Annotated in this window: 54 protein-coding genes and 1 riboswitch; of the genes, 6 read left to right on the forward strand and 48 right to left on the reverse strand. The window is 51.5% G+C overall.

Annotated features, from left to right (window positions below; all coding sequences use genetic code 11):
* Positions 1 to 413: 413 nt before the first annotated feature.
* The 19 genes from WMO41_RS06355 to WMO41_RS06445 all read right to left on the reverse strand — a co-directional run bounded on the left by WMO41_RS06355 (position 414) and on the right by WMO41_RS06445 (position 22,356).
* On the reverse strand, positions 414 to 4,871 hold the full coding sequence (locus WMO41_RS06355; RefSeq protein ID WP_349229018.1) for a type II secretion system protein: 4,458 nt from the start codon (positions 4,869 to 4,871) through the stop codon (positions 414 to 416).
* Complete coding sequence (locus tag WMO41_RS06360) at positions 4,868 to 5,455, reverse strand: PulJ/GspJ family protein (protein ID WP_349229019.1); 588 nt, start codon at positions 5,453 to 5,455, stop codon at positions 4,868 to 4,870. Before WMO41_RS06360 ends, WMO41_RS06355 begins: the two co-directional genes overlap by 4 nt.
* Before the next feature lie 23 nt (positions 5,456 to 5,478).
* Positions 5,479 to 5,892, reverse strand: a complete 414-nt coding sequence (locus WMO41_RS06365; RefSeq protein WP_349229020.1) for a hypothetical protein — start codon at positions 5,890 to 5,892, stop codon at positions 5,479 to 5,481.
* Positions 5,892 to 6,683, reverse strand: coding sequence for a hypothetical protein (locus WMO41_RS06370; RefSeq protein ID WP_349229021.1), 792 nt, complete (start codon positions 6,681 to 6,683; stop codon positions 5,892 to 5,894). Before WMO41_RS06370 ends, WMO41_RS06365 begins: the two co-directional genes overlap by 1 nt.
* Positions 6,684 to 6,686: 3 nt before the next feature.
* Positions 6,687 to 7,382, reverse strand: coding sequence for a hypothetical protein (locus tag WMO41_RS06375; protein WP_349229022.1), 696 nt, complete (start codon positions 7,380 to 7,382; stop codon positions 6,687 to 6,689).
* The gene (locus WMO41_RS06380) at positions 7,379 to 8,011 is read right to left on the reverse strand and encodes a hypothetical protein (RefSeq protein ID WP_349229023.1); all 633 of its coding nucleotides are present in this window, start codon (positions 8,009 to 8,011) and stop codon (positions 7,379 to 7,381) included. Before WMO41_RS06380 ends, WMO41_RS06375 begins: the two co-directional genes overlap by 4 nt.
* A 12-nt stretch (positions 8,012 to 8,023) precedes the next feature.
* The gene (gene pilM, locus WMO41_RS06385) at positions 8,024 to 9,034 is read right to left on the reverse strand and encodes a pilus assembly protein PilM (protein ID WP_349229024.1); all 1,011 of its coding nucleotides are present in this window, start codon (positions 9,032 to 9,034) and stop codon (positions 8,024 to 8,026) included.
* A gap of 22 nt (positions 9,035 to 9,056) precedes the next feature.
* Positions 9,057 to 9,833 (reverse strand): prepilin peptidase, encoded by a 777-nt coding sequence (locus tag WMO41_RS06390; protein WP_349229025.1) that lies wholly within the window; start codon positions 9,831 to 9,833, stop codon positions 9,057 to 9,059.
* Positions 9,834 to 9,896: 63 nt separating this feature from the next.
* The gene (locus tag WMO41_RS06395; protein WP_349229026.1) at positions 9,897 to 10,454 is read right to left on the reverse strand and encodes a prepilin-type N-terminal cleavage/methylation domain-containing protein; all 558 of its coding nucleotides are present in this window, start codon (positions 10,452 to 10,454) and stop codon (positions 9,897 to 9,899) included.
* Between the two features lie 133 nt (positions 10,455 to 10,587).
* On the reverse strand, positions 10,588 to 11,022 hold the full coding sequence (locus WMO41_RS06400; protein ID WP_349229027.1) for a type IV pilin protein: 435 nt from the start codon (positions 11,020 to 11,022) through the stop codon (positions 10,588 to 10,590).
* 104 nt (positions 11,023 to 11,126) lie between these two features.
* Complete coding sequence (locus WMO41_RS06405) at positions 11,127 to 12,344, reverse strand: type II secretion system F family protein (protein WP_349229028.1); 1,218 nt, start codon at positions 12,342 to 12,344, stop codon at positions 11,127 to 11,129.
* 275 nt (positions 12,345 to 12,619) lie between these two features.
* The gene (locus tag WMO41_RS06410; protein WP_349229029.1) at positions 12,620 to 13,675 is read right to left on the reverse strand and encodes a type IV pilus twitching motility protein PilT; all 1,056 of its coding nucleotides are present in this window, start codon (positions 13,673 to 13,675) and stop codon (positions 12,620 to 12,622) included.
* A gap of 21 nt (positions 13,676 to 13,696) precedes the next feature.
* Complete coding sequence (locus tag WMO41_RS06415; RefSeq protein ID WP_349229030.1) at positions 13,697 to 15,376, reverse strand: GspE/PulE family protein; 1,680 nt, start codon at positions 15,374 to 15,376, stop codon at positions 13,697 to 13,699.
* A 177-nt stretch (positions 15,377 to 15,553) separates the two neighbouring features.
* Positions 15,554 to 16,153, reverse strand: a complete 600-nt coding sequence (thrH, locus tag WMO41_RS06420; RefSeq protein ID WP_349229031.1) for a bifunctional phosphoserine phosphatase/homoserine phosphotransferase ThrH — start codon at positions 16,151 to 16,153, stop codon at positions 15,554 to 15,556.
* A gap of 61 nt (positions 16,154 to 16,214) precedes the next feature.
* Entirely contained in the window at positions 16,215 to 17,393 is a 1,179-nt protein-coding gene (locus WMO41_RS06425; RefSeq protein ID WP_349229032.1) for a phosphoribosylaminoimidazolecarboxamide formyltransferase, read from the reverse strand.
* Positions 17,394 to 17,412: 19 nt separating this feature from the next.
* Positions 17,413 to 18,126, reverse strand: coding sequence for an IMP cyclohydrolase (locus tag WMO41_RS06430; RefSeq protein ID WP_177292401.1), 714 nt, complete (start codon positions 18,124 to 18,126; stop codon positions 17,413 to 17,415).
* 97 nt (positions 18,127 to 18,223) lie between these two features.
* Positions 18,224 to 18,307, reverse strand: a riboswitch (ZMP/ZTP riboswitch).
* A 111-nt stretch (positions 18,308 to 18,418) separates the two neighbouring features.
* A complete protein-coding gene (locus tag WMO41_RS06435) occupies positions 18,419 to 19,756 on the reverse strand; it encodes an ABC transporter permease (protein WP_349229033.1) in 1,338 nt (445 codons plus the stop codon).
* 3 nt (positions 19,757 to 19,759) lie between these two features.
* Positions 19,760 to 21,607, reverse strand: a complete 1,848-nt coding sequence (locus WMO41_RS06440) for a COG1361 S-layer family protein (RefSeq protein ID WP_349229034.1) — start codon at positions 21,605 to 21,607, stop codon at positions 19,760 to 19,762.
* Positions 21,604 to 22,356, reverse strand: a complete 753-nt coding sequence (locus WMO41_RS06445) for an ABC transporter ATP-binding protein (protein WP_349229035.1) — start codon at positions 22,354 to 22,356, stop codon at positions 21,604 to 21,606. Before WMO41_RS06445 ends, WMO41_RS06440 begins: the two co-directional genes overlap by 4 nt.
* A gap of 279 nt (positions 22,357 to 22,635) precedes the next feature.
* Between WMO41_RS06445 and pyrB the strand changes: the two genes are divergently transcribed.
* Positions 22,636 to 23,559, forward strand: coding sequence for an aspartate carbamoyltransferase (gene pyrB / locus WMO41_RS06450; protein ID WP_349229036.1), 924 nt, complete (start codon positions 22,636 to 22,638; stop codon positions 23,557 to 23,559).
* Complete coding sequence (locus WMO41_RS06455) at positions 23,553 to 23,987, forward strand: aspartate carbamoyltransferase regulatory subunit (RefSeq protein ID WP_118733166.1); 435 nt, start codon at positions 23,553 to 23,555, stop codon at positions 23,985 to 23,987. The genes pyrB and WMO41_RS06455 overlap by 7 nt, the downstream gene beginning before the upstream one ends.
* A 73-nt stretch (positions 23,988 to 24,060) precedes the next feature.
* On the opposite strand, the gene WMO41_RS06460 is transcribed toward WMO41_RS06455, so the two are convergent.
* The 9 genes from WMO41_RS06460 to WMO41_RS06500 form a co-directional block, all read right to left on the reverse strand.
* On the reverse strand, positions 24,061 to 24,711 hold the full coding sequence (locus WMO41_RS06460; RefSeq protein WP_349229037.1) for an HAD family hydrolase: 651 nt from the start codon (positions 24,709 to 24,711) through the stop codon (positions 24,061 to 24,063).
* A gap of 157 nt (positions 24,712 to 24,868) precedes the next feature.
* A complete protein-coding gene (gene pckA, locus WMO41_RS06465) occupies positions 24,869 to 26,473 on the reverse strand; it encodes a phosphoenolpyruvate carboxykinase (ATP) (RefSeq protein WP_349229096.1) in 1,605 nt (534 codons plus the stop codon).
* A gap of 295 nt (positions 26,474 to 26,768) precedes the next feature.
* Positions 26,769 to 27,683: a cell wall hydrolase gene (locus WMO41_RS06470; protein ID WP_349229038.1), complete on the reverse strand. Its 915-nt coding sequence runs from the start codon at positions 27,681 to 27,683 to the stop codon at positions 26,769 to 26,771.
* A gap of 92 nt (positions 27,684 to 27,775) precedes the next feature.
* Positions 27,776 to 27,925 carry a hypothetical protein gene (locus WMO41_RS06475; RefSeq protein WP_349229039.1) on the reverse strand — a complete coding sequence of 50 codons (150 nt, stop codon included), beginning with the start codon at positions 27,923 to 27,925 and terminating at the stop codon, positions 27,776 to 27,778.
* Positions 27,926 to 28,041: 116 nt separating this feature from the next.
* The gene (ybaK, locus tag WMO41_RS06480; protein ID WP_349229040.1) at positions 28,042 to 28,530 is read right to left on the reverse strand and encodes a Cys-tRNA(Pro) deacylase; all 489 of its coding nucleotides are present in this window, start codon (positions 28,528 to 28,530) and stop codon (positions 28,042 to 28,044) included.
* Between the two features lie 70 nt (positions 28,531 to 28,600).
* Positions 28,601 to 29,845 carry a 3-isopropylmalate dehydratase large subunit gene (locus tag WMO41_RS06485; protein WP_349229041.1) on the reverse strand — a complete coding sequence of 415 codons (1,245 nt, stop codon included), beginning with the start codon at positions 29,843 to 29,845 and terminating at the stop codon, positions 28,601 to 28,603.
* Between the two features lie 9 nt (positions 29,846 to 29,854).
* Positions 29,855 to 30,346, reverse strand: coding sequence for a LeuD/DmdB family oxidoreductase small subunit (locus WMO41_RS06490; RefSeq protein WP_349229042.1), 492 nt, complete (start codon positions 30,344 to 30,346; stop codon positions 29,855 to 29,857).
* A 38-nt stretch (positions 30,347 to 30,384) separates the two neighbouring features.
* Positions 30,385 to 31,635 carry a 3-isopropylmalate dehydratase large subunit gene (locus WMO41_RS06495; RefSeq protein WP_349229043.1) on the reverse strand — a complete coding sequence of 417 codons (1,251 nt, stop codon included), beginning with the start codon at positions 31,633 to 31,635 and terminating at the stop codon, positions 30,385 to 30,387.
* A gap of 2 nt (positions 31,636 to 31,637) precedes the next feature.
* Positions 31,638 to 32,120: a LeuD/DmdB family oxidoreductase small subunit gene (locus WMO41_RS06500; protein ID WP_349229044.1), complete on the reverse strand. Its 483-nt coding sequence runs from the start codon at positions 32,118 to 32,120 to the stop codon at positions 31,638 to 31,640.
* Between the two features lie 183 nt (positions 32,121 to 32,303).
* On the opposite strand from WMO41_RS06500, the gene WMO41_RS06505 reads away from it, so the two are divergent.
* Positions 32,304 to 33,206, forward strand: a complete 903-nt coding sequence (locus tag WMO41_RS06505; protein ID WP_349229045.1) for a LysR family transcriptional regulator — start codon at positions 32,304 to 32,306, stop codon at positions 33,204 to 33,206.
* 112 nt (positions 33,207 to 33,318) lie between these two features.
* Here the strand turns inward: WMO41_RS06505 and ilvC are convergent, their stop codons facing one another.
* From ilvC to WMO41_RS06540, 7 genes are all read right to left on the reverse strand, one after another.
* Positions 33,319 to 34,338, reverse strand: a complete 1,020-nt coding sequence (gene ilvC, locus WMO41_RS06510) for a ketol-acid reductoisomerase (RefSeq protein WP_349229046.1) — start codon at positions 34,336 to 34,338, stop codon at positions 33,319 to 33,321.
* Between the two features lie 142 nt (positions 34,339 to 34,480).
* Positions 34,481 to 34,981, reverse strand: coding sequence for an acetolactate synthase small subunit (ilvN, locus tag WMO41_RS06515; RefSeq protein WP_118532900.1), 501 nt, complete (start codon positions 34,979 to 34,981; stop codon positions 34,481 to 34,483).
* Positions 34,982 to 35,133: 152 nt separating this feature from the next.
* On the reverse strand, positions 35,134 to 36,153 hold the full coding sequence (locus tag WMO41_RS06520) for an alpha-hydroxy-acid oxidizing protein (protein ID WP_349229047.1): 1,020 nt from the start codon (positions 36,151 to 36,153) through the stop codon (positions 35,134 to 35,136).
* Positions 36,154 to 36,244: 91 nt separating this feature from the next.
* Complete coding sequence (locus WMO41_RS06525; protein ID WP_349229048.1) at positions 36,245 to 37,036, reverse strand: ZIP family metal transporter; 792 nt, start codon at positions 37,034 to 37,036, stop codon at positions 36,245 to 36,247.
* Between the two features lie 84 nt (positions 37,037 to 37,120).
* On the reverse strand, positions 37,121 to 38,488 hold the full coding sequence (locus tag WMO41_RS06530; RefSeq protein ID WP_349229049.1) for an MATE family efflux transporter: 1,368 nt from the start codon (positions 38,486 to 38,488) through the stop codon (positions 37,121 to 37,123).
* Positions 38,485 to 39,273, reverse strand: a complete 789-nt coding sequence (locus WMO41_RS06535) for an EFR1 family ferrodoxin (protein ID WP_349229050.1) — start codon at positions 39,271 to 39,273, stop codon at positions 38,485 to 38,487. The genes WMO41_RS06530 and WMO41_RS06535 overlap by 4 nt, the downstream gene beginning before the upstream one ends.
* Positions 39,274 to 39,352: 79 nt before the next feature.
* Complete coding sequence (locus tag WMO41_RS06540; protein ID WP_349229051.1) at positions 39,353 to 39,667, reverse strand: hypothetical protein; 315 nt, start codon at positions 39,665 to 39,667, stop codon at positions 39,353 to 39,355.
* Between the two features lie 140 nt (positions 39,668 to 39,807).
* Between WMO41_RS06540 and WMO41_RS06545 the strand changes: the two genes are divergently transcribed.
* Entirely contained in the window at positions 39,808 to 40,242 is a 435-nt protein-coding gene (locus WMO41_RS06545) for a winged helix-turn-helix domain-containing protein (RefSeq protein WP_349229052.1), read from the forward strand.
* A 24-nt stretch (positions 40,243 to 40,266) separates the two neighbouring features.
* Here WMO41_RS06545 and WMO41_RS06550 read toward each other — a convergent pair whose 3' ends face one another.
* The 8 genes from WMO41_RS06550 to WMO41_RS06585 form a co-directional block, all read right to left on the reverse strand.
* A complete protein-coding gene (locus WMO41_RS06550) occupies positions 40,267 to 41,367 on the reverse strand; it encodes a sulfate/molybdate ABC transporter ATP-binding protein (RefSeq protein ID WP_349229053.1) in 1,101 nt (366 codons plus the stop codon).
* Positions 41,368 to 41,450: 83 nt separating this feature from the next.
* On the reverse strand, positions 41,451 to 42,131 hold the full coding sequence (gene modB / locus WMO41_RS06555) for a molybdate ABC transporter permease subunit (protein WP_349229054.1): 681 nt from the start codon (positions 42,129 to 42,131) through the stop codon (positions 41,451 to 41,453).
* 83 nt (positions 42,132 to 42,214) lie between these two features.
* A complete protein-coding gene (modA, locus tag WMO41_RS06560) occupies positions 42,215 to 43,093 on the reverse strand; it encodes a molybdate ABC transporter substrate-binding protein (protein ID WP_349229055.1) in 879 nt (292 codons plus the stop codon).
* A 48-nt stretch (positions 43,094 to 43,141) separates the two neighbouring features.
* On the reverse strand, positions 43,142 to 44,092 hold the full coding sequence (locus WMO41_RS06565; RefSeq protein WP_177292461.1) for a molybdenum cofactor synthesis domain-containing protein: 951 nt from the start codon (positions 44,090 to 44,092) through the stop codon (positions 43,142 to 43,144).
* A gap of 5 nt (positions 44,093 to 44,097) precedes the next feature.
* Positions 44,098 to 45,132, reverse strand: a complete 1,035-nt coding sequence (moaA, locus tag WMO41_RS06570; protein WP_349229056.1) for a GTP 3',8-cyclase MoaA — start codon at positions 45,130 to 45,132, stop codon at positions 44,098 to 44,100.
* Positions 45,129 to 45,626 carry a cyclic pyranopterin monophosphate synthase MoaC gene (gene moaC, locus WMO41_RS06575; RefSeq protein ID WP_349229057.1) on the reverse strand — a complete coding sequence of 166 codons (498 nt, stop codon included), beginning with the start codon at positions 45,624 to 45,626 and terminating at the stop codon, positions 45,129 to 45,131. The genes moaA and moaC overlap by 4 nt, the downstream gene beginning before the upstream one ends.
* 1 nt (position 45,627) lies before the next feature.
* Positions 45,628 to 46,686, reverse strand: a complete 1,059-nt coding sequence (locus tag WMO41_RS06580) for a molybdopterin-binding protein (RefSeq protein ID WP_349229058.1) — start codon at positions 46,684 to 46,686, stop codon at positions 45,628 to 45,630.
* Between the two features lie 216 nt (positions 46,687 to 46,902).
* Positions 46,903 to 47,958 carry an XdhC family protein gene (locus tag WMO41_RS06585; protein ID WP_349229059.1) on the reverse strand — a complete coding sequence of 352 codons (1,056 nt, stop codon included), beginning with the start codon at positions 47,956 to 47,958 and terminating at the stop codon, positions 46,903 to 46,905.
* A gap of 281 nt (positions 47,959 to 48,239) precedes the next feature.
* Here WMO41_RS06585 and WMO41_RS06590 point away from each other — a divergent pair, with 281 nt between their 5' ends.
* Entirely contained in the window at positions 48,240 to 49,565 is a 1,326-nt protein-coding gene (locus WMO41_RS06590) for an amidohydrolase (protein ID WP_349229060.1), read from the forward strand.
* 154 nt (positions 49,566 to 49,719) lie between these two features.
* Positions 49,720 to 51,990, forward strand: coding sequence for a glycogen/starch/alpha-glucan phosphorylase (locus WMO41_RS06595; RefSeq protein ID WP_349229061.1), 2,271 nt, complete (start codon positions 49,720 to 49,722; stop codon positions 51,988 to 51,990).
* A 53-nt stretch (positions 51,991 to 52,043) separates the two neighbouring features.
* Here the strand turns inward: WMO41_RS06595 and WMO41_RS06600 are convergent, their stop codons facing one another.
* The 5 genes from WMO41_RS06600 to WMO41_RS06620 form a co-directional block, all read right to left on the reverse strand.
* The gene (locus tag WMO41_RS06600; RefSeq protein WP_349229062.1) at positions 52,044 to 53,648 is read right to left on the reverse strand and encodes an RNA-binding domain-containing protein; all 1,605 of its coding nucleotides are present in this window, start codon (positions 53,646 to 53,648) and stop codon (positions 52,044 to 52,046) included.
* 19 nt (positions 53,649 to 53,667) lie between these two features.
* Positions 53,668 to 54,027 carry a heavy-metal-associated domain-containing protein gene (locus WMO41_RS06605; RefSeq protein WP_349229063.1) on the reverse strand — a complete coding sequence of 120 codons (360 nt, stop codon included), beginning with the start codon at positions 54,025 to 54,027 and terminating at the stop codon, positions 53,668 to 53,670.
* A 181-nt stretch (positions 54,028 to 54,208) separates the two neighbouring features.
* Entirely contained in the window at positions 54,209 to 54,403 is a 195-nt protein-coding gene (locus WMO41_RS06610) for a hypothetical protein (protein ID WP_349229064.1), read from the reverse strand.
* A 145-nt stretch (positions 54,404 to 54,548) separates the two neighbouring features.
* Positions 54,549 to 57,104, reverse strand: coding sequence for a heavy metal translocating P-type ATPase (locus WMO41_RS06615; protein WP_349229065.1), 2,556 nt, complete (start codon positions 57,102 to 57,104; stop codon positions 54,549 to 54,551).
* A gap of 167 nt (positions 57,105 to 57,271) precedes the next feature.
* Positions 57,272 to 57,631 (reverse strand): metal-sensing transcriptional repressor, encoded by a 360-nt coding sequence (locus tag WMO41_RS06620; RefSeq protein WP_349229097.1) that lies wholly within the window; start codon positions 57,629 to 57,631, stop codon positions 57,272 to 57,274.
* Between the last annotated feature and the right edge of the window lie 40 nt (positions 57,632 to 57,671).

Raw genomic sequence — 57,671 nt, forward strand, 5'->3', positions numbered from 1 at the left:
AATATATGCAGAGAAGGGATTCGAATATCCGGAATGATGCCTGATATAGAAAAGAAAATTTCCTGATCTTTGCAACCGAAATTCCAACAATATCATTCTAAACCGTGGGACACACGGGGATAGCTCGCTTATGCTTTGCCCTATCGGGCAATCGAACGAGAAGCCCCCACTTCAAGCGTTAGCTAAGTGGTGGGAGCATGTCACAATCAGAAATAAAGATAACGCCACAACCACCAAAACGATGACCAGGCGTCTTACTTTCGTTTTCATGAAACAACTGTTCCTTCCAATAACATACTGGTTTCTTGTTACATTATAGCAAAATTTTTCATTAATAGAAAGGAAATCGAGAAATTCTGACAAAAACAGAGGTCAAACAGTAGTATTTTTCATCTGTCTGACCTCTATGTTGTTTATTGTGTGATCCAGTCACCACGGTAGGTTTTCACGCTATTTTCGGTGGTCCAGATTTTGTATGGGTAGGAACCGGTTAACGCCGTATCATACGGATAGGTTGCCGGTTCTGCTTCTGTAGCATAGCGGAGAATGGCTTCCATGGAAGCTTCACCAGGGATACATTTGGCTGCATCCGCATCCGGCCATGCGGAGCCAACCGCCTGCATGGTGCCAAATTCACTGCGCCAGATATATGCGCAATCCTGAATTATCCCAGGGAACGCACCACCTGTTTCATTCCAGCCCTCCGTCGTCTGTCCGATCAGGATTCCGGTTCTCCAGGATACTGGCATTTTCTTTATGGTTCCGCCAAAATAGCTTTGCATAAGTTCCAGCCCGGCCGCATTCTGGTGACAGCCGATCAGGCCGCCAGTTGCTGTTCCCGCTGCCCGCACACCAGCCATACTGAAGCTGTTCACAATACGCAGCGGTCCATTTCCCAAACCAATCAGACCGCCAACATAGCCATCTCCAGCCACATTGATCTGCGAGTCGTTGAAAACACTGCTCTCAGTTCCCTGATAAGCATGGTTTCGTCCTGCCACATAACTGTTCCAGATAGCCACTTTGTTCAGATCTGTTCCAGAATATCCGGAAAGCTCCAGATCTCCGATCAGACCGCCCGTCGGTTTCTGCTTCTTCGTTCCATCTACATACCCGGAAAACATGCAGTTTGTGATCTGCATGGTACTGTCTGCCTTTAAACTTCCCACCAGACCACCTGTGGCTCCGTATCCGCCGTTCATCATCCCTCCTGCCAGTGCGTTTCTTCCATATACAGATACATTTTCCATGGTAAAATCATGGACATCCACAAGCGCGGCAATGCCTCCGGAATTGCTGTTGGAACGAATGCTCATGTCATCACCGTAAACATGAACATTCTTCAGATGCAGATACTCCCCTGTGGATACATTTCCCCACTGGGATACACACGCATTGGCAATCACAGCTGCCGCCCCCTGACTTGATTCCATATCAGGATCTTTCAAATTTAAATTGCTGATGGTAAGATGCGGACTTTTCTGGAACAATCCTGCACCTTCATTTCCCCAGGTCAGCCCCTTTACCAGCAGTTTGGAGATCACATGACCATTTCCCTCGTAGCTCACCATATCGGTATTTCCAATCGGCCAGAATGAACTGTTTTCTGCCTGTGGAGATTTGCCCATATAGAGTTTTACCTCACCATAAGCTTCTGAAATTTCTTTGCAGTATGGATCTTCCACCTCATCATTCTGAAGTTCTGGATCCTCCTGCCACAGGATGTCTGCATCCTGAACTGCATAAGTAATCGGAATATATCTCCGGTTGCTTGTTTTCATGTTTGTGCAGAGATTCAGATTCACCAGATGTCTCGCATTGGTAATATGCGCAGTATACACGCCATTGTTATTATCCACACTTGCAAACAGACTGTTGCATGTAATTGGAACATCATCCTCAGTCCAGGTACGAATTTCCTCATAACGGCGAATATCCACATCTTCGCCAGCCACCAGTGTCTGCGTGTCATCTCCGGACAATCCGTTATCCCACAGATTCTGATAGGACGATGCCGGATACGACAGATCATCCAGATACAGACGAATTGTCACTTTGCCATCCTCACCAACAATCCGCTCAATCCGCTTGCCATTTTCATTGTTCACCTTCGGATCAATGGATTTGAAGGTCAGATTTCCGGACAGATCACCGGAGTTCGTAAAGTAATAGGTAGAACCGGAAGCGTCCGTTCTGACTACATAATACATGGTCTTCCCGCTGATCTTACCTGTCACCGCAAAGGTCAGGTACTTCACGTCTGTCCCCGTTATTTCCAGTGGATAATCTACCCACAGGCGGTTTCCATTGTGCGGTCCATCTGTAGTCGGCTGAGGTTCCTCTTCTTTAAACTCCTGCCAGTCCCCCACATGCACGGTGCTCAGGCCCGGGAGACCTGCGGTGGATGCGGATGGATCCTGCTTGTTTAAGCGGAATACGGTCGGCATCGGGTAGACGGCGCCTAAAGTTTTATCGTACGGGTAAGCCTTGTTTGCCTCGGTCAATTCCTTTCCGAAAAATGACTTCAGGCTTTCCGGATAGACCACTGCTTTCTGCCCATTGACAATAGCAGCGGTATAGCAATAGGAATACTGCTCCTGATCTGCCGCAGCGCCCGGTAAAATTGCGGAAGCCGGGCTGATGGAAAGAGCCACAAATGCCGCCCGCTTCTGATCATCTCCTGCTTCCGGGATGGTCAGCTTTCCGTCTGTTCCTTCTGTTGGAACTGCCACATCGCCGTAGTGTCTGCCGTATACAGAGGCCGCTACATAGGTATGGCTGATGGTGCTGGAATCCGGGAGCAGAGCCGCCAGGCCGCCCGCGTAGCTATCGCGGGATACAATATTAAAACGGCCCTGAACCTGGTCATAGGCATCTGTGGTGTTTGTCCCCGGAAGCGGATCAGTCAGGAATTTTCCGTTTGCCGTATGACCGCCCACATAGCAGTTGTCAATATCCACCGGGCGGGTTCCGCGGGCCGCACCGATCAGGCCGCCTGCGTAATCCTGGGCATCCACATAAACCGCCGCCGCGCTGTCGGAAATCTGAACACTACCCTGGTTCACCGCACCGATCAGGCCGCCTGCGATCCCGTAAACAGAGCGGATCCGGTATGTTTTCTCCGTTTCTGCCGGAAGATCGGCCGCCGTGCTCTGGTCATCCTGGGCAGAAAAGCCCGAGCGCCAGGTATTGGCCGCCATAGTTTTGGTGATGGTGAGCGCTTTTCCGCTGAAATCTCCGATGACCGCGCCAGCGTCAACCTCTTTTGTGTCGGTTGCCTGTTTTCTGGTGACTGAAAGCACCATTGGATACTGGATCATGACATTATCTACCGTGATGTTCAGATCCGTGCCGCTTCCGGCACCGATCAGCGCGCCGCCGCTTGCTGCCGAAGTAATATCTGCTCCTGCTATGGTCAGGCGGCTTACTGTCAGATCCTTTTTCACCGTGCCGAACACTCCGCCCGACTGGGATCCGGTAGTCTTTACCGGGATATTCGCAATGGAATAGCTGTTTCCATTATAATGTAAGGCAAACTGCGGTTCTACCGGGGCAAAAAAACCGGCCCCGGTCTTTTTGCCATTTTCACGATAATAAACCGAAGGCGTATCATTCCCACTCAGTTCCTTAATCGAGGAACAAAAATCAGGCCAGGATACCGGCTTCTGCTGCAGCGCCATGTACTGCGCCGTTCCGTCCCCTCCTGTCTGCGGCTCAAGTCCCAGTTCAGAACCATCACTGACCGGATTGAAGCCGGAAATCCGATAATCCAAATTCTCCAGATGGCGGATATTACCGATCAGCACCTTATCCGTGCGCTTTCCCTCAAACAGGCTGTTCTCCTGCCTGGAAGCACTGGTCACTGTGGAACCGGCTTTTCCATCCAGAAAAGCCTGGACATACAGGCGGATGTCTTCTCCCGGAATCAGGCGTCTGGTATCCTCAAAATTTACAATGCTGCCCACTTTATTCAGGTCCGCGAAATGCTGGTTTTCCGTAGTGAGATCATCTAAAATGACCCGGTATCCGCCTGACAGCAGCTGCGCCTGTACCCGGCTGCCGGAGTTTCGCAGATTTATCCAGCCCTTTGCGCCGCTGGAAAGTCCTTCCAAATATAAGCGGATCTGATAGGAGGAAGAATTTCCAACCGTCTTTCCCATATTCGGATCACCGACATAAGCATACAGCATACCGGCATTCACAATCGTGAGATCCGGTGTTTCCAGCGCGGAGTCCGGATCAATAGACGGATTCTTCGCAGAATCCCCGCCATAATATCCCACCGGCTGTCCATGTCCCGCAAAGGCATCGTTCATACCCGTGTAATGTTCCCGTTTTTCCGGGTCTGCGGCAGCCTCGGATAGCAGGGTACTCTCAATATCACCCTCCACAAATACGTAGCGGTCCGAATACCAGACGGCACGCACCGCACCGTTTCCCGGCTCATAGAAAATCAGGTAGCTTCCGTCTGTCCGCACGGTCTCGTCAATGGAGCCAAACGGCAGGAGACGGTTTCGGATTTCGCCGCAGCGTTCCGCCTCCCCGGGTTGATACAGGACACAGTATATGCCATCCTGCCCTTCTGCCTGAAACAAAATGCCAAGTTTTTCTTCCGCGCCGGATTCCCCAGCCTGGTCTAACAGCCGTTCAAAGGTCCCCTCTGCCATGGAAAGGCTGAGCTGGTTCTGGGCCGCCAGGAATATCTCTTTGGCAGTCTGGTCCATCTCCAGCCTGCGGAGCCTGCTCTGGTAACGGATGGCCGCAACAAAAGAAACACCGGCCAGAATCATGATGATGGCAATGACCACCAGAAATTCCGCCAGTGTAAACCCGCCCTTTCTCTTTTTCTGCCTGATTGCTGTGTCGTTCATTCCTCGTTATCCTCCAGATTTACAGCCCGCACCGTCAGTTTTTCCAGCGATGCCGCCGCCACACGGTCCTCTTTGCTTCCGTCTTCTGTCTTATAATAGACCGCCAGATCTTTCACGGTAAAACAGCCGTCCGAATAAATATAGCTGTCGAAATCTGTGTAAAAGAGATTGCCCATAGCTGCTGATGACAGAAGCGGCACTTTGGAATCCGCGCCCTCATAAACACGACAGATGCCAAGCTCCGGATCGGATTCCAGATGAAGCCACACATTATTCTGACCGCTCTGGAATTCCCAGCCGTCCGTTCCACTGTCCTGCTCATCCAACGCCCCGGACAGTTCATCGGTCAAAAGTTCCGCCGTCATGGCAAGTACCTGCCGGGCCTCCGATTTTTCCTGTGTCTTGCGGTAGGCATCCTTCACAGCCACCACACCGCCTCCAATCGACACCGCCGTCATGGCCAGGATTAATACGGCTGCCAGCATTTCGGTCAGCGTCATGCCGCTTTCCGAGGACAGGCGCTGTTTTATGCAATTATCTATTCCGTGGTCCCGGAATTCTCTGCGCATTTTTCTTTTCTCCATGTTCTGTACACTTGCGTTCTCTTTTAATTCATCCGCCGGTAGCGGTAATTTTTTTCGGTGTTTGCGGCATCTTCCGCCTCTGAGCCTCTGATCACTTCTGAATAAAGCTGTACCTGATACCGGCCCTTTTTCGTATGTCCGGCGTCCCTGCTTCCCTCCGGGGCAGCAAGATTCCAGGAAGAGGTTTCATGTTCCAGAACAAGCTCCGCAGTGCCATCTTCTGCCTCACCGGCCTGGTCTTCCAGCAGATTGCGACCCGCGTAATAATCCTGAAACACGGTGTTCCCCCTCTGGATCATGCGCCGCGCCGACATCAGAGCCGTGGCGAACATGGTCAGGCCAAGGGAAATAACCAGAACGGAGACCAGAAGTTCCGCCAGCGTTTCCGCCTTTTTGGCCCCCAGCTTCTGCCGGATCCTGAAAAACTTCTGCTTCATCACGTTCCCTCCTCCGGATGGATTTTCTCTATAGTGCCGCGTTCCCAGCGGATGGTGGTCCGGCGTGTGGTTGTGGTTTTTGTCCACGAATCGGTCACATTACCCTCGTCATCCGTCTCTTCGTGTTCTTCTACTTCCACATCGACATCTTCCTGCACCTGTGCCGGAACTGTAAGTTTTCTCTGGCACAGGTCTTCCGGATGATCCGCATCCGTTGCCGCATCGGAAATCACCGCCGTAATGCGGTAATCCGCATCCATGGAAAGCTGCACGGAGGTTTCCAGCGCAGTTACCGGAACGGTCTCTGTCCCCTCACTTTGTTCCACGGAAACCGGAATGGTTGTCTCCTGATCCGTTTTATCACCCACGCCAGAAGCATTTTCCCGGTCAGTCAGCGGATTGTCAAAATATCGGATCATATTATCCAGAACCGAAGGGTCTGTGTCTGAGAAGCGAACCCAGGAAGACTCCTGATTTTCTTTCTTTTCCTGCCCTACATAATAATAGTCCAGGGTATCTTCGATCTCGCCACTGTTCGACCACTCAATCATAACCTCTTTGATCTTCACGATATTCTCCGCGCGGGTCAGTTCGTCACGTAAAAAAGCAGCAGTCGACTCCACGGCAAACCGTTTCTGGTCTGCTGCCGGAACCTGCTGCATCTTCCCGGCCGAAGCCGAAGCGGAAGCCAGGATCACCGATGCCCCGACTCCGCACAGTACAAAAAACAGGATCGCAGCCACCAGACTGGCGCCGTCTTCCTTCTTTAATGTTTCTGTCAATTTTTTCATGTATTATTCTCCGAGAACGGCCTCTGCAGCGGTCTCAAGCTCGGAACGGGACAGGCTGGAGAGATCTGCGTTCGCCAGACCGCCCTGCTGCTTCTCGGGCTCCTGTTTTTCCGTGATTCCGTTTAAATTCTCTGCCCCGTACTCCGTCTCAATGTAGGTCATGGCAAAGGAAACGGAAACCCGGCCGCTCTTGATATTCGGATTATGGTCCGCGTTCGTCAGGGATTCACTGCTGACTGCCACATCGTGAACCAGACTGCGGCATGGCCCGTTCAGAATTTCACTCATCATCTCCACCGCATTGTCATAATTGTCCGCGGTGAAGGAAATGGCAATGTTGCGGCGAAGGGTCGTTCCGTCCTCCTCCGGCTCGGAAAACTGGAAATTGAAATCATAGGCGCGTCCGAAAATGCGGTTTAACTCATCCAGTTCCTTCTTGAAATTGTTGTAGGACGGCACCTCCGGCACGCCAGCGGCCTTGTTATCCGCAATCTCTGCCTTCATGGTTTTGATCTTTGCCGCGCGCATCTGCTCTAACTCCATCTGGCTCTCCAGCTCTGTGGTATCAGCCGCCGCGATCCGCTCCTGGATCGGACGGTAAATGAATCCGTACCAGCCTCCAAGAAGAAGCAGCGCGACAATCACCAGAATCGCAATCTTTTCCCTGCACGTCAGCACATAACTTAAGATGGATTTCATTGTTCTTCCCCACTCTCTCCTGGTTTATAGAAATATACCGTAATGTCTGCCTCCGCTTCCTTCGTCAGAGCCAGCGCCGAAGTCTGCGTCTCATCTCCTCCCACGTTTTCCAGGGAAGCTGTCACGTAATACACGGCACCATCCTGCTCAATCTGCCCGATCAGCTCAGAAAGCACCGTTCCCCGCGGCAGTACACAGGAAATGTCCATCTCTTCCGCCGTGATGGAAACAGAATCGATGGTCTTGCACAGCGGGAAAATGGTATTCTTTAAAGTTGCAAGCATCTGCAGGCGGTCCGGAATTGCCCGCTCCTCGTCACTCTGCCAGGAATTGCCATAGTGGGCATATTCCGCCTGAACCTCCGGCAAAATGTTGTTGGCACGCTGAATGCTTTCCAGCTGTTTTTCCATTCTCTGATAGGTCAGTTCCGCGCTCTCTGCTTCCTGCAACGGTTTCCTCACGCCAAACAACACGAAGAAATGCACCGCAACCATAAATACGGCAAAACACAGAAGCTGTGCCGCGATCTTACTCTTTTTGAACTCACGCTGATACAGATTGATGCGCTTTTTGTCCGGATATTTTGGACCGCCGATCTGCATCTTCGCGATGGATTTTAAATCAGACACGTTTCTTCCTCCTTACCCAAACAATACGCCATAAGTCTGCGGACTGTCGATCCAGTCTGGCATAGTCTCCTCGGAAACCTCCGGAAGCAGCGTTCCGATGCTCTTTACCGGAATGTCCAGAGTGTCACTTATGGTATCGATGAGCGCCTTGTAGCGGGCGCCGCCTCCGCAGTAATAGAAGCTGTCGATGGTATTGTTCGCGTTGTTGAAGCTGTAGAAGTTTAAGACTCGCATGGCCTGTACGGCGATGGTACGGTAGCGGTCTTTCAGGATTTTGTCCATCTCCCGGCGGCTGTCCGCGTTCCAGAAGGACTCGTCCACTTCAATGCCCAGCTCTTCGACCTTTTCCTTGTCTCCGCGTCGGATCAGTTCAATCTCCTCACAGCCCGGCTCCATGGTCCGGGTGATGTCGTAAATGCCGTTCTTAAAGAAATGAATGCGCAGTGCCTTGGTTCCCAGATCCAGTACGGCGTAATCTTTTTTTTCTTCCTGTGCGTTCTCTTCCTTTTGATGCTCTTCCTCATCGGCCTGTTTCATCTGCGCCTGCTCCAGAATACGCTCCAGGCCGACCACAGCCGGGACCAGACCGACCAGCTTTAAATGCGCCATCTTTGCCAGCTTCTGGAACTGCTGACAGAGTTCCTTTCTGCAGGCCGCTGCCAGAATATCCAGGGACTCCTCTGTCCGCTCGATCACACCATAGTCAAACTGATATTCCTCAATCTGGTTGCCGATGTAATCCTGAAATTCATAAGGAAGGTTCAGCTTTAACTGGTCCACGGTCATCAGCGGAAGGTGGAACCGTTTGACGTATGTATCATCCTGCTGCAGTACAAACACCACATGCCGACAGCGGATGTCATGCTCCCGCAAAACGTCCTGTATAAACTCCGCGTAAGGCTTCATATCTGTGTAATATGCGGAATCGATGCGCTCTGAAATGTATTTTTTCAGCTCGCCCCGCTCCATGTACGCAATTTTCACGCGGTAATGTCCAATTTCAATACCCAAACAATTTTTCATCTGATATACTCCATATCATTATTTAAAACAGACCTGTGTACCATTCAGTCACAATTCGCCCATATAATACCATAAAAAAGCAGGCTGCCGCAATAGCAGGGCCGAACGGAATGCGTTTCTTCTTATAGAAAAGCGCAAACACAAGCCCCAGAAGGCAGCTTAAGATCAGATAAAACAAAATTTCCCAGGCGGAACCCAGATAAAGCCCGGTCATAAAAAACAGTTTGATATCCCCGCCGCCCAGGCTTTCCTTTCCGGTCAGCTTGTCAAACAGAAGGGATAAGAGCAGCATACCGCCTGCCAGCGCTGTTCCCAGAAGCAGACCACGCAGAAGCACACGCAGCGGATCTGGCAGAAACCAGACTGTCACCAGAAATACCAGACAGCCCGCAAGCTGCAGCCGGTCCGGGATGATGTAGCGGTGCAGATCCGTGAGACTCATGGTCAGAAGAATAACTCCGAGCAGGATTCCCCGCAGACTGAGCACGGAAATATCATAGCGGTACACCACCAGGCAGCAGCCAACTCCCGCCAGAAGCTCCGTGAAAAAGCACTCTGCCGGAACCTTCGCGCCGCAGTAGCGGCAGCGGCCCTTTAAGAAAAGCCAGGAAAGCAGCGGAACCAGATCCGCCGCCCCCAGCACATGCCCGCAGCTGTCACAATGAGACCGCCCCGAAAGGGCTGACTCCCCGGTAAGCAGGCGCGAAGCCAGACAGGCTGAGAAGCTGCCGAGGCAGGTGCCAAGGAGGAAGGTTACTGCGAGCATGTAGATGGTGAAACCAGTGCTGATATGTAACATTGCAGTTCTCCTTCCTTATTCTTCCAGTCGTTTTCTTCTATACCTGTTTCTTCTATGTAACCCTTAAGAAGCGCTGCTGGAACCTGCGTTCGGACCAAAAGGATTGCTGTTGGAGCCCTTATATCCAATCTCATCCGCATCGGTATAATAAGGCGCGGTCTGTATCATCGCGCTGTTTCTTTCCGTCATGTCCTTCGCGTTTCCTACATAGATGATAATCTTATCACAGACCTTCGTTTTCGCCTGATCACTGAAGTATCTTCCCCAGGCGTTGAAATTCTGCGTTTTTCCATCGTATGTGTAAGTAGCATTGTTAAAGCCTTTTCCGGATGCACCGATCTCGATTGCTCCGGACTTTACGTCATATACAAAATAGGAAACATCCGTATCGTTTTTGACGGTGGTCATGTCCAGTTTCGAGGTGTCATCGTATAGAGCCGCCACAACCGCTGCTCTCGCCGCACGGATGTTGGCTTTGTTGGCCGCAATGATGGCCTTTCTCCGCTGTGCTGTAAATATCGGAATGCTGACTGCCACCAAAACGCCTATAATAGCAACCACCACAAGGAGTTCCGCCAATGTAAAACCAGATTTATTTAACTTCGATAATTTTTCTCTCATGTTTTCCCCCTTGTAATCAGATTCTATGGTAATCTACTACACTCTTATTGAGCAAAACCGGGCATCTTTTTTCCATATAGTAAAGAGAGGATGGGAAACCCCATCCTCTCATCCACTGTATGTGGTTTCAGAATTATTTTACATAAATAACTACACTACCATCATCCTTAGTAGTATCAACACCTGTATTGTTATTGGATTCTACAGTAGATGCCTTAACAGAAACCTCGATTTCTGTATAACGTTTATCATCGTCCGCTTCGTCAATGGTTTTTACATTTGCATCGGTAAGATTAAGTTTAACAATGGACTTTGCAATTCCATTGTTTAAATCGTACTCATAGTATTTTTGACCAGTTTCACCATCAGTCATATACTGTGCAACTGCTGCTGCCTTCGCAGCTCGCATGTTTGCCTGGTTAGTTGCCTTTCTTGCCTTACCCAGCTGAGAGGTAAACACCGGAATAGAGATTGCAACCAGAATACCTACGATTGCTACTACTACCAGCAGCTCTGCCAGGGTAAAACCTTTTTTGTTCTCACGGAACTTCTTCAGTAAGTTCTTCATAAAAATCATACTCCTTTGTAAACTTTTTATTTCTGAACGGGACTTCTGCGTCCCGTATCATTCTGTTTCCTTTGCTGTAACGCTCCCACTCACACTCCCGGACCTTACATCAGATCGTACATGGTGAAGATTGGCAGATAAATGGATATGACAATGATTCCCGCAAAGATGGACAGCAGCACCAGCAGTGTCGGCTCCAGCATGGCTAAGAGTCGTTGCACCCGGTAGTCAGCCTCGTTGGTGTAATAGTCAGCCACGTTCTCCAGGGTTTCTTCCAGCTCACCGGTTTCCTCTCCCACGGCGCACATGTCGATCATGGTCTGTGGGAAGCACGGTTTGCCTCTCAGACAGTCGGAAAGGGTCCGGCCCTGTTCAATGCCTTCCTTCATGGAACGGACTTCGGTTTGGAATAACGCATTGTCCATGACCTTGGCTGTGGTGTCTATGGCCTGATCCAGCGTGATACCGGCTGCCAGAAGCACCGACATGGTGTTTGCGAACTGAGCTGCCGCGTTCATCCGGTTGATGGTTCCGATCAGCGGAAGCTTTAACGCAAGCTGTGCTTTCTGAATCTTGCCGTTTTCCGTTCTGCTGTAGGTTGCGGAAAGAAGTTTCAGTCCCAGCAGCACGGCCAGCATCAGAATCCACCACTTTGCGAAGAAATCTGAGGTACCGATGAGCATTCGGGTGATCAGCGGAAGCTCTCCGCCCAGATCCGCGAATACATCGGCCAGTGTCGGAATCACCTTGGCCATAACCACAATGACTACCACCACCGCTATGGCAATGACAAACATCGGGTAGGTCAGGGCGCCTTTGATTTTTTCGGTGGTCTTGTAAGCCTTGTCGTAAAACTTGTATAAGCGGTCGAAGGACTTGTCCAGCGTACCGGACTGCTCTCCCGCACGGATCGTCTCAATAAAGGTTAATGGAAACCGCTCCTGATATTGTTCCAGCGCAGCCGCTACGGTGCTGCCCGCAGCAACCTCTTTCCCAGCTTCTTCCATAACCTTGCGCAGCCGCTTGTCGCTGCACTGCCCGGCCAGCATCTGCATGGCTCTTGCCACGGACATACCGGAACGAAGCGTAATGGCAAACTGGGAACACAAAATAGAGAGGTTCTTGGCACTGATTTTTTTATTTCCAATCTCCGTTTCCAGGATATTAGCAGTTTTCTTTTTCTCGGCCTGACGGCTGATACTTAAGAGTACCGGGTAATTGTCACGGATTCGGGATGCAGCCGCTGTCTGATTTTCTGCCTGAAGCACTCCGCGGACTTCTTTCCCGTCCCGGCCGAGCGCCCGATATGAAAAATTCGGCATTGTTTTTTCCTCCAAACCCTAACATTACCAAAACTTTATGAGAATCACAAGAGCTTTTAGCACTCTGTAACGTAATCTTAACATCAGCAGAATTGTTTGTAAAGAAAAGCATCAGGTGCTGTATGGATTGTACTAAAAAAAATACATTTTTCATGACAAAAACTGCCGCAAAAAAGAAAAAAGACTTGCAAATTTTCCGCAACCACTCATATCATTCCGCTGTATAAAAGGAAAAAAGCAGAACCCCATCCAAAATGGCAGGATTCTGCTCACTTCTAAAACATCATTAAACTTTTGCTCATCTCGCCCGGGTCATCCGCTGCCTCCACCGCGGTCTCCGGCATAATGATTCCCTTGTTTGCCAGCTCCAGCAGGAAATGATCCATCGTTACGGAACCATCCTTCGCTCCGGATAGCAGATAGCTCTGCATCTGCGGGGTCTTGCCATCGCGGATCAGATTTCTGATGGGCGGCGTAATCATCATGAGCTCGCAGGCGGCGGCGCGGCCACGGCCTGTAGCTCTCGGCACCAGCTGCTGAGCCAGCACGGCACGCAGAGTCATGGACAGCTGCAGGCGGATCTGGGGCTGCTTGTTCTCCGGGAACACGCCCACGATTCGGTCAATGCTGTCCACCGCGGAATTGGTGTGAATGGTGGAGAATACCAGATGGCCGGTCTCCGCTGCCATCAGCGCCGTCTCAATGGTCTCCGGGCTTCGCATCTCTCCGATGAGAATAACATCCGGGTCTTCCCGGAGCGCCGCGTACAGTCCGTGTTCATAATCTTCCACGTCCATCCCCACCTCTCTCTGGTTGATGATGGCACGCTGCGGCGTGTATACATACTCGATCGGATCCTCCAGGGTGATGATATGCAGCGGGCGGTTGCGGTTGATCTCGTCCAGAATTGCCGCCAGCGTGGTGGATTTACCGCTTCCGGTCTCACCGGTCACCAGCACAATGCCCTTGTTCCAGCGGGAAAACTGGCGCACCGCCTGGGGCAGCCCCAGATCCTCCAGCTGCGGAATCGTGTTGCTTAAGATTCGAAGCGCCGCGGACACGGAGCCCTGCTGGCGGAACAGGTTGATTCGGATGCGCCGCCCTGCGATGGTGGCAGAAAAATCCAGCTGTCCGATCTCTGCTATTCTTTTTAAATGTTCTCCCGCCAGCTGACGGCCGTACTCCTCGCAGTCCTCATGGGACAATACGCCCTCGGTCAGAGTCATAACCTGTCCGTCAATGCGGCATTTGGGCGGAAGGCCCGCGATCAGATGCACATCCGACGCGCCTTCCCCTGCTGCCATTCCAATCAAATCTTCTATATTATACATAGGATTCCTTTCCATTTCCGCTTACAGTGTTGTTAAGGTGCGGATCATCTCATCCACCGTAGTGGTTCCGTTCTCCACCAGCTTTGCGGCGTGCTCCGACATGGGCACATAGCCGCTCTCCTGCTTTGCTGTCTCCATAAACCTACGGCGGTCCGCTCCCTCCAGAATACAGCGGCGCAGGCCTTCCTGAATGGTCATGACCTCAAACACACCGATTCGTCCCCGGTAGCCGGAGCGGAAGCACTGGTCGCATCCGGCGCCCTGCCAGTATTTCTGGCCCGGAATATCCGGCAGCCCGGCCAGTTCCAGAGCCTTCTTCGGCGGCACGATCTCCTGCTTGCAGCTTGGACAAATGCGGCGCAGGAGGCGCTGGGAAATGACGCCACGCAGGCCTGCCGCGATCAGATACGGCGGCACACCCATGTCGCGCAGGCGGTCAATTGCGGAAATGGCATCTTCCGTATGCACCGTGGTGATGACGAGGTGTCCGGTCATAGCCGCGCGCATGGCGATCTCAGCGGTCTCGCCGTCACGGATCTCACCGACGCAGATGATATCCGGGTCCTGACGCAAGATGGAGCGCAGGCCGGAGGCAAAGGTCAGTCCGACCTTCTCATTGATCTGTACCTGGGTCGCCCCCTTGATGTGATACTCCACCGGATCCTCCAGTGTGATCAGGTTGGTGCGGTCGGAAAGAAGTTCGCGCACCAGGGTGTACATGGTGGAGGATTTACCAGAACCCGTCGGACCCACGATCATGATGACGCCGGAGGTCAATCCCAGCAGCTTGTCAATCTTCGCGTCCTCCAGTGGCGGAATGCCAATGCCGCGGCGGTTTAAGGATTCTTCGTTGCGGCGCAGGATTCGGATAACTACCTTCTCGCCGTAGATGGTCGGCAGTGTGGAGGTTCGCATATCCAGGTCGGTGCCCTTCATGGGAAGTACGGCACGGCCATCCTGGGGAATTCGTTTTTCCACGATATCCAGGCGGGACATAATTTTCAAACGGGAAATGACAGAGTCCTTCAGTTCTCCCGGAATAGTCATGATGCGGTGCAGCTGTCCGTCAATACGCATGCGGACCACCATTTCCTCCTCGTTCGGCTCAAAATGGATATCGGAGGCGTTCTCGGAGTAGGCACGCTCAATGATGGAATTGACCAGGCGCACCATCGGAGTGGCATTTTCCTGATTTTCCTGGGTTCTCGCCGCTTCCTGCTCCTGGGTGGCCGCACTCTCCGCGCGGATCTGGGCCATAGCCTGAGCTGCGCCCTCATTGCCGTAGAGGACGTTGATGGCACGCTTTACCGCCGGTTCCGAAGCGATCATCGGCACAATGCGCTTCCTGGAAGTACGCTGTGCCTCCTCAATGGCCATGAAGTTCAGCGGGTCTGCCATGGCCAGAAACAGCTGGTCTTTGGAGATGCGCACCGGAACTACGTTCATGCGTTTCGCCAGGTTCTTCGGCACATACTGGGACATCTCCGGCGCAATGTCGATCTTGGTTAAGTCAATGTAATCGATACCAAGCTGCATGCGCAGGGCGTCAATGAGCTGTCCCTCCGTAATGAAATTATGTTTGATCAGAATCGTTCCCAGACGCTCTTTCTCCTTGGACTGGAATTCCAGGGCTTCCTTTAACTGATCCTGTGTGATCAGCCCAAGCTCCAGAAGCATATCGCCTAATCGTTTTGTACGCATATGTTCTTCTCCTTCAAAAAATCCCGCTGCTGTCTGCAAAATGCGGTTGCAGCGGCAAGTCTGATATGAGCATAGCACATTTTTCCGGCTTTTTGAATCTTTTCCGGCAGAAAATGCGTGCAGAAAAACAGCGCGGCTGTTTTTCGCCGCGCTGTCTATTATCGTTTCTGTTCTGTTTTACACCGCTGCCTTAATCGCTGCCAGCAGCTCATCATAGGTCTCATACGCCGGGAGATCCGGGTTGTCGTTTTTGATCTGGTCGGTGCTCTTAAAGAGGAAGCCGGCCTTGCTGGCGCGGATCATGCCAAGGTCGTTGTAGCTGTCGCCGCTGGCAATGGTCTCAAAGCCGATGGACTGCAGCGCCTTGACGGTGCTGAGCTTGGACTGCTCAATGCGCATCTTAAATCCGGTGATCTCGCCGTCCTCCGCTACTTCCAGCTCGTTGCAGAAAATAGTCGGCCAGCCCAGCTTTTTCATAAGCGGCTTTGCGAACTGGGTGAAGGTGTCACTGATGATGATTACCTGTCCCAGCTCCCGAAGCTCGTCTAAGAACTCTCTTGCCCCCGGCATCGGGTCAATCTTCTCGATGGTCTCCTGGATCTCTTTTAATCCGAGTCCGTGCTCCTTTAAAATGCCAAGGCGCCATTTCATCAGCTTATCGTAGTCCGGCTCATCGCGGGTGGTGCGCTTTAACTCCGGGATGCCGCTGGCCTCCGCGAACGCGATCCAGATTTCCGGTACTAAAACTCCTTCCAGGTCCAAACAGGTAATAAACATCTTTTCATCCTCCAATTCATGTTTTCGTAATCCACCAGAACGCAGGAGTTTCCATGCTTTTTTAGTGGTGGAACAGGCGGATGCCGGTGAAGGCCATCGCCATGTTGTATTTGTTGCAGGTCTCGATCACGTTGTCATCGCGAACGGAACCGCCCGGCTGCGCAATGTATTTCACGCCGCTCTTATGTGCGCGCTCGATATTGTCACCGAACGGGAAGAAAGCGTCGGATCCCAGTGCCACATCGGTCATCTGATCCAGCCATGCACGCTTCTCCTCCTTGGTGAATACCGGCGGTTTTACCTTAAAGGTCTTCTCCCATACGCCATCTGCCAGCACATCCATGTACTCGTCGCCAATGTAAACGTCAATGGCGTTGTCGCGGTCCGCACGCTTGATACCGTCCACGAACTGCAGGTTCAGCACCTGCGGAGCCTGGCGTAAAAACCAGTTGTCTGCCTTCTGGCCTGCCAGTCTGGTGCAGTGTACGCGGGACTGCTGGCCTGCGCCGATGCCAATGGCCTGACCGTCCTTTGCATAGCAGACAGAGTTGGACTGGGTGTATTTTAAGGTGATGAGGGAGATCACCAGATCGATCTTTGCCTGATCCGGGATTTCCTTATTCTCGGTTACGACATTAGCCAGCATCTCTTTGTTGATATCCAGGTTGTTTCTGCCCTGCTCGAATACCACACCAAACACCTGCTTGCGCTCAATTGGCTCCGGCTCGTAATCCGGATTGATCTGGATCACACAGTAATTGCCTTTTTTCTTCTCTTTTAAGATTTCCAGTGCCTCCGGCTCATATCCCGGCGCAATGACACCGTCGGATACCTCACGCTTGATGAGCTTTGCGGTGGAAACATCACAGACATCGGACAGGGAAATAAAATCTCCGAAGGAGGACATACGGTCTGCGCCGCGGGCTCTCGCATAGGCGCTGGCCAGTGGGGAAAGTTCTCCCATATCGTCTACCCAGTAAATCTTTGCCAGAGTCTCGGAAAGCGGCAGACCCACTGCTGCCCCGGCCGGAGAAACGTGCTTAAAGGAAGCTGCTGCCGGAAGTCCTGTAGCTTTTTTTAATTCACGGACTAACTGCCAGCCATTGAAAGCATCTAAGAGGTTGATATAACCAGGTCTTCCGCTTAAAACCTGAAACGGAAGATCCTTGTCGTTGTGCATGAAAACTCTTGCCGGTTTCTGATTCGGGTTACAGCCATATTTTAATTCCATCTCGTTCATCTTCGTATCTCCCTTTCCCTTATTTGTTTTTATTCACGATCTTTGTCTCGTATGCGCCGGTTGCGATATCAATGTAGCGCACAAACAGAGAAACCTTGTTGTCCGGGTTTAAGCTGTTCCACAGCATGTCGGTGAATGCGTCCATGTCATCCAGAATGCCGACCAGCTTCGGCTCGCCCTCAAAGCTCGGGAGCGGATTGCCGTCGTGCATGTAGGTGTGGATGAAATGGCCCTCTCCAGCCACCGGATTCTCGTAAGCGAAGGTGTAGCGGTTGCAGGCATCCGGGTTGCCGTTGTTGCTCTTTAAGATGGACATGGCGTAGTTGTAACGTCCGTTTTCCATATGAAGAATGCCGGAAATACGAGGAGTGTAGTTCGGCGCGTCCGGCTCAAACTCACGGCTTCTGAGGGACTGCTCAAAGGTGAGCTGTTTGTCCATGCCCTCGTAGATGGTGTCGGTCTGATCGCCGTTGGTCACAATGGTCTTGTTACCAAGAACCCGGACCGGAGCGTAAATAATCAGGCTCGGATCGGTCAGCTTGCTCGGGTCAAAGGCCTGGGTGCGGATGCCCTCCCCATCTTCCACAAACACACGGTTGCGGCTGTTCTCGCTGCGTCCCATGATGAAGTAAGCAGTCACTGCTTTGGTTCCGTCCGGTGTTTTACCGATGACGATTCCTCTTCCCGGGTACGCGTTTGCCTGTAACTCTTCCTGCAGGGATAACTGTTTCATTGCTGATTCCTCCTATGAATAAACATTGATGGTTCTCACTGTTTCCATGTTTTGCAGTCTGAATGAGTCTAAAAAAGGCCGCCTGAGTACCACAAAAACATGGTGCCCAGGCGGCCGGCAATTCTTAACCTACGTGCTCCCCCGTGGTTCCCCACTTTTTCCGCCAGTCGCACGCTCTGTATACAGGATAGCGGATTCTGTCAGAAAATGCAAGTATTTTTTGCTGTACGTACTTTGTTTACGCATTGTTTCCGACTGACAAATTGCAGCTTGCGCCATGTTCAAACAACTGTTACTCGTTGCGGATTGCTGCCAGCGGACTTAACTTCATGGCACGCAGGGCCGGGAAGAATCCGGCGGCCATGCCGATGAACACGGCAAAGGCCAGGGAAGCTGCTGCCAGCCACAGCGGAATCCGGGAGATATTCCCGCTCATTCCGGTCATAGCCTGGCCGACATTCAGCAGGTGATTGATGGCAAAGGACACCCCTTCGCTGAAAAGCAGACCCATAACGCCGCCCATAAATCCGATAAAGCCGGATTCCAGCAGAAACATGTTGCGGATCACCTTCATGTCACAGCCCAGTACCTTGATGATGCCAATCTCCTTTGTGCGCTCGTAGATGGACATCATCATGGTGTTGGCAATGCCGATGGCGGCTACAAACAGGGATACCGCGCCAATGCCGCCAAGCACGGCCTGAATCATGTTGGACTGCTGTTCGGACTGCTTCATCCAGTCCGCGTTGCTGGAAGCCTGAAAGCCCATGTCGGTGAGTTTCTTCTGCACGGTCTCCACATGCTCCACATCATCTACGTTCACGATGCAGGAATTGTAAATGAGATACCGGTAGGGCTTTCCTTTTTTATTGGTCGGCTGGCCCGGAATCGCGCGCTTTTTGAAGATTTTCTTCAACTGGGTTTCCAGAAGGTCAAGTCTTGTATACACATTGTAGGCATAACTGTTGTAATCATCCACACCGCCTTCCACCACACCGTCTGCCTTGATCAGATACTTTTTCGGCGGTTTCGGGGCATCTTCTCCTCCGCCCTGGGACTGGTAATAAGTGTCCGTATCAAAAATGGCAAACATGGGCTTACCCATAAAATCCACATCTGGCAGCTGACCGGTCTCCCAGTAGGTATTGTTCCCTTTGGAATCCGTGAACCACTGGATCATGGCATTTCCGTAGATCAGTTTCAGTTCCTTATCCGATGGATCTGAAAGCTTTCCCTGTCCCAGTGGAATCTTTTTCAGGTATTCATAGGGTGCGCCATTTAACGTAACATTGCTGGAATATTTGCCCTGCTGCAGCAGCACATTCACCTGTAGCATCGGGTACACATCCGTTACATAAGGGAGGCGTTTCATCTGCTTTACCACATCTTCCGTCAGGTACAGGGGATCTTTGGAGCTGTCCCCGCTATAGGGATTTTCCACATTGATCTCGGTCAGGCTTCCGAAGGAGGAAATCAGTTCCCGGTTCATTTCACTGAGACCGATGCCGAGGGAAACCATGACCACGATGGATGCCGTGCCGATCACGACGCCAAGGACCGTCAGTGCGGTCCTCAGTTTTCTTCTGCTTAAATTTTTCAGGCTCATGGCCAGCAGATCCACAAATTTCATCGTCTATTTTTCCTCTTTATCATCCATCTCTTCGCTCACTTCGTCCTCAGTGGCCAGCAACGCAGCGTCTTTCTTTCGTTTTCTGTGTTTCATAAATATGGTTCCACCCACGGCTGCCCCAACGATCACAACTGCAGCCAGAATCACCTTTCCATATTTCTGCAGCGGTCCCGGCTCTTCCTGTGGCATTTCGTCATAGCCGCTCATGTCCATATCGTCCATGTCCGGAGCCGGTTCACTGACATAGAGCGTCAGCTCTTTTTCTACCTCCGACACCTCACCATTTTCATCTTCATAGGAAATGATAACCTTCACCTTGCCATCATCCGCAGTGGGTGCCGCACCGGTTACCATGCAGTCCACATTGCCGGTCTCTCCGGACTTGATATTGCCGACGTAGGTATCGGTTGTCTGGATGGAGTCTGCCTCAAAACGCGCCATCACGTTATACAGAGTCACCTTACCGGTGTTGTTGATGCCGAACATGACGTTAGACTCCTCGCCCACGTTAATGGAATCCGGCATCACCTCAAAGGTTCCGGTATTCAGGCGCGGAATCTGCTTCACCGGGATATCCACCGACATGCTATCCTCTGCGTTCTTAAACTCCGGGCTGTCGTAGTTTGCCTTGATGGTAATGCCGTAGGAGCGCTGGTCTACTCCGGGCCGGGAACTCATGCGGAAGCTCACCTGGGCGGTGGCACCCGCTCCCAGGGAACTGATGGCCGTGGAACTGGAACCGGATTCTGTGGTAAATACCGGACTGTCAGAAACCTTTTCCGACTCCATGGTCAGCAGAATATCGGAAGCAGACACACTGCTGGATGCGTTTTTCACCGTCAGAAGCAGATTGAAGCTTTCTCCTGCCACAATCGTCTCCGGATCCGTGGTATAACCGTCAATGATGAGACGGGCCTTGGTGCGGTCGTGCTCGTTGAACTCGTCGTAATCATCCTTGGTCGGCTTGCTTACAATATGTACAAAGAAGGAAGTCTCAAAGGTCTTTAACTCCTCGCCGGTGGAACTGTCCGAATAGTATATCTTCATGGCAATCGGGTAATACCCCGTGTAGGAGTCCTTGCGGATGGCGAAGCTGTAATCCAGCTGCACCGTCTCATCCACCGCGATCTTTTCAAACATCCGGTCGTAGTTGGCATCGTTGATCTCGAACGGGAACTTGGTGCTGTCTGCGTCCAGAACCATACTGGCCTTCACGTTGTACACCGTAGCCGGACTGTTGTTGCGCAGGCCGATGGAGAAATTCATCACTTCCGGGTAAGCGCCCCGGGGCGCGTCCTGGCCTTCGCCCAGAACAAAATCATAAGTCTTGTTGGTGTCGTCGTCATCGTCGTCTGTGGAGGTGGATTTGGTAATCCAGACGCGCAGATCCTCCTGCCCGATCCAGCCTCCGTCTTTGCTCATGACAACTACTGGAACTTTATAATAGCCCTCTGACAGATCCCGGCGCACCGTACCGGTCAGGGATACCTTTTTCTCTTTTCCATCAGAAATATTCCCGATTCCCTTTGGGTGGTCCGTATCGTTCAGCTTTCCGGTCACCTCAAATGGAAAGGAATAGCCATACTGGCGGTCTTCCTCGTCGTCATCCCAGATTTCGCCGCCGCTGGTGTCAAAGGCAATCTTTGCGTCTTTGATCTCACTTCCGCTGGTATTTTTGATCGTAAAGCTCAGCGTCATGGATTTTCCTGTTTTTCCGCGCTGAATCTTATCGGAATATACTGACACCTCCGACGCGTACGCCTGCACCGGCTCTGCCACCGGTACCGCGCCCGCAAACAGCATCACGGCCAGCGCAAAGGCCGCAAATCGCTTCCATCTCATTTTTTTCATGACTCTTCTCCTCTTTTCAAAGCATCGTTTCCTGCTTCTTCCGTTTCTTTTTTCTTTTCCTCGATTTTTAAAATCTTTCCGTCCACGATGTGGAACTGCCGGTCCGCAAACCCGGCAATGTAGTTATCATGGGTAACCATAACCAGGGTCTGCTGCTGTTCCCGCACAATGCGCTGCATGAGCTTTAGCACTTCCATGGTAGTTTTGGAGTCCAGGTTTCCCGTCGGCTCATCCGCGAAGATGATCTTGGGATTTACCACCAGTGCCCTTGCGATACCCACACGCTGCTGCTGGCCGCCGGACATGGCGTTGGCCATATGCTTCATCTGTTTTTCCAGACCAACCAGCTTTAAATATTCCTCCGCTTTCGCGTTGCGGATCTTCTTCGGCACACCGCGGAAGGAAAGAGGCAGTGCCACGTTCTCCACCGCATTTAGTGTTTTCAGCAGGTTATAGGACTGGAAGATAAAGCCCACGTTCTCCCGCCGAAACTGCACCAGCTGGTTCTCATCCATCCGCTCCATGTGCTTTCCGGCTATGATGATCTCGCCCTTTGTTGGCTTTTCCAGACCGGCCAGCATATTCAGAAGCGTGGACTTGCCGGAGCCGGACGGACCGACTATAGCACAAAACTCTCCCTTGTACATGGTGAAATCCACACCGTTTAAGGCATAGACCTTGTTTGTCCCCACCTGATAAATTTTATATAAGTTTTTCACCCGGATGACAGGTGTTTTCTTCTCTTCCATGAAATTGTTCTTCTCCCTTTGTCAGGCATTCCTGTCTGTTCATGCACATCATACCATGAACCTGTCATTTAAGATATCCGCTTTTTCTTAATCTTCCTTACAGATTCATTACGTGACCCCGGGAAAAAATTATCCAAAAAATAACCGTTAGATCCCGCTAATTTTTATGAAATATTTTCTAAAAAAGGGACTGGTAATCTAACATGTTTTCCGCTATAATGTCCTAAGACCTGCGGCCAGAAGTTTGGGCCGCCAGAGAAAAAGCAAAGGAGATACGTTATGAGACATTTGTTGAATCCGTTGGATTTTTCCGTTGAAGAGACCAACGAGTTACTGACACTGGCATCTGATATCGAACACAACCTCAAAAAATATGCTCACGTTTGTGATGGCAAAAAACTGGCTACTCTTTTCTATGAACCAAGTACAAGAACCCGTCTTAGCTTTGAATCCGCTATGTTAAGCTTAGGTGGTAGCGTACTTGGTTTTTCTTCGGCCAATTCCAGCTCCGCAGCAAAAGGTGAGAGTGTTGCAGATACCATCCGCATGATTTCCTGCTACGCAGATATCGCTGCTATGCGTCATCCGAAAGAGGGTTCCGCGCTGGTTGCTTCCATGCACTCCCAGATCCCGGTTATCAACGCAGGCGACGGCGGTCATCAGCATCCGACCCAGACCCTGACCGACTTAATGACCATCCGCTCCTTAAAGGGCCGCCTGGACAACTTAACCATCGGTCTTTGCGGTGACTTAAAATTCGGCCGTACCGTTCATTCCCTGATCAACGCTATGGTCCGCTATCCGAATGTCCGTTTCGTACTCATTTCCCCGGACGAGTTAAAGGTTCCGGAATATATCCGCGAAGATGTACTCCGCGCAAAGGGCATTGAGTTTAAGGAAGTTTCCAACCTGGATGCCGCTATCCCGGAGCTTGACATCCTCTACATGACCCGTGTTCAGAAAGAGCGTTTCTTCAACGAGGAGGATTACATCCGCTTAAAAGACAGCTACATTCTGGACAAAGCAAAAATGGACCTCGCCAAGGAAGATATGTACGTGCTGCATCCGCTCCCGCGTGTAAACGAAATCTCCACCGAGGTGGATGATGACCCGAGAGCTGCTTATTTCAGACAGGCTCAGTACGGTGTATATGTTCGTATGGCTCTGATCATGACTTTACTGGAGGTGGAAAAACCATGTTAAATATTAGTGGATTACAGGAAGGCGTTGTTCTGGATCACATTCAGGCTGGTAAGAGCCTTGACATTTACTATCACCTTGGTCTTGACCGTCTCACCGACTGTCAGGTAGCCATCATCAAGAACGCGCGAAGCAACAAGATGGGCCGCAAGGACATCATCAAAGTAGAGGGCCCGATCGATAACATCGACCTGGACGTTCTGGGCTACATCGACCACAACATCACGGTCAATGTCATCCGTGACAACAAGATTACCGAGAAGAAAGCGCTGAAGCTGCCGAAAAAGATCACCAACGTGATCCGCTGCAAGAATCCGCGCTGCATCACCTCCATCGAGCAGGAGCTGCCGCACATCTTCTATCTGGCAGATGAGAAGACCGAGACTTACCGCTGCATGTACTGCGAGGAGAAATACGGAAAGTCCAAATAAATTCATTTTTTGAAATGTAAAAGGAGCATGGTCTGAATCAACGAATGATGATTTGGGTCATGCTCCTTTTGTTTTACAGATACCGCAGAACCTTTCCCAGTTCCTCTACCGTTTCCGCAATATGTCCGGCACCGGCATTTTCCAGTTCTTCGCGGCTTCCGTAGCCGTAAAGGACACCGACGCTGTCCATATGGTTCTGCTTTGCGCCGTTCATGTCGTTTTCGCGGTCTCCGACCATAACAATCTCATCCGGATTGATAAGACCGCAGCTTTCCATAACGTAACGGATCACGTCTCCTTTGTGAACTCTGGTCTCATTCATGTCGGCACCGCCGATCATCTCAAAATACTCTGCCAGGCCGAAATGCTCCAGAATTTTCACGGAGTACTGCTCCGGCTTGGAGGTTGCCACATAGAGCTTATATCCGTCTTTTCTAAGACCGTCCAGAAGTTCCGGAATGCCCGGATAAACCGCATTCTCAAACATGCCCTTATCCTCAAAGTACTCCCGGTAGATGCCTACGGATGCTTTCGCCTTTTCCCGGTCAAATCCATAGTATTTCATAAAGCTTTCCACCAGCGGCGGGCCTACGAACACATTCAGACTGCTCTTATCTTCCACTTTGATTCCGTAACGTGCCAGTACATAAGCCACAGAATTGGTGATGCCCTCCGCGGAATCGGTGAGGGTTCCGTCCAAATCAAAAAACAGATATTTTTTCATTTCATGCTCCTTTTTATTGCAAATCATTGTTTCAGTATATCAGAAAAACACGCGTCTGCCTATTCCTGTTTTATAAGACAGCATTTCCCAGAAAACAGAAAAGCTGCCACAAGGGCAGCTTTTCCATATGTATTGCAATGTGTAATTGTTTACGCGATTAGATCTGCGGGCCTGCTGCAACCAGAGCCTTGCCTGCTGCGTTGCCTTCGTATTTTGCGAAGTTCTTGGTGAAACGCTGTGCCAGATCTTTTGCCTTGGTCTCCCACTCAGCAGCATCTGCGTAGGTATCTCTCGGATCGAGGATGCCGGTGTCTACGCCCGGAAGCTCGGTCGGGATCTCGAAGTTGAAGTACGGAAGCTGTTTGGTCGGTGCAGCGTTGATGGAACCGTTTAAGATTGCATCAATGATGCCACGGGTATCTTTGATGGAGATACGCTTGCCGGTGCCGTTCCATCCGGTGTTAACCAGATATGCTTTCGCACCGCTCTTCTCCATCTTCTTAACCAGCTCTTCTGCGTACTTGGTCGGATGCAGCTCCAGGAATGCCTGGCCGAAGCAAGCGGAGAAGGTCGGGGTCGGCTCGGTAATACCGCGCTCGGTACCTGCTAACTTAGCAGTGAAACCGGACAGGAAGTAGTACTGGGTCTGCTCCGGAGTCAGAATGGATACCGGCGGAAGTACGCCGAATGCATCTGCGGACAGGAAGATTACGTTCTTAGCTGCCGGTGCTGCGGAGATCGGGCGTACAATGTTCTTGATATGGTCGATCGGGTAAGATACACGGGTATTCTCGGTTACGCTCTTGTCTGCGAAATCAATCTTGCCCTCTGCGTCCAGGGTAACGTTCTCAAGCAGTGCGTTTCTCTTGATTGCGTTGTAGATATCCGGCTCGGAATCTTTGTCCAGGTTGATAACCTTTGCGTAGCAGCCGCCCTCGAAGTTGAATACGCCGTTGTCGTCCCAGCCGTGCTCGTCATCACCGATGAGGAGACGCTTCGGGTCGGTAGAAAGGGTGGTCTTGCCGGTACCGGACAGACCGAAGAAGATAGCGGTGTTCTCACCGTTTAAGTCAGTGTTAGCGGAGCAGTGCATGGAAGCGATGCCCTTTAACGGCAGGTAGTAGTTCATCATGGAGAACATACCCTTCTTCATCTCACCACCGTACCAGGTGTTGATGATAACCTGCTCACGGCTGGTAATGTTGAATACAACTGCGGTCTCGGAGTTTAAGCCAAGCTCTTTGTAGTTCTCTACTTTTGCCTTGGATGCGTTGTAAACAACGAAATCCGGCTTGAAGTCTTTCAGTTCTTCAGCGGTTGGCTTGATGAACATGTTGGTTACGAAATGTGCCTGCCATGCAACTTCCACGATGAAGCGGATAGCCATGCGGGTGTCTTTGTTTGCGCCGCAGAATGCATCTACTACGAACAGTCTCTTGTTGGAGAGCTCTTTCTTAGCGATCTCTTTTACTGCTTCCCATGCCTCTTTGCTTGCCGGATGGTTGTCGTTTTTGTACTCGTCGGAGGTCCACCAAACAGTGTCCTTGGAGTTCTCATCCATCACGATATATTTGTCTTTAGGTGAACGACCTGTATAGATACCGGTCATAACGTTGACAGCGCCAAGCTCGCTGACCTGTCCCTTCTCATATCCTTCCAGACTCTCTTTGGTCTCTTCCTCAAATAACATCTCATAAGAAGGATTGTAAACCACCTCAGTGGTTCCGGTAATACCATACTGACTTAAATCGATATTTGCCATCTTCATTCAACCTCTCTTTCACTTTACTCGATATAAATTTTTACCGAAATTCGCGTTTATTATCTCATTGTGTGAAGAAAAAGTCAATATTTGGAAATAAAAAATCCATAACAAAACACTCATATCACCCATAAGTTTTGGATTATGTATACAGTGTTTTTTTAAGTTTTCCCTTATGCACAAAAAGAGAATCCAAATGGACTCTCTTTTCGTTTTTCTGCCATACCAACAGTTTGTCTGACTTTTATCAGATTTTCTGCGTTTTTGATACGGCAGGCCTGTTTTTCCGGTTTCTTTATCGAAAGAACTCATGCTTTTCGTGCTGGAACAGGTAGGTGAGGTTACGGTCGAACCAGCTGACGTTGCTGGAACGGGACCGGATCCGGTTCATGAAGAACAGCGCGCCCTGGGAATAATCTTCCCCGGCAAGTGCCCGGTTTACGGCTTCCACCGTCTTCTCCGATACGCTGCAGCTGTTCAGCCGCCCGTCGCTGACCGGGGAAAACTGGGACCGCTGGTACACCACATCCGTGATGGTGGACGGAAATTCCGCGTCCCGCACCCGGTTTAAAATGACGTTGGCTACCAGGATTCTTCCCTGCATATCGCAGCCGCCTGCCTCGGCCTCCACAATGCGCTTTAAGACCTCATAGTCCTGATCGGAAAAAGAAATAACCGATGAGGCCCGGACTGCTTCCGCCGCTGCGTGGCGCCGCTCCTCTTCTGCTTTTCTCGCCGCTTCCTCTTCGGCCTGTCTGCGGCGTTCTTCCTCGACCCGCGCAATTTCCTGCTCGGTCTCTTCAATGACCGCCTTCTGTTCCTGACGTACCGCATTCTGTTCCTGTACATTTCTTGCTATTGTATCGCCCACAAGGAGCTGTCCGCTCCTCAAATTGTCAGGATCTGTAAGACGCAGTTGTATCTTTGCTTCCGTGAACTGTTGCGTTTCCCCAGATACTTCTTCTGCTGCCTCTTCCGGTGCTTCCGTTTCCGGAACCTCGCCATCGGAGGTCTCAGCGTACGCGGTCAGGGCATTGTGTCCGCCTGCCGCAAATCCGGCTGATGAAAAAGTCATAACAGCTACCACTGCAGTCCCGGTCATGAGAATGGCCGCGCTGCGGTATAAACGCCTGGTCATCTTTACCACCGGGGTGAAGATGTGTTTTACAAGCTGGCACACCGCCTGGAGAAATGAGCAAAATGGATACATATTGTGCTCCTTTCAATTATGTGATTCCCTAAATATGGCATTTTTCTGACTTAAAGTGGGAGTCAAGTCCTGAAATCACTCGTTTTTCTGTGTCAGGCGATATTATAGTGGGGGACAAGTGAAACTGTCAATAAGTTTTTCACACTTTTGTCATATCTGCCACCCGGAATTTTCAGGATTTTCGCCTTTTCTATAGCTTTGCACAAAGATGCACCGCCTAAACAGCCATTTTTTTGTTTCATATTTCTTCCGAAGTGTTAAGCAATTATTACATTTTTGTTAATTATACCGTCATAAAAAAAGAGTCGAACAAGGTCGGCTCTTTTTTATGTAAATCAGTCTTCTGTTTTCATCCTGCCTATTCGATGGTCAGGCTGGCATATTCTGCCTCGGTGTAGGCCTTTAAATCTTCCGGATTTAAGATGACCTGAGCGCCCCGGATGCCGGCGCTGACCGCAATTTCATCGAATAAAACGGCCGTTTCTTCTATATAAGTGGGGAACTTCTTCTTCATGCCGATGGGGGAGCAGCCACCGCGGATATATCCGGTGGTGGGGAGAAGCTCCTTCATGGGAAGCATCTCCACTTTCTTGTCTCCCACAGCGCGGGCGACCTTCTTTAAGTCCAGCTCTTCCGCTACCGGAATGCAGCAGACTAAAAAGCCGCGCTTCTCGCCCTTTAAGACCAGGGTTTTGAAGACGCTGTCCGGGTCCTCGCCAATCTGGTTGGCTACATGAATGCCAGAGAGGTCGTTCTCGTCCACTTCATACTCCTGGACGCGGTAGGAAATGCCCGCCGCATCCAGAAGACGCATCACATTTGTCTTTTCCTTTTTTTGCTGTTTCATTGTTTCTCCTGCAACGGGACAGCCGCAAGCCGTTTTCGGAATTTGCGGCAGTCTCTGATTATATCAATTTTCAGACCGGGCTTACGATCTTACCAGCCACAGCGCAGGCTGCGGCGGTTCTCGGGGAAGCTAGGTAAATTTCTACTTTGGAGGTTCCCATGCGGCCCAGGAAGTTGCGGTTGTTGGTGGCTACCACGCGCTCGCCGTCGCTTAAGATTCCACCGGTACGTCCACAGCAGAGTCCGCAGCCCGGGTGGGTTACGATGGCGCCTGCCTCTATTAAGGTCTTAATGGCACCGCAGGCTGCTGCCTCCTGGTATACCTTGCGGCTGGCCGGGGTGACAATGAGTTTCACATACGGAGCCACGCTCTTGCCCTTTAAGACTTCGGCTGCTGCCTGTAAGTCCTCCAGACGGCCGTTGGTACAGGAACCAATGAATACCTGATCAATGACCGTGCCTTCCAGCTCGCTGACGTTGCGAATCTTATCCACCTGGGACGGGCATGCCATAACCGGCACGAAGTCCTCTGCCTTGTAATGGAGTTCTTTTAAGTATACCGCGTCTGCGTCGCCCACCAGGCTCTTCTGGAAATCATCCAGCCTGATCTCGCAGTACTCTTCCGTCTTTTCATCCGGGGTAAAGAGCGCGCACTTGGCACCGGCCTCGATGGCCATGTTAGCCATGGTGGTGCGGCTGGCAATGCTCATGTTCTTCACGGCAGAGCCGGTAAACTCCAGGGCACGGTAGGTAGCGCCGTCCGCGCCAAGGTCACCGATGAGGCGCAGGATCACGTCTTTGGACATGACATTAGCCGGAAGCTCGCCGTCAATGACCACTTTGATGGTCTCCGGCACTTTCACCCAGAGGGTTCCGGTTCCGAGAATGGAGGCCATCTCGGTGTAACCAATTCCGGTGGAGAACGCGCCCACGCAGCCGTAGGTGGTGGTGTGGCTGTCGGTACCAAATACGACATGGCCCGGTTTTACATAGCCTGCCTCGGTCATAAGCTGATGGCAGATGCCGTCGCTCCGGTGAATGTTTTTGATGCTGTACCGCTCCACGAAGGCATCGCCCACACGGAAATGACGGGTGTCGTCCTGCTGGCTGGCCGGAACCAGATGGTCATAGATCAGAACCACCTTATCCGGATCCCATACCTTTGCAAAGCCCATCTCATGGAACTTGTCCACAATGAACGGAATCATGATATCGTCTAACATGACACGGTCTACGTTTACGGTCACGATATCGCCCGGCTTCACGTTCTTGCCGGTATTATGTGATAAAATCTTTTCGATGATTGTCTGTCCCATGGTAACCTCCTAATCTAATCCGTTGCGCTTGCGCATGGCTTTGACCAGGCCGCCGGCCTCGATGATCTCCATCAGGTTCTCCGGCAGGGAAGCGATCAGGTATTTCTTTCCGTTGTAGTCTACATCCTCGTTCACCGTCACGGTGATGGTATCACCCTCTTTTACCACGTCATGAAGCTCCGGCTGCTCCAGTAAAAGCAGTCCGTTGTTCAGCGCGTTGCGGTAGAAAATGCGGGCAAAGGATTTGGCAATAATGCAGGGGATGCCCAGCGCCTTGATGACCTCCGGTGCCTGCTCTCTGGAAGAGCCGCAGCCGAAGTTCTTGCCTGCTACAATGATATCTCCCGGCTGAATCTGGCCCGCAAGCTCCGGGCGCAGCGGGAAGAAGCCGTACTGTTTCATATCTTCAATGGTCTTTAAGGCCAGGTACTCGGTGGGAATGATGATATCGGTGTCGATGTCATCGCCCAGAACCCAGACCTTTCCGGTATACTGTGCCATAATGATAACCTCGTATTTCCTAATATAATATATTTTTCCTACAGCATGTCTGCGGTGCAGATCTCACCCTTTACGGCGGAGGCCGCTACGGTTGCCGCGGAGCCTAAGTAAACCTTGGAGCTCGGATGTCCGGCACGTCCCTTAAAGTTTCTTGTACCGGTGCTGATGAGCACCTCATTCTCGCCAATGACGCCCTGGCAGCTGCCCCAGCAGACGCTGCAGTTCGGGTTCATGACAATGGCGCCGCTCTCCATGAAAATCTGGATGAGGCCTTCGTCCAGTGCCTGTAAGTAAACCTCGCGGCTGGCCGGAACCACCAGGAAACGCACATGGTCAGAAATCTTCTTTCCTTTTACAATGGCTGCGCCCACACGCAGGTCGTCAATACGGCCGTTGTTGCAGGAGCCAAGGAATGCCTCGTCGATGCGGACACCACAGACCTCCTTAGCCGGAACTACATCATCTACAAAATCCGGGCGTGCTGCCACCGGCTGGATCTTGGATAAGTCAAAGGTGTACTCTCTTGCGTAAACTGCGTCGGCATCACTCTTGAATACCGCCTTCGGCTCACGGCCTCTTGCCTTTAAGTATTCCAGCGCGATCTCATCTGCCTCAAAGATAGCGGTCTTGGCGCCTGCCTCTACCGCCAGATTGCACAGAACCATACGGTCATTGACGCTTAAGGTTTTTGCTCCGTCACCAGTGAACTCCATGACCTGATAATTCACACCGTTGGCACCAATCTGGCCGATGATGGTGAGCATTAAGTCTCTCGGATATACGCCCTCCGGCAGCTTGCCGGTCAGGTTGAATTTTACGGTCTCCGGAACTAATACCCAGGAGGTTCCGGTTACCATGCCGTAGAGCAGGTCGGTACAGCCGACGCCGGTACCGAAGGCGCCCAGCGCGCCGTAGGTGCAGGTATGGCTGTCCGCGCCAAAGATCAGTTCGCCCGGGCAGACATAGTTTTCCATCATGATCTGATGGCACACGCCTTTGCCTTCCCAGAAATCGATGTTATTTTCTCTTGCGAAGTCGCGCATCTTCTTCTGGGACGCAGCAGTCTTCGGGCTGTCCGCCGGTACGTTGTGATCCACGATGAAGACCATCTTCTTCGGATCTGCAATGTGCGGATGCTTTAATTTGTTGTTGTACATGTCGACGGTCAGATGGGTGGTTCCGTCGTTGCTCATCATGCGGTCTAAGGTTACGGTATGGATATCTCCTGCCTTTACCTCCGGCACACCGGCTGCAAGGGCAATGATCTTTTCAGCGATTGTCATTCCCATGATTATGCTTCCTCCTTGTTCAGTGATGCGATGAGTCCGCCCTGGCTTAAGATCTGCTGCATGTAAGCCGGCAGCCTGGTGCAGGAATAGGTCTTTCCGTTTGCCTTTGCAACACCCTCGGTAAGGGAGAGGTCCATCTCATCTCCGGTGTTGACTGCGTCCGGCAGGTCCTTGCAGACAATAACCGGAAGGCCGATGTTGATGGCATTGCGGTAAAAGATGCGGGCAAAGGATTTGGCAACCACAGCCTGAACGCCCAGTGCCTTTAAGACGCTCGGCGCCTGCTCTCTGGAAGATCCGCAGCCGAAGTTTTCGCCGCCTACAACATAATCACCCGGTTTTACTTTTTTCGGGAAATCCGGGTCCAAAGACTCAAATGTATGGTCCTTCATCTCATCGATGGTAGGAAGTAACAGATACTGGGATGCGATAATCTGATCCGTATCCAGGTCATTGTGAAATTTGAAAATTTTTCCGACTGACATAATGTCCTCCTGACAATTCTTTTTCTTGCCGCATGCGGTCATGACTGCTTTCCAGTTTTCGCATGCTGCCATTTTTTGTCGCTTATTGAATTATATCATCACTACTGGTATAATGACAATAGATAATACTCATATGTATCATAACACTTGGTTATAAAATTTGATTGGGGGATCAGAACTTACATGGATCAGAACTTATCACAGTATCGTATCTTCTACGCCGTGGCCAAGGCCGGTAACATTTCCCGGGCCGCCAAGGAGCTCTACATCAGCCAGCCCGCCATCAGCAAATCCATCAGCAAGCTGGAGGACAGCTTAAACACTGTGCTTTTCACCCGCAACTCCCGCGGCGTGCAGCTCACCGATGAGGGGCAGGTGCTTTTTGAACACACCCGGGACGCCTTTGAGGAACTGGCCAAAGGCGAGCAGGAACTAAAGCGCATCCGGGAATTCAATATGGGCCACATCCGCATCGGCGTCAGCAACACCCTCTGCCGGTTCATCATGGTTAAATACCTGAAGGGATTTATTGAGCAGTATCCCCATATCAAGATCACCATCGAAAGCCAGCCCACCACCCAGACTCTCTCCATGCTGGAGCAGCAGCGCATTGACATTGGCCTGGTAGTGGAACAGAAATCTGCCAAAAATATGGACTTCATCCCGGTCATGGACATCGAAGACATCTTCGTGGCAACCCCGAGTTATCTGGAAAACTTAAGGCTGCGGGAGGGCGCCGACACCGATGTATTCCAGAGCGGCAACCTGATGCTGCTGGACAAAAGCAACATCACCCGACACTACATCGACGACTACATGGCTGTCAATGAGATTGTAGCCAATAACCTCCTGGAGGTCACCACCATGGACCTGCTCATTGAGTTTGCCCGCATTGGCCTGGGCATCGGCTGTGTCATCAAGGAATTTGTCAAGGAAGATCTGGATTCCGGGCGCCTGGTACAACTCAAACTGGATACACCGATCCACAAGCGCACGGTAGGATTTTTATGGCAGAACAGACGCACCTCCAAGGCGCTGGATACTTTCATCCGGTTCTGCAGGGAGCAGGACAGCCGGAATCTGTGATCTGGCTAAGACAGCCGATACATCTGCAGCTCACTAGTACTAGTTTCACCGCAAAAAAGGGCTTCCGCACTCATGTACGGAAACCCTTTTATTATGCCTCGAAAGATTCGAATTAGTTGTTGATGAGCTTGCCGCTCTCGTCGTTCCAGCTGTACAGCTTACGGATCTCTGCGCCGACTTTCTCAGACGGATGCTCGGAAGCAAGCTTTCTCATAGCCTTGAAGTGAACCTGACGGCCTGCCGGGCTCATATCAAGCAGGAACTCTTTTGCGAAGGTACCATCCTGGATATCGGAAAGGATCTTCTTCATAGCCTTCTTGGTATCCTCGGTGATGATCTTCGGTCCGGTGATGTAATCACCGTACTCAGCAGTGTTGGAGATGGAGTATCTCATGCCTGCGAAACCAGACTGGTAGATCAGGTCAACGATCAGCTTCATCTCGTGGATGCACTCGAAGTAAGCATTTCTCGGATCGTATCCAGCCTCAACCAGGGTCTCGAAACCAGCCTGCATCAGAGCGCAAACGCCGCCGCAAAGAACAGCCTGCTCACCGAAGAGGTCAGTCTCAGTCTCGGTACGGAAGGTGGTCTCCAGAAGGCCTGCTCTTGCGCCGCCGATACCAAGGCCGTATGCCAGAGCTTTCTCCAGAGCCTTACCGGTGTAATCCTGCTCTACAGCTACCAGACACGGAGTACCCTTGCCCTCCTGGTACTCGGAACGAACGGTGTGGCCCGGTGCCTTCGGAGCGATCATGGTAACATCTACGTTTGCCGGCGGTTTGATGCAGCCGAAATGAATGTTGAAGCCGTGAGCGAACATTAACATATTGCCCTCTTCCAGGTTCGGCTCGATATCTTTCTTGTACATATCAGCCTGCAGCTCATCGTTGATCAGGATCATGATGATGTCTGCTTTCTTTGCAGCCTCTGCTGCGGTATATACTTTAAAGCCCTGTTCCTCAGCCTTTGCCCAGGACTTGCTGCCCTCGTACAGACCGATGATCACGTCACAACCGGACTCCTTTAAGTTTAATGCATGCGCATGTCCCTGGCTGCCGTAGCCAATGATAGCGATGGTCTTTCCGTCCAGTAAGGACAGGTTACAGTCTTCCTGATAATAAATCTTTGCCATCTTCTTTTCCTCCTCAAGAATCTTTAGATTCATAGTTGTGTGGTAACCGGAAATCCCGGCTGCCTGTATGCTTCATGCGCCAGTGTGTTTCGACGACTCTCTGTCCGCCACTGAAAGGCCTGACGCTTAAAGTCCTTATGTATTACGGAAGATACCGTACGTCGTCAGAGCCGCGGGATAAGCCGGTGAGTCCGGTTCTTGCAAGCTCCAGGATCTCGTAGTCTTCCAGCAGATTGATCAGCGCGTCAAGCTTTGACTGGTCGCCGGTCAGCATGACGGTCAGGGAATCCTTGCCTACATCCACGATGGTCGCGCGGAAAATGTCGGAAATGGCACTGACTGCCTGACGCTGGCTCGCGTTGGCCCGTACCTTTACCATGATCAGCTCCCGGTAAACGGAATGGCTCGGTTTTAATTCCTTGATGTCGCGGACATCCTCCAGTTTGCGGAGCTGCTTCTCAATCTGCTCTAAGATATTCTGATCGCCAAAGGCAACTACGGTCATTCTGGAATACCGCTCATCTGCAGTGACACCAACGGTCAGACTCTCGATGTTGTAGCCACGGCGGCTGAATAAGCCAGCAACACGGCTCAGTACACCTGATGTGTTGTCCACTAACAATGATAACACGATTCTATCCATAAGTGTTCTCCCTTCTGTCACGTTCTCTTTATGATAACAATCCTGTTACTATTTGTCAACTATATAAAAGGAATGTGTACTATTCCTTTCAGTTATGATGCACCTTGTTTTCTTTCCAAAAACGGGCAAATGTCCGTACTAAGAAGACAGTGTTAAAACTTCCGTACCATATCCCTGGTGATTTCAGCAAGGCTGTGGGCACCGCACATGGCCATGGTATCCTTTAACTGGCCGCCAATGCGGTTCACCAGTTCTGCCACGCCTTCCTCCGCGCCGCCATAGACTGCCGTTACAAACGGGCGGGCAATCAGCACGCCGTCTGCTCCCAGTGCCAGCGCCTTAAAGACATCACTGCCATTACGGATGCCTCCGTCGACCAGGATTTTCATGGAGCCGCCTACAGCATCCGCGATCTCAGGAAGTACTTCCGCGGTAGCCGGGCACTGGTCCAGAACACGGCCGCCGTGGTTGGATACCACAATGGCTGCCGCTCCGGCCTTTTTCGCCTTTAACGCGCCCTTTGCCGTCATCACACCTTTTACGATAAACGGTACACCGGCTGCCTGAATGATCTCTGCCAGTTCCTCCACGGTCTTACTGCCGGCCGGCGGAGTCAGATTCTTTAAGAAGGGAAGACCTGCCGCGTCGATGTCCATGGCCACTGCAAAGGCCCCGGACTTTCTGACCATCTCCATCTTTTCTGCCACGGTTTCCGCATTCCAGGGCTTTACGGTCGGAACTCCCATTCCCTTTGCCTTTCCGATGGCTGCGGTAGCCGCCCGCATGACCTCCGGGTTCGTACCGTCTCCGGTAAAAGCCGCAATGCCGTTGTCCGCGCAGGCACGCACCAGAATATCATTATAAGCCGCGTCATCGTACTTATCTCCGTAATGAAGGTTGACTGCGCCCACCGGACCCGCAAAAACCGGATAGGCGAAGGTCTTTCCGAAAATTTCCAGACTGGTATCCACCGGACGATTCTCGCAGAGTGTATCCATCTGAACCCGGATTTCCCGCCATTTCTCGTAATTGCGGATGGCGGTATCTCCCTCACCCTTAGAGCCCGGTCCAGGCATGATATTTTTGCACGCACGGCCATTGCAGACCGGGCATCCTTTACAATACGGACCAAGACAGGTTCTTGCGTTGTTTAAAACTTCTTCCTGTGTCATTCTACAAACTCCTCCTTATATAAAACCGAAAAGTTGCCGCGTTCCTGACAACTTCCCGGCTTTTTACATTGTTCCGGTGACGCTCCCGTGTTCAGCCAAGCGCCACATCCAGAATCATCATGATCAAAAATCCAACCGCAAAGCCCATAGTTCCCATATCAGAATGTTCCCCCTGGGCCGATTCCGGAATCAGTTCCTCCACCACTACATAGATCATGGCTCCGGCGGCAAAGGCCAGCATGTAGGGGACGATGGGAATCAGAAATTTTGCGCACAGAATCGTGACCAGCGCTCCAATGGGTTCCACCACGCCGGACAATGTGCCCATGACAAAGGCACGAAACTTTGACTGGCCTTCGCTGTGCAGCGGCAGGGAGATGATGGCTCCCTCCGGAAAGTTCTGGATGGCTATGCCGATGGTCAGGGCAAAGGCCCCGGCTACGGTGATGGGCGCGCTTCCGGTCAGAAGACCCGCAAACACCACGCCCACGGCCATGCCCTCCGGCAGGTTGTGCAGCGTCACCGCAAACACCAGCATTGTGGTTTTCTTTAAGTTGCTCTTCGGGCCCTCCGGCGTGTCGCTTCCCATATGAAGATGGGGAATCATTTTATCTAAGACCCAGAGAAATACCATTCCAACCGAAAATCCCACCGCCGCCGGGATAAAGGCCAGTTTGCCCACGGATTCGCACATCTCCATGGCCGGGATCAGAAGTGACCACACCGAAGCGGCCACCATGATGCCGGACGCAAAGCCCAGAAGCATTTTCTGGATCACCGGTTTGATCTCATTCTTTACAAAAAATACACTTCCCGCTCCGATGGTAGTTCCCAGAAACGGGATCAGAATTCCAAATATAATGTGAAACAGCTCCTCTCGCATGAGAGATCACCCTCTTTCCTTAGTAGTATCTTATTCCGCAACAGGCTACATGCGATACTCTATGGGAATCGGATTGCTGTTTTTCTATGCCGCGGACACCTTCTTCGGATCCCCCACTACTTTCTGAAACACAAGCAGAAACAGGATCGTGGAAAATACAGGCCCCGCGAAATCGGACACGGTTTCCGCGTAAAACACATTGGTGACGCCGGTCAGAAGCGGAATCAGCACCACCGACGAAAAATAAATAAATTTCCGGAACAGAGAAAGCGTGATTGCCACCTTCGCAATGCCCATTCCGGTAAATCCGTCCACCACCGTATACTGAATGGCCAGCGGGATCACGCCCAGAGTGGATACCCGGATTGCCCAGGCACTTAAGGCCACATACTCCTCATTTCGGGTGAATATCCGCACGAAAACCTCCGGAATGCACTGCGCCGCCAGAAACATGATGGTGTTGAACACCAGACAGCAGGTCACAATCCACCGCTCGGCCTTCCAGATCCGGTCCGGCCGTTTTGCTCCGTAGTTATACCCCAGAATTGTCTGGGTTCCCGAGGTAATGCCGCCAAGGGGCATGGTAATGATCAGCATAAAGCTCTGGACAATGGCCGCGCAGGTGAGGATCGTATCGCCCTGCCCCGGGCCGCCCAGCCGCTGGATCACCATATTCTGGGAAATGATCAGCACATTATCCAGCGCAATGATGACAAAGGGGGAGAATCCCACTTTGGCCACCTGCAGCATCAGCTTTGGATCGTACCCATGAAACGTAATGCGGATCGGCGCTTTCTTTCCGAATAAGAACCGCAGCACATACAGGCAGGAACACATCTGCGACAGCACTGTGGCCAGCGCCGCGCCCCGCACATCCAGGTGCAGACCAAAGATGAAGATGGGATCCAGCACAATATTGGCCACCGCGCCGATCATGACAGCCTTCATGCCCACCTTTGCAAAGCCCTGGCAGATAATAAACTGGTTCATCCCCGTGGTCATCAGCGCGAAAAATGTGCCGCACAGGTAGATGGTCATGTAGGACAGCGCATAGGGGAAGGTTGTCTCTCCGGCACCGAACCACCAGAGCAGCTTTTCCCGCATGCCAAGCACACAGACGGTCAGAACCAGAGCCATGACCGTCAGCATCAGAAAACAGTTGGCAAGAATCTGCCTTGCTCCCTTTTCATTCTTCTGGCCCAGACGGATGCTCATAAGCGGCGCTCCGCCCACGCCTACTAAAATGGCAAAGGAGGAAACCAGAGTCACAATGGGGCCGCAGATGCCGACACCAGCCAGCGCCACCTCTCCGATTTTGGGGATATTTCCTATGTACATACGGTCTACGATGCTGTAAAACACGCTGACAAACTGTGCCAGCATGGATGGCAGTGCCAGGCGCAGGACCAGCCCCCGTATGTCATCGGTGTCTAAGTCATTTTCCAGCTTCATAGTATAAACTCGGCATCCTTTCTATCCGTGCAGACCCTCTTTAGCTTCTGGCGGATGGCAAGGGTCACCAGGGTGCCAAGCTTTCTTGCGTGTTTCGGGCAGAGCGCAATACAGCGCATGCAGGTGATGCAGGCCGTCTCGTCGGTCACCTTCGGGTCTGTCCGGGAAATTGCCTGGACCGGACACTTGCGGATGCAGATGCCGCAGCCCTCACAGGCTGATGTGACGCTGATTTTTAACGGCAGTGTCGCGTATAGGCGGTACGGACGGTTTCCTTTGATGGAAAGCTCCGGAAGTTTTGTGCTTCCTGCTGTATGTTTCAGTTTCTCCTTCACCGCCTCCGCAAAGGCAGTCATCTCTTTTTTGTCTTTCTCATCCGGACGCCCGGTGCCATACACATGGGCAATGTTATGCTCTGTGACAACCGCCGCCGCGGCGGCCGGAAGAAAGCCCTGTTCCTTTAAGATGTCCGAAAGCTCTAACAGTGCGTCCTCGTAGGCACGGTTTCCATAGGTGACGATCAGCACCACCGGCGTGCGCTTCCCGTAGATCTTTTTCAGCCGCTCCCTTGCAGTCTCCGGCACCCGGCCGCCGTACACCGGCACACCAACCACCGCCAGTTCATGCTCGTTAAACGTATAATCCGGTCTGGATGAGATGGCATCGGTGAGATCCAGCCATCCGGCCTCTTTATCAGCCGCGATCCGCTCTGCGATCCACTCCGTCACCTGCTTTGTGGTGCCGGTGGGACTAAAGAAAATCCCGGTAATCTGTGAAATATTCATATGATAACTCTCCTGTTTCCTGTGAACCCCCGTTCACACTTCATTGTTTTTTCGCACGATTGTTTCCTGCCTCCCGGCATCAATAATGCCCCGCCTCATGCTCCGCGTTCAGCCAGTCCACCGCCTCCCAGATTCCGTCTGTGGTAAACGGGAAATCCCGATGATGCTTCTTTTCATCCGGTGTCACCTCAAAGTTAAAGGGCTCCGGCCAGATGATGGCCCGGATCACGTTTTCCGTCTTCGCCGGTGTCTCCTCCGTGGCAGGCTCCAGCTCATTTTCATGTTTGATGAGCACGTAGCGCATGCCTTTGAAACTGCCGGTAAAGCGGCTCTTTTTCAAGAACGGGATGGAAATATCTCCATGCAGTTCAATCTTACTGGTTTCTATCTTCACTGTCAATCGTTCCTCCTGTGGCTGCTCATGAACATTACCTCCACTGTAGCAGTTTTCCCCTCAGTTCACAAGTAGGAATTGTCTAAATGGGAAGAAAAAATTTGCCTGCGGCTCTCTGCCATGTTATACTAATACACAGAATGAAAAACTGTATCAGAAAGGACACATCCATGGGCCGCAAACCGAAAAAAATCTTAGACGCATCTATTTCTCCATCCAAGCTTCCGCTCCGCCCCTCCGTGCGCTTCCGCCTGGCCAAGAGCGACACCTTCTTCGGCCCCGGCGTTGCGGAATTTCTCACGCTGGTAGACCAGACCGGTTCCATGCAGACCGCCTGCAGGGAGATGGAAATGTCCTACAGCAAAGGCTGGAAGATCATCAAAAAAGCTGAGGAATATCTGGGCTGCTCCCTGATCGAATCCCGGTCCGGCGGCGCGTCCGGCGGCTCTTCCCATTTGACGGAGGAAGCAAGAGATCTGCTCACCCGGTATCTGGATATGGAAAAAGAGCTGAAAGCAGAAGCTGCCCAGCTCTTTGAAAAATATTTTGGTGATTATCCAAATAAGTCATTGTGATTCCTGCACATGGTCAGAGTCACATCAGCCCTTCAGAAGCAGGATTGCTTCCGGGGCTACTCTTAAGTATTTCGGAATGAGGCCGTCCGCACTGTGGGTGTGGATGGTCTTTCCTATCTTCCACCACAAACCATTCTGCAAAGTAATGTACCACTCAAACGGCATCTCGGAAACTTTCGGATTCTCCACCGGGATCCGGTTCATCCCTTCCGGCTCTGCCACCGGCTCAAAATCATGGGCACGGATTCCAATGGAAGTCACATCCTCTGTCACAGTTTTGTCTGTAACCAGTTCCAGATTGTCCCAGTCTAAGGCGCGCACCCGGTGCTCATCCAGCTTTTCGATACGGGAAATATTCTTGCAGCCTGTCAGCCGCGCGGCCTCCACACTGCCCGGATCGTTGAAGATATCCTTTGTTTTCCCTGCCGCGATGACATGGCCTTTGCTGAATAAAAGCAGGTTATCGCACAGCTGGTAGGCCTCATCCCGATCATGGGTTACCATGACAGAAGCGCCCTGATACTCCGAAAGCACGCTGGCCAGTTCCAGGCGCAGACGCTCTCTTAAGTGGGTATCCATGGCGGAAAACGGCTCATCTAAGAGCAGTGCCTCCGGCTCGTAAGCCAGGATTCTTGCCAGGGCCACCCTCTGCTGCTGTCCGCCGGAAAGCTGTGCCGGATAGCGTTTTTCCAGACCGCTTAAACGGAACCGCTCCATCATCTCCAAAACCCGCTGTTTCTGCTGCGCTTCCCCGTAGCGTTTTCCCGCCTTTAATCCCGTGAGGATATTCTCCTCCACAGTCATGTTCGGAAACAACGCATAGTTCTGAAAGAGATAGCCAACCCGGCGCTTCTGCGGCTTTAAGTTTACCTTCCGGCTGCTGTTAAAAAGTTCCCGTCCATCCAGGATGATAGAGCCGCTGTCCGGCTCCACAATACCGGCGATGGATTTTAAGGTCATGCTCTTGCCACAGCCGGATGGACCGAGAATGCCAAGGCAGCTGCTCCCGGAACCAGCGGACGCGTCACTGGCGCGTCCTCGACATGCCGGGCAGGTGAACTGAACCTGAAGCTCAAATTCACGCAGTTTTTTTCGGATATCTGCTGATAAAAATTGTTCGTTCATATTCTTCTCCTTTTCGCAACCGCTTTTTCGCCGAACTACCATGCCCATACACACGGACATATCCATCCGGCATCTGCTTCCGATTAGCGGAACTGACCGCGTTTTTTCGATTCCCGCAGCGCAGCCCGGTTCATCAGGATCACGGAAAGGAAGGCAATGACAACGATGATGGCGACATAGTGATATGCCGCATCCATGTTTCCGGCTGCCACCTCAGAGTACACTGCCATAGGCAGAGTTCTGGTCTTGCCTGCGATGTTGCCTGCGATCATGGCGGTTGCGCCAAACTCACCCAGGCCTCTCGCAAACGCCAGAACGCCGCCGCTGACGATACCCGGCATGGCATTAGCAATCAGAACCTTATGGAAGATGCTCCATTCACTCATGCCAAGGGTACGGGCCGCAGCCATGAGGTTCGGATCCACCTGTTCAAACGCACCTCTGGCAGAACGGTACATAAGCGGAAAAGACATGAGCACCGCAGCCAGCACCGTAGCCGTCCAGGAAAAGGCAATCTTTACACCGAAATACTGTAAAAAGAAGATGCCGATGGGCCGTTTCACACCAAACAGATATAAGAGGAAAAAGCCCGCCACCGTAGGTGGCAGCACCAGCGGCAGGGTCAGCACGCCATCCAGGATGATCTTCATCCGTTCATTTTTCATGCCAACGACCCACCATGCTGCCAGGATCCCGAGGAAAAAGGTAATTACGATGGAGACGCTGGCGGTCTTCATGGAAATCAGGATTGGTGACCAGTCCATCTTCATTTCTCCTTTCTGTACTGCCCCCTGCGCGTTTCAACCAATGCACATGCCGCGCAGATTTTTGCAGTACGATCCACGTTTTACTCTGCTGCTACGAAACCGTAGGACTCAAATACCTTGATTGCGTCCGGAGTCTGTAAGAAATCAACGAATGCCTTTGCTGCATCCTCGTGAGTGGTTGCTTTTACAACTGCTACCGGGTAGATTACTTTCTTCTCCAGGCTGCCTTCCGGTGCCTCTGCAACTACAGTAACCTGGTCAGGCATACTTGCTGCGTCGGTTGCGTAAACAATACCTGCGTCAGCACTTGCTGCCGCAACCTGGTTTAATACCTCAGTTACGTTGGTACCAAAGCTTACTTTGTCCTGAATGCTGTCCCATACGTTTAAGTTGGTCAGAGCTTCTTTTGCGTACTGGCCAGCCGGTACGCTCTCCGGATCCCCCATAGCGATGGATGCTGCGTCTCCGATCTTCTCGAAGGAATCAATCTGGCTGTCGCTTCCAGCCGGAACGATCAGAACAATCTTGTTCTCTAACAGGTTAACGATGGTATCGGAAGCGATCATGCCTTCCTCATCCAGAGCCTTCATCTGCTTGGTTGCTGCGGACATGAATACGTCTGCCTCAAGGCCTTCCTCAATCTGGGTCTGCAGTTTTCCTGAGCTGTCGTAGGTTCCCTCCACGGTTACGCCCGGGTACTGCTCCTCAAACATCGGGATCAGCTCTTCCTCGTATGCGTTCTTTAGGCTTGCTGCTGCCGCAACCAGAATGCTCTGCTCGCCAAGATCAGCCTTTGCCTCATCTTTCACGTCAGCTTCGGTCTCTGCTGTGGTTGTCTCCTCTGCGGTGGTCTCTGCCTCGGTTGCTGCTGCGGTAGTCTCCTGCGGCTTGGAGGAACATCCTGTCATCATGCCTGCAGCCATCATAGCTGCCATTACAACTGTAAACTGTTTCTTCATTGTTTTTCTCTCCCTTTTTTTAATTTTAATCTTTCTGAACCACCAAATTTACTTTCTCGCGCACTCCGATGCGGTGCCGCGTAATATCTTCAAACCATGATCCAGCGCCCCCAGGATAAAGCCCAGGCTTTCTTTTACCGCCTTCGGACTTCCCGGCAGATTGACAATCAATGTTTTCTTTCGAATGACCGATACACCACGGCTTAACATGGCCCGGTCCGTGATCTGCATGGACTTCATGCGGATGTACTCCGCGATTCCCGGCGCGTTCCGGTCTGCCACGGCCAGCGTTGCCTCCGGTGTCTGGTCCCGCATGGAAAAGCCTGTGCCGCCGCTGGTCACCACCAGGTCCACCTGGCGGCTGTCCGCCAGACGAATGAGATGATGCTTTAACACCTCCGGCTCATCCGGAATCACGAAGCGCTCCACCACATCGTATCCAGCTTCTTTTAACATCTCCTCAGCAGCCGGGCCACTCAAATCCTCCCGCTCACCTCTAGAGCCTTTATCACTTAAGACGATAACCGCCGCCGTGAACGGGCGGTTCTCATCCGGTGCTTCCACCCGCATGACATCGCCCGGGCGGATCATGCCTTCCTTTACTACTTCAGCAAACACACCTTCCCGCGGCATGATGCACTCGCCCACGCGATGGTAAATTGCGCAGTGGCTGTGGCATTCCTTGCCGATCTGGGTCATGCGAAGCTCCACCGTTCCGGCATACAGTCTGGTTCCCACCGGCAGCGCACGGAAATCAATCCCGTCCACCACCAGATTCTCACCGAACGCACCATCGCCCACATTAGCGCCCCGCTTGTTAAATTCTTCTACCTTATTATAGGAAAGAAGACTCACCTGCCGATGCCACGTTCCCGCGTGGGCATCGCCCTCAATCCCGAAATTCGGAATGAAATGGCCCTCCGAGATCGTATGCTTTTCCGTTCCCCGGGCCGGGCTGATGCAGATGGCCTTTACCACTCCTGTCTCGTTAAAATTCATGTTACTCACCCTCCAATTGCGCTCATACCGTGCGCTTCCGTAATCTGATCCGGCTGCTCGAAGCAATGCTCCGCCGGCTTTCCATATATGGCACGGGCCATGGCATCGAGAAGTTCTTTGTTCTCTGTACCTGAGACCCCAGACTGTACCGTTCTGGTCCGGCTGCCTTTCGCACAGCCGCTGACCGACTCCTGCTGTACGCGTTCACCACGTAAAATTTTCCTCAGATCTGTTCCGTCTTCATAGCACAGGCAGGTCTTCAAAAATCCGGTGGATGTTAACCGAATCCGGTTGCAGGAGCCGCAGAACTTTCCGTGCATGGCACTGATGAGACCGATGCTCCCCTGGTATCCCGGAATCTGATAATAGACCGCCGGTCCTGCTCCGTGCACCTTTTCATCGGCCTGAAGCTGCGGAAACTCCCTGCGGATTTCTTCCAGCAGTTCCTCGTTGCTGCGTCCCTCAGACCGCCGCCCTGCTCCAATGGGCATCAGCTCAATGAAGCGTACATCCACCGGCTTGTCCTTTGCCAGTGAGATCAGGCATTTCCAGTCAGTATCCGGCATGGAGACTGCGTTAACCTTCACTTTCAAGCCAGCTGCCAGGGCTGCGTCGATGGCCAGCAGCACCTCCGGCAGAAGATTCTGTCCGGTGATGGCCGCAAATTTTTCTGCGTCCAGCGTATCCAGGCTAATGTTGATCTCATCCAGGCCCGCTTCCACCAGCTGCGGCAGGATGGCCCGCACCAGAGTTCCGTTGGTGGTCATGGCCATCTTCTCAATACCGGGAATTTCTTTTAACATCCGGATCAGCTGCGGACAGCCCTTTCTGGCTAACGGCTCCCCACCGGTCAGGCGGATTTTGGTGATGCCGAGCTTTGCCCCGCACTCCGCAATCTGCCGGATCTCCTCAAAGCTTAAAATATCTTTATGTTCCACGCACTCGATACCGTTTGGCATGCAGTATTTGCAGCGCAGATTGCACCGGTCTGTCACCGAAATACGCAGATATTTGATTTCTCTTCCCTGGGCATCTTTCACGCCTGCTCACCGCCCTGTTCGCGCGGATTGATAAAATAACCGCTCTTGCCTCCGGTCTTCTCTGCCAGATGGATGTCGCCGATCTCCATGGCCTTATCCACGGCCTTGCACATATCGTAAATAGTCAGCAGCGTGACCGACACTCCGGTCAGCGCTTCCATCTCCACACCGGTCTTGCCGGTGGTCTTGGCGGTGCAGACTGCCTCAATCTCGCAGGTTTCCGGATGCAGGGTAAAGTCCACATTCAGTTTGGTCAGATTTAAAATGTGGCACAGCGGAATGAGTTCCGAAGTGCGCTTTGCCCCCATAATTCCGGCAATCCGTGCTACGCCCAGCACATCGCCTTTCGCCATGGTGCCTTTCTGGATTTTCTCAAAACACTCCCCGCTCACGCGGATGCGGCCCCTGGCTACCGCCTCACGGACCGTCTCGCCCTTAGCAGTCACATCCACCATGCGGGCGTTGCCCTGTTCATCAAAATGAGTAAATTCCATATCAATATCCCTTTCCAAAACCGCAATTCGGGAAAGTACAGGTCGGACAGTTTAAGCACAGGCCGCCCATACCGAGAGCTGCCAGCTCATCAGCAGTCACCTCATCATCCGCCATAACGCGCGGCAGCACCAGATCGAAGATGGTGCGCTTTGCGTACATCACGCAGCCCGGAAGTCCCATAATAACGGTTCTGCGGTTCTTGCCCTGCGCCATGCGGTCGTAGTAAGCCAATAAGAACATGGCACCCGGAAGCACCGGAGCTCCGTAAGAAACAATGCGGGCACCGGTATTTTTGATAGCCAGCGGAGTCTTGTCATCCGGATCCACACTCATGCCGCCGGTACAGATCACGATATCTGCTCCTTTTTCGATCATGTTGAGGATGCTGGCAGTTACCTTTTTATCATCATCATCCCAGGTAACGTGATCAATGACCTCGGTATCAAACTCGGACAGCTTGTCCACGATAACCGGAGTAAAGGTATCCTGAATGCGTCCATGGAACACCTCATTGCCGGTGGTCACAATGCCGACGTTCTTATGATGGAATGGCTTTAACTCCAGAATCGGCTTTCCGCCGGTCAGTTCCATGGTCTGTGCCTTCACCGTTTTCATCTTCTCTTCCTCAATGACCAGCGGAATGATGCGGGTACCTGCCAGCTTGTCCCCTTTCTTCACGGCGAAATTGCCGTGGCGGGTGGCGATCATCATCTGACCAAAGGCATTGACCCCTTTTAATGCCTTCGTGTCAATTTTCAAGAGACCGTCGCAGGCTGCGGTCAGCTCAATCTTGCCCTCCTTCGGCTGGGAACGCTCCATATGATCGCCCTTGCAGATTTCACAGAGCACTTCGGCTGCCTCATCCTCGTGGAGCATGCCCTCTTCCTTCTCCCAGACGTAGAGAGTATCCTTTCCCACGCTTAACAGCACCGGAATATCTTCCTTTGTGACAATGTGACCTTTGCGGAACACTGCGTCCTTGGTCACGCCACGGATAATCTGTGTAATGTCGTGACAGAGGACTGCGCCCTCCGCATCGACGGTTTTAATCAGTTTCATTGTTTGCTGCCTCCCAATTTTTGTGTGAATATTCTGTTTTTGTAACTGTTCCGTTTGATGCTGACGTTATTTTTTTGTAAAAATAACGGTAGATTTTTAAAACCGCCCTGCCTTCCGGCAGACCGGCTTTTCAGATTATTCTATTGTAATCCATTTTTCTGAGAAATGCAATCCATTCTCTGCATTTTTGATAGGTTTTCTAACATTTTTTTAGGTTTATCCCTGTTCAATCAGCACCTGCATGATGCCGCCGCAGACCATGCCTTCTTCCTCTGCCACTTTTCCGGTCATGTCCACGTGACGGATCTGGTATGCGCCGCCCCGGATCACTTCCCGGGCGTGCTGCATGAGGTTGGCCTCCGCGCAGCCGCCGCCGATCGTTCCCTGGATCATGCCGGTCTCATAGACGATCATCTTGGCTCCGGCCTTTCGCGGCGTGGAGCCTTTTGTGGTTAAAATGGTAATGATGGCCTTCTTCTGATCTGCAAATTTTTCCTCCGGCTCTGCCAGATCATGGATCACTTCCATATCAATATCGGACTGGGAGACCCGTCTGGTTCCCTCTGCCGGTTTGCGTTTCACCTGAATAGCTTCTGCCAGAATGGCCACCGCGATCTCCTCCGGAGTTACTGCGCCGATATCCAGTCCCACTGGTGTATGGATCCAGTCCAGCCACTCACGGCTGATGCCTTCTTCCTCCAGCGTATCCTTCAGTTCCCGGACGCGCTTTCTGGAACCGATCATGCCAAGGTATGCCGTCTCCGGCTGCTTCGCCAGCGCCCGCAGGCAGACACCGTCGTGACGGTGTCCTCTGGTTAAAAGCACCACGAAATCAGAGGAATTGACGTGAAGCTTTTCGATCGCGGAATCAAAATCCATACAGAGCACCTGTTTTGCGGTTGGGAAACGCAGCTGGTTGGCAAAGGACGGCCGGTCATCGGTCACGGTTACCGCAAAACCGGTCCGGGCCGCAAACTCCGCCAGTGCCAGGGACACATGGCCGCCGCCAAAGATCAGCATGCGGTTTTCCTTGCAAAACGGCTCCGCAATCCATTTTTCCGTATGCTCATCCGCTCCAAAACCGGAAATGCAGACCTTCTTTTCAAAGGCCGCCTGCTGGGCCAGTGCCTCTGCTGCCTCCGGCTCCGCGCCTGGAACGTATATATGCTTTTCCAGCGTTCCGTCTTCCTTTAATTTTGTCAGCAGCAGCTTCTGGTTTTCCGACTGCAGGCCGGAAAGAAGCTCCCCATATACATTTTCAATCCCCATCATTCACCTTCTCCTTTTTACAGTACATTTTTATAGCTTGCCTGACTTATTTTCTGATTATCATTATATTTTATCAATTTTTTCGTGTTCTGTAAACGTCATATGACTTAATTATCACAGGATTATCACAGGAAATCATGTACCCGGCCGATTTCTCACAGAATCTAATGTAGGAAACAGAAAAATGTGCTATGATGATGCCATGCGACCTGAATTCTGATCAGATATTTTTCATGGACAGGATTCATTGATCCAATCCATATCATGGGAGGATTTCATTTCATATGAATAAGCAGAATTTTGAACAACAGTTTACATCCATCAGCGACCAGATCTGGGAATTTGCAGAAACCCGTTACCAGGAGTTCCGCTCCAGCGCCCTGCAGGCTGATTTTCTGGAAAAAGAAGGGTTTACCGTAACCCGGAATCTCGGCGGCATTGCCACCGCGTTTTCTGCCAGTTTCGGTTCCGGTCATCCGGTCATCGGGCTTTTGGGAGAATTTGACGCACTGCCCCGCATGAACCAGACAGCTGATGTTCCTGAAAAGCAGGCGGACCGCCCCAGTGCGGCAGGTCATGGCTGCGGCCACAATCTTCTGGGAACCGGCACCATGGAGGCGGCCTGTCTCATCCGTGACTGGCTCCTGCAGACCCATTCAGAAGGAACCATAATCTACTTTGGCTGTCCGGCAGAGGAAGGCGGCGCCGGAAAAGCATTCTTAACCCGCTCCGGCTGCTTTGACGGCCTGGACTTTGCCCTGGCCTGGCACCCGGGTTCCAAAACCGGACTGATCAAAGAGGCTCTGGCCAATGTCCGTGTCATCTTCGACTTTACCGGAAAAAGTGCCCACGCTGCCGCTCATCCGGAGCTTGGCCGCTCTGCGTTAGATGCCTGTGAGCTTATGAACGTGGGTGTGAACTACCTGCGGGAGCATGTAAAAAGTGATGCCCGCATGCATTACGCCTACTTAAATGACGGCGGTGACGCACCAAACATTGTCCCGGCTTCCGCCACCCTGCTCTATGCCCTGCGCGCCCCGGAAAGCGCTTATGTAGCTGAACTTTATGAGCGGGTAGGTGATGTGGCAAAGGGCGCTGCACTCATGACAGGAACTAAAGTTTCTTACCGGACCGTCAGTGCCTATGCGGATCTGCTGTCCGTTCCGGCTATGGAAAAACTGATGATGGAAGCCATGCAGAAGGCGGAAAAACCAGAGTATACGGAGGCGGATTATGCGTATGCGGCTCAGTTTGCTGCTGATGAAAACTCCTCTTCCATCGACACCAACATTCTCCCTGCCGACCAGACCATCAATCTTGGCAGCACCGATGTCGGCGATGTGAGCTGGCAGATTCCCACTGGACTCATCGGTGTGGCTACCGAAGCCACCGGCTGTGCTCTCCACACCTGGCAGATCGTTGCCCAGGGAAAGAGCCCTCTGGCCCATAAAGGGATGCACTACGCGGCGCGGATTCTGTTTGCGGCTGCAAAAAAGCTGTATGAAAGCCCTGAACTCTGTGAACAGATTCAGGAAAATTACCGGGCCGTGAAGGGGAAACGCAATTACCACTCCATGCTTCCCGACTCTGTAAAACCCGGGGATTTTTAATCTAATTTTGTAACTGTGAGGGTACTGAACAGTTACGACTATTTTCAAATCCTCTGCCTGTAAACCTTGCACAACACTGACCGACTTTGTTATAATATAAACAGTTTTTATTTCTGTGATTCATCACACTTCAGGGAAAGGAGTTTCTATTACTATGAATCTGACAAAAGCAGTAAAAGAAAAATATAAAAAGCCGCTGGCTTCCTGCACCAACGAGGAGATTTATATCAGCCTGTTAGAGCAGGTAAAAGAACTGGCAAAAGAGAAAGAAACTGTTTCCGCCTCCAAAACCACCAGTAAGCGCAAGCTCTACTATATTTCCGCTGAGTTTCTGATTGGTAAGCTGCTCTCCAACAACCTCATCAACTTGGGTCTTTACGATGAAGTAAAAAAAGAACTGGCTGCCGCAGGCAAGAGCCTTGCCGAAATCGAGGAACTGGAGCCGGAGCCATCCCTTGGCAACGGCGGCCTGGGACGTCTGGCTGCCTGCTTTGTGGATTCCATCGCCACCCTGGGCTTAAACGGTGACGGTGTTGGCTTAAACTATCATTATGGTCTGTTCAAACAGGTTTTTGACAAGAAGCATCTCCAGCAGGAGACCCCGAACCCATGGATTGAAAATGAAAGCTGGCTGACGAAAACTGAGACCAGCTATCAGGTTCCCTTCGGCGGGTTTACCGTAACTTCCCGTCTCTATGACCTGGATGTGACCGGCTACGACAACCACTCCACCCGCCTGCGTCTGTTCGACCTGGAATCTGTAGATGAGAGCATCGTGAAAGACGGCATCGATTTTGACAAAACCGAAATTGAGAAGAACCTGACTCTGTTCCTCTACCCGGATGACTCCGATGACAAGGGACGTCTGCTGCGTGTGTACCAGCAGTATTTCATGGTCAGTAACGCCGCCCAGCTGATTCTGGACGAGTGCATCGCCCGCGGCTCCAACCTGCACGACCTGGCTGACTACGCTGCTGTTCAGATCAACGACACCCACCCGTCCATGGTAATCCCGGAGCTGATCCGTCTGCTGGGCCAGCACGGCATTTTGATGGATGAGGCGATTTCCATCGTATCCAAAGTGTGCGCTTACACAAATCACACGATTCTGGCAGAGGCACTGGAGAAATGGCCGATTGCCTTCCTGAACAAGGCCGTTCCGCAGTTAATGCCGATCATCCGCGAGCTGGACAACCGCATCCGCGCGACCGTAAAAGATGAGAGTACCTACATTATCCAGAACGGTCTGGTACACATGGCCCATATGGATATCCATTACGGCTACAGTGTCAACGGCGTGGCTTATCTGCACACCGAGATCTTAAAGAACACGGAGCTGAACAACTTCTACAAGCTTTACCCGGAGCGCTTCAACAACAAGACCAACGGCATCACCTTCCGCCGCTGGCTCATGGCATGCAATCCGGAGCTTTCCGCCCTCATCACCTCTCTCATCGGAGAAGGCTGGAAGAAAGATGCCATGGAGCTGGAGAAACTGGGGGCATCTATATCCGATCCGGCCGTGCTCACAAAGCTTCTGCATGTAAAAGCAGAAAAGAAAAACCAGCTTGTCTCTTATTTAAAAGAAACTCAGGGACTGGAGCTGAACCCGGATTCCATTTTCGACATTCAGGTAAAACGCCTGCACGAGTACAAACGCCAGCAGATGAACGCTCTCTACGTCATTCACAAATACCTGGAAATCAAGGCCGGAAAGATTCCGAAAAAGCCAATCACCGTACTGTTTGGCGCAAAAGCTGCCCCGGCTTACGTAATTGCGAAGGACATTATCCACTTAATTTTATGTTTGCAGGAACTTATCAACAACGACCCGGAAGTAAGTCCACATCTGAACGTTTTTATGGTGGAAAACTACAATGTGACCCTGGCAGAAAAGCTGATCCCAGCCTGTGATATCTCCGAGCAGATTTCCCTGGCTTCCAAGGAGGCATCCGGAACCGGCAACATGAAATTCATGTTAAACGGAGCCCTGACTCTGGGAACCATGGACGGTGCCAACGTAGAAATTGCCGAACCGGTTGGCAAAGACAACATCTTCACCTTCGGCGAGTCCTCCGAGACCGTCATTGCCCGCTACGAGCGTGGTGACTACAAGTCCAAAGACTGGTACGAGAAGGATAAAGACTTAAAAGCCGCTGTGGATTTCATTGTGGGAAAAGAAATGATGAAGATCGGCCAGAAAGAAAATCTGGAACGTCTCTACGCGGAACTGTTAAACAAAGACTGGTTCATGACCTTCCCGGACTTTGAAGATTATGTCAAGACCCGTGAAGAAGCCTACGCGGCCTACACCAACCGTACCGAGTGGGCAAAAAAAATGCTGGTCAACATCAGCAAAGCCGGATTCTTCTCCTCCGACCGCACCATTGCGCAGTATAATGAAGAGATCTGGAAACTTTCATAAAAATACTATACTAAAAAAAACAAATGAGGAGCCGCTGCTGTGGCTCCTCGGTTTTATTTTACAATCCACTTTCCCTTTTGTGATGTCCCAATACGTTCAATTTTTCCCTCTTCACGTAATTTACGGATTAAATATTTTAATGCATTCACATTCATGCCAAGTTCTCTGGCTATCATCATCTGAGAAGATGTTGGTTTTTCCTTCATGATTGCCAAAACTGCCCTTATAGTATTATCCCTGCCTGAAATCATAGCAGTTGGGTGAATATCAGAACCATAACTTGGGTGGTTGGGTGGAAGCTTGGGTGGTTGGGTGGAAGCTTGGGTAATTTGGGTGGCTTGGGTGGTCGATTGGGTGGTTTCTTCATTCATCAGCGCTTCATCCAACGGCACAATAATCCGAAATACGTCTCCTTCCACAAACTCCGGCTCTCTTCCCGAATAAAATTCACTATATTTAAACAGATTTCTCACACCAGATCCAAGCTGGTCCGCATACCCGATATTCCGAAAAAATGACGCAATAATCGGATTCTTTGGATTTGGTTCGATATCATCCGGTGTCAGAACTGCCTGCTGTGAAGCACGATTTGCATTTTCTACATACATCCGGTCTTTTTCTATTACAAATTTTGCCTGATAGGAACTGGTATATTCCCGGTGAATCAGCGTATTGGCTATCATTTCTCGCGTAATGATATTTCTAAGACTCTTCCTCTGGTCCTCTTCCAAAAAGAAACGATCTGGCAGATGCTTCCGGCCAAATTCCATAAGCTGTTCATAACTCTCTACCAAGTTGGTTTTGATAATCTCCCGGTCATCATACCGATCGGTGTTTACTTTCCGAAGCAAAGCATCCGTCACATAGGCCGGTACCACATCTGCAATTACATCATCTTTTCCCAAAAGCATAACTGCTGCCAAATTGTATCCCTTTGCTCCGGTGACACGGTCCACGCTATACAATCTTGTACTTTTTAGTACTTCCTCGTCTGACATACTGCTCCACGGGTGTGTCTGACCACTGTTATTCGCCGCCATGATCCGAAGTTTTGGCAACAGGTCCAGACGTAAATCTTCCAGTCCCACATATGGAAAAATCTTCTTTTCTGTGTAAATCTCTTGCTTGCGGATATACAGCTGAGCAATCTGAGCTGTGGCCGTAACTTTCACGTCAGCATCATTTACACGATCATAGATTACTTTTTTGTAGCTGTGTACTTCCGCACTTGGAAGAATGTGTATATGAATGAGTTTCTTCCCTTCATAATCCAAAATCTCAGGATTGAGGTAAATAGTCGGTGAAAACAAGGCAGGATTACTAATACAGCTAATAAAATTTTTTACCATATCTGGAGCCTGCTTTTCCGGCACGCCAGAAACGGTTCCGTCATCCAAAATCCCCAGGAATATATCTCCTCCAAAACGGTTTAAAAACGAGCATACTGTTTCGTATACATCACTTTCAATTCCATTTCCACATCTTTTGAATTCGACCGCAATGGTCTCGCCTATTTCCAATATGGTTTTTATAGTTCTTGTGTCCATTTCAGTCGCCTCCTTATCAAAACCCGATTTTTCAATTGTTTCTTGTTTTTTAGTATAACACAGACCAATTTTTTTAGAAACAACAAAAGCCGAAAAGCAGTTTGAATCCACTTTCCGGCTTTTGTAATTGCTATTTGATTTCCTCTACGGTATATCCTGCATCTTCAATAGCCTTTTTCAGCACCGCCTCATCCAGTTCACGGTCGAAGCTGACTACGGCTTTCTTGCCGTGCAGGCTGACCTTGGCGGATGCGCCGTCGATCTTGTTGATGGCTTCGGTAACTGCGTTCACGCAATGCTCGCAGTGCATGCCAGAGATCTTAACAGTTTTCTTTCCGATGACCGGATTCTCCAGCTTTTTCTCCTCCGGCGGAAGGCTTCCACCGCCGCCTCCGCAGCAGGCTCCCTCGCCTTTAAAATGCTTGATGGTGGATCTTACACCAAGAAGTACGAATACTGCAATGACTAAAAGTACAATGATGTCTGTCATGACTGATTGCTCCCTTCTTTTTCTGTCTTTCCTTGTAACTGTTCAGTACCCTCACAGTTACGGGCAAAAATCCATTGAAAATTGCCTTCGGCAATGGGATTTTTGCCTGCAAGCCCATGTTTTCATACGGTCAGCGCAGTGAATGCGCAGACCTACTGAACAGTTACCTTTCCTTCAATTTTTATTTTTCATCCGGCTTTTCTTTAGCTGTTTCTGCCATCGAAGCTGCCTGATGTTCTCTCTGGAACCGGCGGTCTCTCGCCTCATCCAATTTCTTTCTTACAAATTTTACCAAGAGATAAATGGATACGCCTACTATGTACAGGATAATGCAAAGAGCTACCATATATCCCATAGAATTCTGAGAATGTGACATTTTTTTCTCCTTCATACTCTTGTGGCTGCGTGGACATCTGCTATCCGATGCTGACACGCCACAACTGCTTTTTTCTGCCGTAGCGGCCGGCCTGCGTCCCGCCAACACTGGCCCGGACACATCCAGCCGTCTGCAGACAACTTGTTTACTGTACGGATACGACCTTGTAATCCTGTGCCTCAACGGCCTCTTTCAGAACGCTGTCCGCAACTTCCTTCTCCAGGGTTACAACTGCGGTTCCTTTCTCATGGCTTACCACTGCCTCGGTTACGCCATCGATGCCTTCCAGGGTTTTTTTCACTCTGGCCTCACAATGTCCGCACATCATTCCTTCGATTTTCATAGTCTTTGTCATAGCACTCTTCTCCTTTTTCTCTTTATGATCAACATGATTTCCATCATGTGGTCTGCTTTGTTTTTTCTTCTTGTCTTTGGATGCGTCATACATTTTAAACAGATTCAGACGCAGGGCATTGGTTACCACGCAGAAGCTGGAAAGGCTCATGGCTGCCGCGCCGAACATCGGATTTAACTTCAGTCCAAACAGCGGATACCAGATTCCGGCTGCTAACGGAATACCGATCACGTTATAGAAAAATGCCCAGAACAGGTTCTCATGGATGTTGCGAAGTGTTGCGCGGCTTAACCGGATGGCTGCCGGAACATCGCTTAAACGGCTCTTCATCAGAACCACATCGGCTGCGTCAATGGCGATATCGGTTCCTGCGCCGATGGCAATGCCGATATCCGCACGGGTCAGGGCCGGAGCATCGTTGATGCCGTCACCGACCATAGCTACCTTGCCCTGCTCTTTCAGGGAACGAATCACGCTCTCTTTTCCTTCCGGAAGCACGCCTGCGATGACCTCGTCCACACCAGCCTGAGCGCCAATGGCTTTCGCGGTGCGCTCGTTATCTCCAGTCAGCATCACTACGCGGATGCCCATGTTCTGCAGTTCTTTGACGGCGCGCGGGCTGTCTTCCTTAATAACATCTGCCACCGCAACAATACCAAGCAGCTTTCCGTCACGGCTGAAGTACAGCGGGGTCTTGCCTGCTTCCGCAAGCTGTTCTGCTTTCATGCGAATCTCATCTGCTACCGCAGCAACGCTGCTGATAAAGTTCGCGTTTCCGCCGCAGAGCTCGCTGCCCTCGTAAATGCCGGAAAGTCCGTTACCCGGAAGTGCCGCAAAGTCATCCACCTCACCGGCGGTAATGCCGTCTGCCTGGGCGCGCTCGTTGATGGCGCGGGCCAGCGGATGCTCACTCTTTTTCTCCAGGGTGTAGGCCAGTACCAGAAGTTCCCGCTCACTCTTTGCTTCCGCAAGGATGATATCGGTTACCTTCGGCTCACCGCTGGTGATGGTACCGGTCTTATCCAGTGCCACAATATCCATCTTGCCGGCCTCCTCTAAGGAAACCGCGGTCTTAAACATAATTCCGTGCTTTGCGCCCATGCCGTTGCCCACCATAATGGCAACCGGAGTTGCCAGGCCCAGTGCGCACGGACAGCTGATGACCAGAACAGAAATACCCCTTGCCAGCGCAAAACCAACGCTCTGGCCTGCCAGCAGCCATACAATCGTTGTGATGACCGCAATGGTGATAACCGTCGGAACAAATACGCCAGATACCTTATCGGCTACTTTCGCGATTGGTGCCTTGGTAGCAGCCGCATCGCTGACCATCTGGATGATCTGGGACAGGGTTGTATCTTCTCCAACTCTGGTGGCCTCGCAGCGGATGAAGCCGGACTGGTTCACCGTTGCGGCAGAAACGCTGTCGCCCACAGTCTTATCCACCGGAATGCTCTCACCGGTGAGGGCCGCCTCGTTCACGGCACTGCTTCCTTCTAATACCACGCCATCCACCGGGATATTTTCACCCGGGCGGACCACGAATACATCACCTTTCTGTACCTGCTCGATGCCAACGGTCACTTCTTCGCCGTCACGCACCACAACCGCAGTCTTCGGAGCCAGCTTCATGAGGCTCTTTAACGCGTCGGTAGTCTTTCCTTTGGAGCGCGCCTCCAGCATCTTGCCCACCGTGATGAGGGTCAGGATCATGGCTGCGGACTCAAAGTAAAACTCATGCATGTAGCTCATAACGGCATCCGCATTGCCCTTTACCTGAGCATCGGTCATGGCAAACAGCGCGTAGGTGCTGTAAACAAATGCCGCCATGGAACCAAGGGCTACCAGAGTATCCATGTTCGGAGCTTTGTGCCACAGACTCTTAAAGCCGCTGATAAAGAATTTCTGGTTGATGACCATAACAATAGCCGTTAAGATCAGCTGGATCAGGCCCATGGCTACGTGATTTCCGTCAAAGAATGCCGGAAGCGGCCAACCCCACATCATATGTCCCATGGAAAAATACATGAGAATGATCAAAAATCCAATGGAATACCAGAGTCTGCGCTTTAAGACCGGAGTCTCATGGTCCTTTAACGCTTCCTCCGCATCCAGGGACTGTGCCTGCACACTGCCCTCTTTTCCTGCGCCCTTTACGGACGCGCCATATCCGGCATCCTGCACTGCCTTAATGATATCAGCCGCCGCTGCCGTGCCCTCCACGCCCATGGAATTAGTCAGCAGGCTGACTGAGCAGGATGTGACGCCCGGCACCTTGGAAACCGCTTTTTCCACGCGGCTGCTGCAGGCCGCGCAGCTCATGCCGGTAACTGTATACTGTTCCATCTTGTTGTCGTTTCCTCCTTTTTCGATTCCCCCTGCAACTGCTTCTTCCCAATTGCATTCTTCTTTACCATGCCCGGAATACTGCTTTCTTATCCGCCGCCCATAGCTTCGAAATCTCTCCTCACTACCACTTGCTTTCTGTGTCATGGCAGCAAAGGTTCTCACCTTTACTTCATCAGTCTCTGCAATACCTTCAATAACTCATCGATGGTCTCGTCATGGCCCTCACGGATGTCGTTCGCCACACAGGTCCGCAGATGATTTCCCAGAAGCACCTTGTTGAAGCTGTTGAGCGCCGCGTTGGCCGCAGCCACCTGAATGAGGATATCCGGACAGTAGGCGTCCTGCTCTACCATGTTGCGGATTCCCCGGATCTGCCCTTCAATGCGGTTTAAGCGGTGGATCAGATCTTTGTATTCCTTCTCGGAGCGCTCTTTTTTCTTATGACAGCAGCACGGCTTCTTCTCCGTGTGCTCTGCTTTTTCCTCTGCAGCATCTGGCTTCGCTGCTTCAGTACGCTCTGCCATTCCACAGCAGCATTCCTTTTTATCTGTATGCTCCATGCAA

This window comes from Ventrimonas faecis, from assembly GCF_040096075.1.
Lineage (GTDB): Bacteria > Bacillota > Clostridia > Lachnospirales > Lachnospiraceae > Brotaphodocola > Brotaphodocola faecis.

Coding starts and splice junctions, on each gene's coding strand:
- WMO41_RS06595 (WP_349229061.1), top strand. CDS start 49,720: ATGAATCTGACAAAAGCAGTAAAAGAAAAATATAAAAAGCCGCTGGCT.
- WMO41_RS06485 (WP_349229041.1), bottom strand. CDS start 29,845: ATGGGACAGACAATCATCGAAAAGATTTTATCACATAATACCGGCAAG.
- WMO41_RS06390 (WP_349229025.1), bottom strand. CDS start 9,833: ATGTTACATATCAGCACTGGTTTCACCATCTACATGCTCGCAGTAACC.
- WMO41_RS06360 (WP_349229019.1), bottom strand. CDS start 5,455: ATGGAGAAAAGAAAAATGCGCAGAGAATTCCGGGACCACGGAATAGAT.
- thrH (WP_349229031.1), bottom strand. CDS start 16,153: ATGTTTATTACCTGTTTGGACCTGGAAGGAGTTTTAGTACCGGAAATC.
- WMO41_RS06415 (WP_349229030.1), bottom strand. CDS start 15,376: ATGCGTACAAAACGATTAGGCGATATGCTTCTGGAGCTTGGGCTGATC.
- WMO41_RS06535 (WP_349229050.1), bottom strand. CDS start 39,273: ATGAATATTTCACAGATTACCGGGATTTTCTTTAGTCCCACCGGCACC.
- WMO41_RS06440 (WP_349229034.1), bottom strand. CDS start 21,607: ATGAAAAAAATGAGATGGAAGCGATTTGCGGCCTTTGCGCTGGCCGTG.
- WMO41_RS06525 (WP_349229048.1), bottom strand. CDS start 37,036: ATGCGAGAGGAGCTGTTTCACATTATATTTGGAATTCTGATCCCGTTT.
- WMO41_RS06610 (WP_349229064.1), bottom strand. CDS start 54,403: ATGTCACATTCTCAGAATTCTATGGGATATATGGTAGCTCTTTGCATT.
- ybaK (WP_349229040.1), bottom strand. CDS start 28,530: ATGAAACAGCAAAAAAAGGAAAAGACAAATGTGATGCGTCTTCTGGAT.
- WMO41_RS06620 (WP_349229097.1), bottom strand. CDS start 57,631: ATGGCAGAGCGTACTGAAGCAGCGAAGCCAGATGCTGCAGAGGAAAAA.
- WMO41_RS06370 (WP_349229021.1), bottom strand. CDS start 6,683: ATGAAAAAATTGACAGAAACATTAAAGAAGGAAGACGGCGCCAGTCTG.
- WMO41_RS06505 (WP_349229045.1), top strand. CDS start 32,304: ATGGATCAGAACTTATCACAGTATCGTATCTTCTACGCCGTGGCCAAG.
- WMO41_RS06605 (WP_349229063.1), bottom strand. CDS start 54,027: ATGACAGACATCATTGTACTTTTAGTCATTGCAGTATTCGTACTTCTT.
- pyrB (WP_349229036.1), top strand. CDS start 22,636: ATGAGACATTTGTTGAATCCGTTGGATTTTTCCGTTGAAGAGACCAAC.
- WMO41_RS06500 (WP_349229044.1), bottom strand. CDS start 32,120: ATGTCAGTCGGAAAAATTTTCAAATTTCACAATGACCTGGATACGGAT.
- WMO41_RS06425 (WP_349229032.1), bottom strand. CDS start 17,393: ATGAACGAGATGGAATTAAAATATGGCTGTAACCCGAATCAGAAACCG.
- WMO41_RS06585 (WP_349229059.1), bottom strand. CDS start 47,958: ATGATGGGGATTGAAAATGTATATGGGGAGCTTCTTTCCGGCCTGCAG.
- WMO41_RS06520 (WP_349229047.1), bottom strand. CDS start 36,153: ATGACACAGGAAGAAGTTTTAAACAACGCAAGAACCTGTCTTGGTCCG.
- WMO41_RS06580 (WP_349229058.1), bottom strand. CDS start 46,686: ATGAAACTGATTAAAACCGTCGATGCGGAGGGCGCAGTCCTCTGTCAC.
- modA (WP_349229055.1), bottom strand. CDS start 43,093: ATGAAGAAACAGTTTACAGTTGTAATGGCAGCTATGATGGCTGCAGGC.
- WMO41_RS06365 (WP_349229020.1), bottom strand. CDS start 5,892: ATGAAGCAGAAGTTTTTCAGGATCCGGCAGAAGCTGGGGGCCAAAAAG.
- WMO41_RS06435 (WP_349229033.1), bottom strand. CDS start 19,756: ATGAAATTTGTGGATCTGCTGGCCATGAGCCTGAAAAATTTAAGCAGA.
- modB (WP_349229054.1), bottom strand. CDS start 42,131: ATGGACTGGTCACCAATCCTGATTTCCATGAAGACCGCCAGCGTCTCC.
- WMO41_RS06615 (WP_349229065.1), bottom strand. CDS start 57,104: ATGGAACAGTATACAGTTACCGGCATGAGCTGCGCGGCCTGCAGCAGC.
- WMO41_RS06410 (WP_349229029.1), bottom strand. CDS start 13,675: ATGTATAATATAGAAGATTTGATTGGAATGGCAGCAGGGGAAGGCGCG.
- WMO41_RS06395 (WP_349229026.1), bottom strand. CDS start 10,454: ATGAGAGAAAAATTATCGAAGTTAAATAAATCTGGTTTTACATTGGCG.
- ilvC (WP_349229046.1), bottom strand. CDS start 34,338: ATGGCAAAGATTTATTATCAGGAAGACTGTAACCTGTCCTTACTGGAC.
- WMO41_RS06470 (WP_349229038.1), bottom strand. CDS start 27,683: ATGTATCCATTTTGCTCATTTCTCCAGGCGGTGTGCCAGCTTGTAAAA.
- WMO41_RS06475 (WP_349229039.1), bottom strand. CDS start 27,925: ATGAAACAAAAAAATGGCTGTTTAGGCGGTGCATCTTTGTGCAAAGCT.
- WMO41_RS06430 (WP_177292401.1), bottom strand. CDS start 18,126: ATGAAACAGTTATCCCTGCAGGAAGAGTTACAGGCAAACGCGTACCCG.
- pckA (WP_349229096.1), bottom strand. CDS start 26,473: ATGGCAAATATCGATTTAAGTCAGTATGGTATTACCGGAACCACTGAG.
- WMO41_RS06545 (WP_349229052.1), top strand. CDS start 39,808: ATGAAAAACTGTATCAGAAAGGACACATCCATGGGCCGCAAACCGAAA.
- WMO41_RS06405 (WP_349229028.1), bottom strand. CDS start 12,344: ATGCCGAATTTTTCATATCGGGCGCTCGGCCGGGACGGGAAAGAAGTC.
- WMO41_RS06445 (WP_349229035.1), bottom strand. CDS start 22,356: ATGGAAGAGAAGAAAACACCTGTCATCCGGGTGAAAAACTTATATAAA.
- pilM (WP_349229024.1), bottom strand. CDS start 9,034: ATGAAAAATTGTTTGGGTATTGAAATTGGACATTACCGCGTGAAAATT.
- WMO41_RS06495 (WP_349229043.1), bottom strand. CDS start 31,635: ATGGGAATGACAATCGCTGAAAAGATCATTGCCCTTGCAGCCGGTGTG.
- ilvN (WP_118532900.1), bottom strand. CDS start 34,981: ATGGATAGAATCGTGTTATCATTGTTAGTGGACAACACATCAGGTGTA.
- WMO41_RS06530 (WP_349229049.1), bottom strand. CDS start 38,488: ATGAAGCTGGAAAATGACTTAGACACCGATGACATACGGGGGCTGGTC.
- WMO41_RS06460 (WP_349229037.1), bottom strand. CDS start 24,711: ATGAAAAAATATCTGTTTTTTGATTTGGACGGAACCCTCACCGATTCC.
- WMO41_RS06375 (WP_349229022.1), bottom strand. CDS start 7,382: ATGAAATCCATCTTAAGTTATGTGCTGACGTGCAGGGAAAAGATTGCG.
- WMO41_RS06565 (WP_177292461.1), bottom strand. CDS start 44,092: ATGAATTTTAACGAGACAGGAGTGGTAAAGGCCATCTGCATCAGCCCG.
- WMO41_RS06455 (WP_118733166.1), top strand. CDS start 23,553: ATGTTAAATATTAGTGGATTACAGGAAGGCGTTGTTCTGGATCACATT.
- moaC (WP_349229057.1), bottom strand. CDS start 45,626: ATGGAATTTACTCATTTTGATGAACAGGGCAACGCCCGCATGGTGGAT.
- WMO41_RS06550 (WP_349229053.1), bottom strand. CDS start 41,367: ATGAACGAACAATTTTTATCAGCAGATATCCGAAAAAAACTGCGTGAA.
- WMO41_RS06400 (WP_349229027.1), bottom strand. CDS start 11,022: ATGAAGAACTTACTGAAGAAGTTCCGTGAGAACAAAAAAGGTTTTACC.
- WMO41_RS06490 (WP_349229042.1), bottom strand. CDS start 30,346: ATGGCACAGTATACCGGAAAGGTCTGGGTTCTGGGCGATGACATCGAC.
- WMO41_RS06355 (WP_349229018.1), bottom strand. CDS start 4,871: ATGAACGACACAGCAATCAGGCAGAAAAAGAGAAAGGGCGGGTTTACA.
- WMO41_RS06590 (WP_349229060.1), top strand. CDS start 48,240: ATGAATAAGCAGAATTTTGAACAACAGTTTACATCCATCAGCGACCAG.